Source organism: Streptomyces sp. NPDC000878, from assembly GCF_053599695.1.
In genome coordinates this window covers 1-57,671 of the sequence record NZ_JBSFMT010000012.1, presented here as the reverse complement: position 1 = coordinate 57,671, position 57,671 = coordinate 1, and the positions used below count along the sequence as shown (strand labels likewise).

The 57,671-nt window shown below is 70.6% G+C and carries 39 protein-coding genes and 5 pseudogenes (1 of these 44 running past the window's edge); 25 read left to right on the top strand and 19 right to left on the bottom strand.

Going from position 1 to position 57,671, the window contains the following annotated elements:
- Positions 1–216 carry the start of a peptide ABC transporter substrate-binding protein gene (locus ACWDR4_RS13700; protein WP_450407891.1) on the bottom strand. It extends 1,584 nt beyond the left edge of the window, so 216 of the gene's 1,800 nt are visible here — the first part of the coding sequence; the start codon lies at positions 214–216; the stop codon falls past the left edge of the window.
- A gap of 212 nt (positions 217–428) precedes the next feature.
- On the opposite strand from ACWDR4_RS13700, the gene ACWDR4_RS13695 reads away from it, so the two are divergent.
- From ACWDR4_RS13695 to ACWDR4_RS13685, 3 genes are all read left to right on the top strand, one after another.
- Positions 429–1,634, top strand: coding sequence for an ROK family protein (locus ACWDR4_RS13695; RefSeq protein ID WP_450407888.1), 1,206 nt, complete (start codon positions 429–431; stop codon positions 1,632–1,634).
- A gap of 31 nt (positions 1,635–1,665) precedes the next feature.
- Positions 1,666–3,189 carry a M81 family metallopeptidase gene (locus tag ACWDR4_RS13690; protein ID WP_450407886.1) on the top strand — a complete coding sequence of 508 codons (1,524 nt, stop codon included), beginning with the start codon at positions 1,666–1,668 and terminating at the stop codon, positions 3,187–3,189.
- Positions 3,190–3,269: 80 nt separating this feature from the next.
- Positions 3,270–3,476 (top strand): hypothetical protein, encoded by a 207-nt coding sequence (locus tag ACWDR4_RS13685; RefSeq protein WP_450407883.1) that lies wholly within the window; start codon positions 3,270–3,272, stop codon positions 3,474–3,476.
- Positions 3,477–3,572: 96 nt separating this feature from the next.
- Here ACWDR4_RS13685 and ACWDR4_RS13680 read toward each other — a convergent pair whose 3' ends face one another.
- The 6 genes from ACWDR4_RS13680 to ACWDR4_RS13655 form a co-directional block, all read right to left on the bottom strand.
- Entirely contained in the window at positions 3,573–5,489 is a 1,917-nt protein-coding gene (locus tag ACWDR4_RS13680; protein WP_450407881.1) for a DUF2264 domain-containing protein, read from the bottom strand.
- Positions 5,486–6,517, bottom strand: coding sequence for a hydroxyacid dehydrogenase (locus ACWDR4_RS13675; RefSeq protein WP_450407878.1), 1,032 nt, complete (start codon positions 6,515–6,517; stop codon positions 5,486–5,488). Before ACWDR4_RS13675 ends, ACWDR4_RS13680 begins: the two co-directional genes overlap by 4 nt.
- A gap of 109 nt (positions 6,518–6,626) precedes the next feature.
- Positions 6,627–7,490, bottom strand: a complete 864-nt coding sequence (locus ACWDR4_RS13670) for a carbohydrate ABC transporter permease (protein WP_450407876.1) — start codon at positions 7,488–7,490, stop codon at positions 6,627–6,629.
- On the bottom strand, positions 7,487–8,476 hold the full coding sequence (locus tag ACWDR4_RS13665; protein WP_450407874.1) for a carbohydrate ABC transporter permease: 990 nt from the start codon (positions 8,474–8,476) through the stop codon (positions 7,487–7,489). Before ACWDR4_RS13665 ends, ACWDR4_RS13670 begins: the two co-directional genes overlap by 4 nt.
- 104 nt (positions 8,477–8,580) lie before the next feature.
- Positions 8,581–9,930: an ABC transporter substrate-binding protein gene (locus ACWDR4_RS13660; protein WP_450407871.1), complete on the bottom strand. Its 1,350-nt coding sequence runs from the start codon at positions 9,928–9,930 to the stop codon at positions 8,581–8,583.
- A 102-nt stretch (positions 9,931–10,032) separates the two neighbouring features.
- Positions 10,033–11,133, bottom strand: coding sequence for a substrate-binding domain-containing protein (locus ACWDR4_RS13655; protein WP_450407868.1), 1,101 nt, complete (start codon positions 11,131–11,133; stop codon positions 10,033–10,035).
- 233 nt (positions 11,134–11,366) lie between these two features.
- Between ACWDR4_RS13655 and ACWDR4_RS13650 the strand changes: the two genes are divergently transcribed.
- From ACWDR4_RS13650 to ACWDR4_RS13640, 3 genes are read left to right on the top strand one after another with little or no spacing between them, the layout of a single operon-like run.
- Positions 11,367–12,251, top strand: a complete 885-nt coding sequence (locus ACWDR4_RS13650) for an MHYT domain-containing protein (protein ID WP_450407866.1) — start codon at positions 11,367–11,369, stop codon at positions 12,249–12,251.
- A gap of 20 nt (positions 12,252–12,271) precedes the next feature.
- A complete protein-coding gene (locus tag ACWDR4_RS13645; protein WP_450407863.1) occupies positions 12,272–13,828 on the top strand; it encodes a metallophosphoesterase family protein in 1,557 nt (518 codons plus the stop codon).
- Positions 13,829–13,858: 30 nt separating this feature from the next.
- Entirely contained in the window at positions 13,859–14,899 is a 1,041-nt protein-coding gene (locus tag ACWDR4_RS13640; RefSeq protein ID WP_450407860.1) for an LLM class flavin-dependent oxidoreductase, read from the top strand.
- A 231-nt stretch (positions 14,900–15,130) separates the two neighbouring features.
- Here ACWDR4_RS13640 and ACWDR4_RS13635 read toward each other — a convergent pair.
- Together ACWDR4_RS13635 and ACWDR4_RS13630 are read right to left on the bottom strand one after the other, a co-directional pair.
- Positions 15,131–15,790: pseudogene (locus ACWDR4_RS13635) on the bottom strand (response regulator).
- Positions 15,791–15,792: 2 nt separating this feature from the next.
- Positions 15,793–16,484 (bottom strand): annotated as a pseudogene (locus ACWDR4_RS13630) (sensor histidine kinase).
- A 276-nt stretch (positions 16,485–16,760) separates the two neighbouring features.
- Here ACWDR4_RS13630 and ACWDR4_RS13625 point away from each other — a divergent pair.
- The 4 genes and pseudogenes from ACWDR4_RS13625 to ACWDR4_RS13610 all read left to right on the top strand — a co-directional run bounded on the left by ACWDR4_RS13625 (position 16,761) and on the right by ACWDR4_RS13610 (position 19,115).
- On the top strand, positions 16,761–17,867 hold the full coding sequence (locus tag ACWDR4_RS13625) for a cation:proton antiporter (protein WP_450407859.1): 1,107 nt from the start codon (positions 16,761–16,763) through the stop codon (positions 17,865–17,867).
- A 520-nt stretch (positions 17,868–18,387) separates the two neighbouring features.
- Positions 18,388–18,504, top strand: a pseudogene (locus tag ACWDR4_RS13620) (CBS domain-containing protein); the annotation flags it as partial.
- A gap of 230 nt (positions 18,505–18,734) precedes the next feature.
- The gene (locus ACWDR4_RS13615) at positions 18,735–18,821 is read left to right on the top strand and encodes a CBS domain-containing protein (RefSeq protein ID WP_450408171.1); all 87 of its coding nucleotides are present in this window, start codon (positions 18,735–18,737) and stop codon (positions 18,819–18,821) included.
- A 36-nt stretch (positions 18,822–18,857) separates the two neighbouring features.
- On the top strand, positions 18,858–19,115 hold the full coding sequence (locus ACWDR4_RS13610; protein WP_450407856.1) for a BON domain-containing protein: 258 nt from the start codon (positions 18,858–18,860) through the stop codon (positions 19,113–19,115).
- A gap of 99 nt (positions 19,116–19,214) precedes the next feature.
- Here ACWDR4_RS13610 and ACWDR4_RS13605 read toward each other — a convergent pair whose 3' ends face one another.
- Positions 19,215–19,586, bottom strand: a complete 372-nt coding sequence (locus tag ACWDR4_RS13605) for an ArsR/SmtB family transcription factor (RefSeq protein WP_450407854.1) — start codon at positions 19,584–19,586, stop codon at positions 19,215–19,217.
- 197 nt (positions 19,587–19,783) lie between these two features.
- A complete protein-coding gene (locus ACWDR4_RS13600) occupies positions 19,784–20,158 on the bottom strand; it encodes a hypothetical protein (protein ID WP_450407852.1) in 375 nt (124 codons plus the stop codon).
- Positions 20,159–20,673: 515 nt separating this feature from the next.
- Between ACWDR4_RS13600 and ACWDR4_RS13595 the strand changes: the two are divergent.
- Positions 20,674–20,963 (top strand): annotated as a pseudogene (locus tag ACWDR4_RS13595) (transcriptional regulator).
- 514 nt (positions 20,964–21,477) lie between these two features.
- Here the strand turns inward: ACWDR4_RS13595 and ACWDR4_RS13590 are convergent.
- The 5 genes from ACWDR4_RS13590 to ACWDR4_RS13570 all read right to left on the bottom strand — a co-directional run bounded on the left by ACWDR4_RS13590 (position 21,478) and on the right by ACWDR4_RS13570 (position 25,163).
- Complete coding sequence (locus tag ACWDR4_RS13590; protein ID WP_450407849.1) at positions 21,478–21,828, bottom strand: ArsR/SmtB family transcription factor; 351 nt, start codon at positions 21,826–21,828, stop codon at positions 21,478–21,480.
- A 443-nt stretch (positions 21,829–22,271) separates the two neighbouring features.
- Entirely contained in the window at positions 22,272–22,697 is a 426-nt protein-coding gene (locus tag ACWDR4_RS13585; RefSeq protein ID WP_450407847.1) for an ATP-binding protein, read from the bottom strand.
- On the bottom strand, positions 22,697–23,104 hold the full coding sequence (locus ACWDR4_RS13580; RefSeq protein ID WP_450407846.1) for a pyridoxamine 5'-phosphate oxidase family protein: 408 nt from the start codon (positions 23,102–23,104) through the stop codon (positions 22,697–22,699). Before ACWDR4_RS13580 ends, ACWDR4_RS13585 begins: the two co-directional genes overlap by 1 nt.
- Complete coding sequence (locus ACWDR4_RS13575; protein ID WP_450408169.1) at positions 23,101–24,801, bottom strand: SulP family inorganic anion transporter; 1,701 nt, start codon at positions 24,799–24,801, stop codon at positions 23,101–23,103. Before ACWDR4_RS13575 ends, ACWDR4_RS13580 begins: the two co-directional genes overlap by 4 nt.
- Before the next feature lie 20 nt (positions 24,802–24,821).
- A complete protein-coding gene (locus tag ACWDR4_RS13570) occupies positions 24,822–25,163 on the bottom strand; it encodes an ArsR/SmtB family transcription factor (RefSeq protein WP_450407843.1) in 342 nt (113 codons plus the stop codon).
- A 250-nt stretch (positions 25,164–25,413) separates the two neighbouring features.
- Here ACWDR4_RS13570 and ACWDR4_RS13565 point away from each other — a divergent pair.
- Positions 25,414–25,548 (top strand): annotated as a pseudogene (locus tag ACWDR4_RS13565) (IS481 family transposase); the annotation flags it as partial.
- Positions 25,549–25,665: 117 nt separating this feature from the next.
- Entirely contained in the window at positions 25,666–27,615 is a 1,950-nt protein-coding gene (locus ACWDR4_RS13560) for a potassium channel family protein (RefSeq protein WP_450407841.1), read from the top strand.
- 562 nt (positions 27,616–28,177) lie between these two features.
- On the opposite strand, the gene ACWDR4_RS13555 is transcribed toward ACWDR4_RS13560, so the two are convergent.
- Complete coding sequence (locus ACWDR4_RS13555; protein ID WP_450407839.1) at positions 28,178–29,179, bottom strand: TauD/TfdA dioxygenase family protein; 1,002 nt, start codon at positions 29,177–29,179, stop codon at positions 28,178–28,180.
- A 286-nt stretch (positions 29,180–29,465) separates the two neighbouring features.
- Positions 29,466–30,254 (bottom strand): IclR family transcriptional regulator, encoded by a 789-nt coding sequence (locus tag ACWDR4_RS13550; RefSeq protein ID WP_450407836.1) that lies wholly within the window; start codon positions 30,252–30,254, stop codon positions 29,466–29,468.
- A 212-nt stretch (positions 30,255–30,466) separates the two neighbouring features.
- On the opposite strand from ACWDR4_RS13550, the gene ACWDR4_RS13545 reads away from it, so the two are divergent.
- From ACWDR4_RS13545 to ACWDR4_RS13500, 10 genes are all read left to right on the top strand, one after another.
- Positions 30,467–31,291 carry an AraC family transcriptional regulator gene (locus tag ACWDR4_RS13545; protein ID WP_450407835.1) on the top strand — a complete coding sequence of 275 codons (825 nt, stop codon included), beginning with the start codon at positions 30,467–30,469 and terminating at the stop codon, positions 31,289–31,291.
- 346 nt (positions 31,292–31,637) lie between these two features.
- Positions 31,638–31,904, top strand: coding sequence for an acyl carrier protein (locus ACWDR4_RS13540; protein ID WP_105968940.1), 267 nt, complete (start codon positions 31,638–31,640; stop codon positions 31,902–31,904).
- On the top strand, positions 31,888–32,769 hold the full coding sequence (locus tag ACWDR4_RS13535) for a thioesterase domain-containing protein (protein ID WP_450407831.1): 882 nt from the start codon (positions 31,888–31,890) through the stop codon (positions 32,767–32,769). Before ACWDR4_RS13540 ends, ACWDR4_RS13535 begins: the two co-directional genes overlap by 17 nt.
- Positions 32,770–32,936: 167 nt before the next feature.
- Complete coding sequence (locus ACWDR4_RS13530; RefSeq protein WP_450407829.1) at positions 32,937–39,812, top strand: SDR family NAD(P)-dependent oxidoreductase; 6,876 nt, start codon at positions 32,937–32,939, stop codon at positions 39,810–39,812.
- Positions 39,813–39,897: 85 nt separating this feature from the next.
- Positions 39,898–47,649, top strand: coding sequence for a beta-ketoacyl synthase N-terminal-like domain-containing protein (locus ACWDR4_RS13525; protein WP_450407827.1), 7,752 nt, complete (start codon positions 39,898–39,900; stop codon positions 47,647–47,649).
- Between the two features lie 26 nt (positions 47,650–47,675).
- Positions 47,676–49,292, top strand: coding sequence for a PfaD family polyunsaturated fatty acid/polyketide biosynthesis protein (locus ACWDR4_RS13520; protein WP_450407824.1), 1,617 nt, complete (start codon positions 47,676–47,678; stop codon positions 49,290–49,292).
- Complete coding sequence (locus tag ACWDR4_RS13515) at positions 49,289–51,022, top strand: acyl-CoA dehydrogenase family protein (RefSeq protein WP_450407822.1); 1,734 nt, start codon at positions 49,289–49,291, stop codon at positions 51,020–51,022. Before ACWDR4_RS13520 ends, ACWDR4_RS13515 begins: the two co-directional genes overlap by 4 nt.
- A gap of 16 nt (positions 51,023–51,038) precedes the next feature.
- Entirely contained in the window at positions 51,039–52,829 is a 1,791-nt protein-coding gene (locus ACWDR4_RS13510) for an acyl-CoA dehydrogenase family protein (RefSeq protein WP_450407819.1), read from the top strand.
- 12 nt (positions 52,830–52,841) lie between these two features.
- Entirely contained in the window at positions 52,842–53,552 is a 711-nt protein-coding gene (locus tag ACWDR4_RS13505) for a 4'-phosphopantetheinyl transferase family protein (protein ID WP_450407816.1), read from the top strand.
- A gap of 43 nt (positions 53,553–53,595) precedes the next feature.
- The gene (locus ACWDR4_RS13500) at positions 53,596–54,882 is read left to right on the top strand and encodes an NAD(P)/FAD-dependent oxidoreductase (protein WP_450407814.1); all 1,287 of its coding nucleotides are present in this window, start codon (positions 53,596–53,598) and stop codon (positions 54,880–54,882) included.
- A gap of 9 nt (positions 54,883–54,891) precedes the next feature.
- Here the strand turns inward: ACWDR4_RS13500 and ACWDR4_RS13495 are convergent, their stop codons facing one another.
- Positions 54,892–55,521, bottom strand: a complete 630-nt coding sequence (locus tag ACWDR4_RS13495; RefSeq protein WP_450407811.1) for a MerR family transcriptional regulator — start codon at positions 55,519–55,521, stop codon at positions 54,892–54,894.
- 109 nt (positions 55,522–55,630) lie between these two features.
- Here ACWDR4_RS13495 and ACWDR4_RS13490 point away from each other — a divergent pair, with 109 nt between their 5' ends.
- Both ACWDR4_RS13490 and ACWDR4_RS13485 read left to right on the top strand, forming a co-directional pair.
- Positions 55,631–56,053 (top strand): DUF3291 domain-containing protein, encoded by a 423-nt coding sequence (locus ACWDR4_RS13490; RefSeq protein WP_450407808.1) that lies wholly within the window; start codon positions 55,631–55,633, stop codon positions 56,051–56,053.
- A gap of 83 nt (positions 56,054–56,136) precedes the next feature.
- A complete protein-coding gene (locus ACWDR4_RS13485) occupies positions 56,137–57,615 on the top strand; it encodes an MFS transporter (RefSeq protein ID WP_450407805.1) in 1,479 nt (492 codons plus the stop codon).
- The last annotated feature ends 56 nt before the right edge of the window (positions 57,616–57,671 follow it).

The following is a 57,671-nucleotide window of genomic DNA, read 5'->3' as shown; positions in this document are numbered from 1 at the left end:
CAGGCTGGCCGCGATGGAGTTGTTGTTGGTGTTGAGGTGGGCGGCCGTGCCGATCGGGAGGATCCAGTTCGGGGTGAAGTTCGCGGGCAGGGCGTAGTTGATGGAGTCCTTCGACGCGGACGACGTGTCACTCGTGCCGGAACAGCCTGCGAGCAGCAGCGCGCCCGCCGAGACGATGACACCGGCGACGAGCGCGATGCGAGCAGGGGACGACATGGTTCTCCTCGGATCACCGGAGATGCGATGTGTGATGGGCGATGGGCGATGGGCGACGTGCCATTGATGAGCCAGTCAACGACTCGCGGGTGCGAAGAAACAGACGCCCAGCTGTAAAAAGCCTGTTTCTGCTGTTCTGGAAAAAGCCGGAGGGGGCGATCACCGACGTACGCTCGTCACTCGAAGCCCCGTCGTCGGAAGTTACTTCGCCCATGACCGAAAAAAGTGTGCCGCACCGCAGGACCGCCTCCGGTGTCTCCTCGCTGGCCGAACGCGTGCTCGAACTGCTGTCCTCCGGACAGGCGACGACCAGGACCGAACTGGCCGATCTGCTCGGCGCCGCGCCCTCGACGATCTCGTTCACCGTCGGCCAGCTGGTGACCCACGGGCTGGTCGCGGAGCACGGCACGCGGTCCTCCACGGGCGGGCGGCCACGGAAGGTGCTGCGGCTCGGCGGCAGCGACGGGTTCGCGGTCGCGGCGGACCTGGGCAGCCGACATGCCCGGGTCGGGGTGGTGTTCCCCGGGGGCGGCCTCACCGATGTGTCGACGGTGCCGTTCGCCACCGCCGAGGGCCCGGAGGCGGCACTGCCCGGCCTCGCCGAGACCCTGGAGACGCTCGCCGCCCGGCACGGCCGGGAGCTGCTGCGGGGCGTCGGACTGTGTCTGCCGGGCCCGGTGGACGTCGAGTCTGGGGTCGTCACCCTCCCGGCCCGGATGCCCGGCTGGAACAGGTTCCCGGTGCGCGCCTGGCTGGAGGACCACTTCGGTGTCCCGGCGGCGATCGAGAACGACGCCAACTGCATGGCCGTCGGCGAACACAGCGTCCAGCCCGCCGAACGGCACCAGTCGATCATGGTGAAGATGGGCTCCGGCATCGGCACCGGTGTCATGGTCGACGGCCGGCTGTACCGGGGCGGCACCGGAGCGGCCGGCGAGATCACCCACGTCCGCGTCGAGAACGAGAACGGCACGCCCTGTTCGTGCGGCAACACCGGCTGTCTGGAGACGGTCGCGTCGGGTGCGGCGCTGGTGCGGATCCTGCGGGAGCGTGGCGCCCGGGTCGACTCCATCGAGGACGTGGTCAAGCTGGCCACGGACGCCGATCCGGAGGCGACCGGTGCGGTGCGCCGGGCGGGCCGCTATCTCGGCACGGTCCTGTCGGCGAACGTCAACTTCTTCAACCCCGACGCCGTGTATCTCGGGGGTCTGCTGTCGACGCTGGAGCCGTTCGTGGCAGCAGTGCGAAGTCAGCTGTACGAGGGCTGCCATCCCCTGGTGACCGAGCAGCTGGTGATCGAGCGGGCGAGTCTCGGCGCCGACGCCGGGCTGGTCGGCGCGGGCCAGTTCGCGCTGCAACGGGCGCTGGCGCGTGCCCTGGCGGCCCTGACCGGGCCCTCTCCTTCCCCGCACTCCTGAACCTCTGCACCCCTGAACTCTGCGAGGAGCCATGCCTCAGTCCCGTACCGCCATATCCCGTCCGGTGATCGCCGTCGCCGGGCTCGGTATCGAGTCGTCGACCTTCTCCCCCGCGCGCACCGAGGCGCCCGCCTTCCATCCGCAGCGCGGCGCGGACGTCCTCACGCGCTACCCGTTCCTGGCTCCCGGGAAGCCCTTGCGGGAGGCGGCCGAGTGGCGGGGCGCGCTGGTCGGCAAGGCGCTGCCCGGCGGAACGGTGACGGCCGCCGCGTTCGCACAGCTCTCCGACGAACTCATCGACCGCTTGCGGGAGTTGGGGCCCGTCGACGGCCTCTGGTATGACATCCACGGCGCGATGACGGTGGAGGGCGTGGATGATGCCGAGGCGGTCCTGCTGGCCCGTGTCCGGGAGGTCGTCGGCCCTGACGTGATCGTGTCGACGTCCATGGATCTGCACGGCAACGTCTCGCGCGAGCTGGCTCACCAGAGCGATCTGATCACCTGCTACCGGATGGCTCCGCACGAGGACCACATGGAGACGAAGGAGCGGGCGGTACGGAACCTGGTGGACGTTCTGGTCAGCGGTGCCCCTCGGCCGGTCAAGGCCTGGGTTCCGGTGCCGGTGCTACTGGCCGGTGAGCAGACCTCGACGCGTATCGAGCCCGCGAAGAGCGTGTACGCGGCCGTCGACGAGGTGGAGGCGGCCGACGGTGTGCTGGACGCCGCGATCTGGGTCGGGTACGCGTGGGCGGACGAGCCGCGCAACCGGGCCGCGGTCGTGGTCACCGGGTCCGACGAGGCCGCCGTCTCCGCCGGGGCCGAGCGGCTGGCGCGCGGTTTCTGGGAGGCGCGGAGCAGGTTCGCGTTCGTCGCGCCGACCGGGTCGCTGGACGCGTGTCTGGACGAGGCGCTCGCGTCGGACGCCCGGCCGTACTTCATCAGCGACACCGGCGACAACCCGACGGCGGGCGGGGCCGGTGACGTGACCTGGGGGCTGGGGCGTGTCCTGGACCGGCCCGAGTTCAAGGACCCGGACGGTCCGACCGTGATCTACGCCTCCGTGCCCGGGCCCGCCGCCGTCGAGGCAGCGGTGCAGGCGGGGGTCGGGGCGGTCGTCACGGTCACGGCCGGTGCGGAGGTGGACGACCGGCATGCCGGGCCGCTCACCATGACCGGGGTCGTGCACGCGGTGCGGCACGGGGACCGGGATGCCGGGACCGAGGTCGTGCTGCGGGTCGGCAGCGTGCGGGTGATCCTCACGCGGCTGCGCAAGCCGTACCACCATGAGCACGACTTCACCGACCTGGACCTCGATCCGCGCGGGGCCGATCTTGTCCTCGTCAAGATCGGCTATCTCGAACCTGAGCTGTTCGACATGGCTGTGGGGTGGAAGCTCGCGCTGACCCCCGGTGGTGTTGACCAGGACTTGGTGCGGCTGGGGCACCGGCGGATTCGGCGGCCCATGTTTCCGTTCGATCCGGAGATGGGGGAGCCGGATCTTGCGGCGAGGATCGTTCCACCGTCCAGCGAACCGCTGGACGGAGCGGACGAATAGGGGGCCTGTACCGGTGCGGGGTGCGCGCGGGGCGTGGGCTGTGCATGGTGGTAGGGAGTCCGGTCGAGCAAGGAGACGTCATGCCGATCAAGAGCTCTGATTCGCCCTCTCCGTCCGACGACGCCACGACTCCCGACGCGCTGCTGCACACAGGTTCCGAGCATGGGGCTTCCGCCGAGGATCTGGTGCTGGCCACGGGCCGCGACCTCAGTCCGCGCAGCCTTGCCTGGGCGGAGCGGAAGCTGGCGGAGGAGGGGGCTGTGGCGTTGGACAAGTTGCTGCCGTAGCGGTTCGTTGTTGGCTGCGGGTCGGTGGGGGCTGGTCGCGCAGTTCCCCGCGCCCCTATGGGGCGCGTTGTCGGAACCGCGCGAGTCCAGAGCCGCCTAGTTCTGCTGCACCAACACCGGGTCGAAGGTGATCTGGGTGCGGACGCCGTCCCCTGCCCAGGTCACCTTCACCGTCGTGTCTGTTACCTCGACTCCGGAGATCACCTGCTCGGGTACTAGGGGGTCCGGGTCGGCTGTCAGGGCTGCCAGGGCCACGTGCAGGGTGGTGCCGGATGCCTCGCCGGTCAGGCGGGGGACGACTGCCCAGCGGGTGTAGGCCGTGCCCTGGGGGGCGCGGGTCTCCTCCGTCTCCGGGTTCCAGCCGTGCAGGCCGTACAGCGAGGACGTCACTGTCTCCTCGGGGCCCGTTGCCCAGCCGGTGTGCATGACGCGTGCCCCAACAGACGCGCCGATCACTCGGTGAACGCGGAGTTCGTAGCGGCCTCGTACCACCGTGACGCTCTCCACCCGCAGGCCCGGCACCATCGGCGGGCCGGCGGTGAAGACTGGGCGGTGCCAGGACGCTGCCCAGCCCCAGTCGTCGCCGTGGCCCGCGCCCAGGGGGTGGATGCGGCGGCGGACGCTGCCCCGGCCGCCGATCTCCACGGAGAGGTGGTTGTCGGCGATGTTGGCGGGGGCCGTCGGGCCGGAGTGGGTCGAGTAGGCCTGGCGGCCGTAGTGCGGGTCGTCCTCGGCCGCCGTCTCGCCCTCGTGCGGGCGGACGTGGTCGCTGCCGTGGTTGTGGAGTCGTACGATCCCGTCCGCGCTCGTCGACTGCACCAGCAGGCCGGGGGCGGGCAGCGCCAGCACCCGGTCCCCTTCCTCCACCGGTGCCGGCTCCTCGCGGGCTGTCCAGAGTGGAGCATCGGCGGGGGCGAGCAGGGAGACGAAGGCCTTCGAGGCCCAGTACGGGGATGCCGGGCCCGAGTAGGTCTGCAAGGTGGCCTGGTGGGGGCCGTGCCAGCCCAGAGTCAGCAGGCCGTCCTCCGTCAGGGCGCCCCGGTCCAGGAAGTGGCGGAGGCTGCCGCTGATGATGCGGCGGCTGGTCCCGGGGGTCAGCGGGGTGTCGCCGGTGAGGGCGCCCAGGCCTACGGCCGCCGATGCGGCGAAGCGGTACGACAGGGAGCGGCCGAAGTGGATCGGGGCGCCGTCTCCGCCGAACATCAGCGCGAAGCCGTCCAGGTGTTCGCGCAGGCGGGGGCCGTAGAGGGACGACAGTTCACGATCGTCGCCCAGGTGGGCGTCCAGTACCGGGTACAGGTGCAGGGCCCAGCCGTTGTAGTGGTCGAAGGCCCGGCCGTCGCCGTCGGCGTACCAGCCGTCGCCCCGGTACCAGGTCTCCAGCAGTTCCCGGGCTCGCTCTCGGGCCCTCGTCGTTTCCGCGTCGCCGCGCCCGACCGACTCCAGGAATCCGGCGACCGTGTAGGGGAACAGGTACCAGTTGTTCGGGGCCGGCGTGTGCCGCAGCGAGCCGCGCAGCCACTCCTCCGCCCTGTCCTGTACGGCGGAGTCGAGCCGTTTCCACAGCCAGGGCGCCGTCAGTCGCAGGCCGAGGGCGACTGAGGCCGACTCGACCATCGGCTGGCCCTGGACGTCGTGGTCGAGGATGAGCGGCCAGGACTCGGTGTCCGCGCGGCCGGGGGTGCGGGTGCCCGCCTCGAGCCCCTGGGCGTACCGGTCGAGCCAGCCGTGCGGGTCGTCGCCGTCCGCGCCCGCGACACGGAAGGCGGCGGCGAGGAACGTGCGGGCGTAGCCTTCCAGCCCGTCGGAGCGCACACCCGAGCGTGACGGGACGCCGGGCAGGTCGAGCAGGGCACCGCCGGGGGTGCTCCAGCGCCAGGCGGCGGCCAGCAGTCCGTCGGCCACGGCCTCCCAGTGGGCCCGCGTGTAGCCGGTGTGCGGGCTCAACTCGCGGTCCTCGGGCGGGAGTTCGAAGGGGATGCCGCTGCTGCTGTTGCGGGTCGTGCTGCTCATGCGAGGAAGGCCAGCCTTTCGCGTCGTACGGGATGGCGGAATCCGGCGCCTGAGGCCCAGTGTTCCGTCTCGCCGACGGCGAGGTCGGCAAGGCGGCGCCACTCGTTGCCCTGGGAGCCGGCGAGGTGCGGGGTGAGGAGAGCGTCACGGCACGTCCACAACGGGTGCTCGGGCGGCAGGACTTCGGGGTCGGTGACGTCGAGCACGGCGCGGATGCGGCGCGCCCGGACGGCGTCGGTGAGGGCGTCCTGGTCGACGACGCCTCCCCGGGCGGTGTTGATGAACACGGCACCGGGGCGCATGGCGTCGAGCAGGGCGCGGCTCACCAGGCCCCGGGTGGCGGGCAGCAGTGGGGTGTGCAGGCTGACCGTGTCGGAGCGGGCGAACAGGGCATCCAACTCGACGCGCTCCACGCCGAGTTCGGCCGCATCGACGTCGGTCACGTAGGGGTCGTACAGGAGGATGTCGAAGTCGTGGGGGTGCAGGAGTTCGATGACCCGGCGACCGACCAGGGAGGCGGAGACGATGCCCACGGTCCGACGGTAGTTGCCGATCGTGCGGGAGGTGCGCAGCCAGTCGTCGCGGGTCCGGGTGGTGGCGTACGCGTGGGCCCGCTCCAGGACGTGTTTGCCGGTGAGCAGGATCATGGCGAGGGTGTACTCGGCGACCGGTAGCGCGTTCGCGGCTGCGGCCGACGACACCTCGATGCCGCGCTCCCAGCAGGCGTCAGTGACATGCGGGCGGACGCTGCCCGCCGTGTGCACGACCGCCCGCAGCCGGGGCGCCGCCGCGAGGGCGTCGGCGTCGAGTACGGGGCAGCCCCAGCCGGTGATCAGGAGGTCGACGTCGGCGAGGATCTCGCGGGCCCGCTCGGTGCCGAAGTCGTCCAGAACGGGCAGCGGAGCGAGGTCGCAGACGGCGGCGAGGGCGGTCAGCGAGGCGGGGTCGAGGACGGCGGCTGCGGCGTCCGGGGACATGGCGAGGGCCGCGCGGGGGCGGAAGCCGGGGCCCGGCGAGGACACGGTCATTCGGGGTCGGGACTCCTTGCTGGTCGGGAACTCCGGTGCGGCGACCGCTGCTTGACTACATGTCTGTTTGCCTACTTGTCGTCTGCTTGGCCATTTGTCGTCGGCTTGCCTACTTGACGGAACCCGCCGTCAGGCCGCTGCGCCAGAAGCGTTGCAGCAGGGCGAAGGCGAGGATGAGCGGGATGACGGCGAGCAGGGAGCCCATGATCACCACCGGGTAGTACTCGGGCGACACGGAGGCTGAGCTGTTCCACTGGTACAGGCCCAGGCTGACGGGATAGAGGTCCTGGTCGGAGAGCATCACCATGGGCAGGAAGAAGTTGTTCCAGATGGCGGTGAGCTGGAAGAGGAAGACCGTGACAAGGCCGGGGCCGAGCATCCGCAGCGCCACCCGTACGTAGGTGGTGAGTTCGCCCGCTCCGTCGACTCGGGCGGCCTCCAGGACCTCGTCGGGGACATAGCCCTGGCTGAAGATCCGGCCGAGGTAGACGCCGAACGGGTTGAACAGGACGGGGATGAACACGGCCCAGAAGGTGTTGACGAGGCCGGCCTCCGAGGCCATCAGGTACAGCGGCAGCGCGAGCACCGTCTGCGGCACCATGACGGCCGCCAGGACCAGGCCGAACAGCTTCTCCTTGTGCGGGAAGCTGAACTTGTCGAAGGCGTAGCCGCAGGCCACGCTCACCAGGGCACCGATTCCGGCGCCGAGGACGGCGTACAGCAGGCTGTTGCCGTACCAGCGGCTGTACAGGCCGTCGTCCATCGCGAACAGGTCGCGCAGGTTCTGTACGAAGGAGAAGTCTCCGAGCGACAGGAAGTTGCTGCTGAACAGCGCGTCCCGGTTCTTGCCTGCGGCGAGGACCAGCCACAGGACGGGCAGCAGGGTGTAGAGGACGGAGAGCGCGACGACCACGTTGACCGTGGCCCGGCCGAGCAGGCGTGGGCGCATGAGGGTGCTGTCGCCGGTGCTCATCGGGCCGTCTCCTCGGGGGTGTTGGCGCGGCTGGTCCAGCGGGTGACGCCGTAGGACAGGGCGATCGTGCAGACGAGCAGGACGACCGAGGCGGCTGCCGCCAGGCTGTAGTTGTTGCGGGTGAAGGCGGCGTCGTAGATGTACATGCTGGGCGAGAAGCGGGAGTTGATCATCGGCGAGGACTGGCTGAGCAGCATGGGTTCGGTGAAGAGCTGGAGCGCCCAGATGAGGGTGAAGATCGCGACCATCACGATGGAGGTACGGACGAGTGGGGTCTTCACCTGGAGTGCCGTGCGGACCGGCCCGGCGCCGTCGACCACCGACGCCTCGATGACCTCTCGGGGTACGGCCTGGAGGGCGGCGTAGAAGACGACCATGTTGTAGCCGAGGTTGCTCCACAGGGCGATGTTCACGATCGACGGGAGCACGGTGTGGATGCCGAGGAAGTCGATGGTGATGTCGGCCTTGGCGAACAGGTCGATGACCGGGCTGATGCCGGGTGTGTAGAGGTACAGCCAGATGAGGGCGGCGATGATGCCGGGCACGGCGTGCGGCAGGAACAGGGCGAGCTGGGCCCAGGCGCGCAGGCGTACGACGCCGGAGTCGAGGAGCAGGGCGAGGGCGAGCGCGCCGATCACCATCAGGGGGATGTAGATCAGGCAGTACAGGGCGACCGTGCCGAGCCCGGACAGGAACGTCGGGTCGGTGAGGACGGCGGCGTAGCTGCGCAGGCCGACGAAGATGGTGCGTTCGGGGCCGAAGCCGAGGCCGGGCTGGTCGTCGCTGAAGAAGCTCAGGTAGATCGCCGTGCCGACGGGGATCAGGAAGATCGTCACCAGGAGGGCGAAGAACGGGGCCATCAGGACGGCGCACGCGGCGAGTTGACGGCGGCGGGCCGCCTTGCGGGCACGGAGGGCCGAAGCCGGGGCGGCGGTGCGGGAGGCAGTGGCAGGCACGGTGTGCTGGGCCTGGGTGGTCGCGGTCATGGGGTGTCACCTGCCTTTCGGGCGGCTCGGATACCGTCGTGCGGGTGGCGGCTCTGGTGCTGTGCGGGGGCGGTCCGGCTCAAGTGCTGTGCGGGGGTCCGGGCTCATGTGCTGTGCTGCGTGGTCGACAGGCCGAGGGCCTTCAGGTCGGGCATCGTGCCGTCCTGGGCCGCCCGTACGGAGTCGATGAGGGAGCCCTGGCCGCCGCCGACGCGGGCGAAGTCGTCCTGCATCACGCGCTGGGTGGCGGTGAAACGGGGGCCCCAGACCCAGCCGTCGCGGATCTTGTGGGCCTCCTCCTCGAAGAGGGTGTAGATGTCCTGGCCGCCGTAGTAGGAGCGGTCGAACGCCTCGCGACCCACGGCCACCAACTCGGACGCGGCCGGGTACTGGCTGCTGGTGCCGCTGGAGAGGCGGGCGCGCAGCGCGTCGGGGTGGGAGACCTGCCAGGCGATGAACTCCAGGGCGGCTTCCGGGTGTTGGCTGTCCTTGGTGACCGCGAAGGTGGAGCCGCCGTGAGTGCCGACGGACGGGCGGCCGGTGTCCCACTGGGGCAGCGGGGCGATCCGCCACTGGCCGGCTTGTGCGGGCCTCGCCTTCATCTGGGCACCGGCGTCCCAGGCGCCCGTGAGCCGGGTCAGGACCAGGCCGTCGGCGATCTGGGCGTCGGACTGTCTGCTCTCGACGGCGTTCACGAAGACGAGGTCCTCGTCGATGAGGCGCTGCCAGTAGGCGGCGACGCGCCGGGTGGGGGCATCGGCGAGGGAGACGTTCCAGGCGCCGCCCGCGGTGTCGAACCACTGGGCGCCGGCCTGCCAGGCGTAGGCGGCGAACTGGGTGCCGCCGTCCGTGGGGAAGAGGACCAGCCGCCGGCCGGGCAGTTTGCGCCGGACGGCGCGGGCCAGTTCCTCGAACTCCGCCCAGGTGCCCGGCACTTCGAAGCCGTGTTCGGCGAACAGGTCGGCGCGGTAGTGCATCACCATCGGTTCGACGTCCAACGGGACGCTGAACACGCGCTGTTCGAAGGTGGTGAGGCCGAGGGCCTGGGGCAGCAGTTTGGCGCGCAGTTCGTCGCTGACCATGGGGGTGAGGTCGCGGGCCACGCCGTCGATGGCGAAGCCGGGTACCTGCGGGTATTCGATGGTGGCCACGTCGGGGGCGTTGCCCGCGCGGGCGGCGTTGCTGAGTTTGGCGTAGCCGCCCTGACCGCCGGACGGGACCTGCTGGTAGTCGACCTGGATGCTGTCGTGGGTGCTGTTGAAGGCGTCCACCACCTCCTGGCTGCCGCGCAACGCGGACCAGAAGGTGATGCGGGTGACTTTCCCGCCGCCGGCGCGCGAGGCGGAATCCGCTCCCCCGCTGCAGGCGCTCACGGCCCCTGCCAGGGGTAGTGCGGCCATCGCGGTGAGCACGGAACGACGGCTTCGTCGACGGGGATTCTGTCGACCAGGCATGGGTGCCTCCCGTCCTGTTCGATCGAGATACGGGAATCCTCATCGGCCCACCAGAAACGGTCAATAGAGCGATCAGAAGAAAATAAAGCGGTCAAACGATCGCTACACGCTGCGGGTCGACCCACGCACCTTCAGCTCCGGCAGCAACTCGATCCGCCGCGCCGGTCCCGCCACGCCCCCTCGCGGATCCCTCAGCCGGTGCAGGAGCAGTTCGGCGGCGGCCCGGCCGACCTCGCCCTTGGGCGGGGACACTGCGGTGAGGGGGGTGCTGCCGAGGGCGGCCACGACATCGTCGTACGCGACGACCGAGCAGTCCTCCGGCACCCGGACGCCGTGGACGGCCAGCTCCTGGACCAGCATCAGGGCGTCCACGTCGCCGTGCAGCACACAGGCCGTGGCGTCCAGTTCGCGCAGGACACCGGGCAGGTCGACGGCCGGACGGTCCGCGCCGGCCGTGCGGTCGGGGCCCGCGTCGGGGGAACTGAGGGTGAGGGTCCAGGCGTCGAGTTTCGGGTGGGCCCCGGCGATCTCGGTGAGGGCGGCGCGCAGGGCCCGTGCGGTGGGGCTGTCGTCGCGAGTGGCGAAGACGATCCTGCGGTGGCCGAGGGCGATCAGATGCTCCACGGCGAGATGGGCGCCGTACCAGTGGTCGGAGCAGACGGAGTCCAGGGCGTGCAGCGCGCTGCCGGGGCGGGGCCTGCGCTCCATCAGCACGGTCGGTACGCCCAGCCCGCACAGCCACTTCGCGTCGGCCTCCTCGTCGGCGAGGGTGCGCCAGCGCGGGGCGATCAGCACGCCCCGGGCGCCGTCCGCCAACGCCCGCTCCACCAGGGGCTGTTCGGCTCCGGCGACCTGCGGGGCGATGTGCAGGGCGATGCGTACGCCGGCCTCCTCCAGGACCGGGCGGGCGCCGTGCAGGGTCTCGTAGAGGTAGGAGTGGCGGGCGGGTACGACCAGGACGACGGTGTCGCCGTCCCCCGGCGCGGTGACGTGCTCGGGCGGGGCGTCCGGTACGGGGAGGGTGGAACGGGCGATGCCGTGGCCGCGCCGGAGCCTGCCCTCGCGGGCGAGTTCCTCCACGTCCCGGCGGACGGTGACCACCGAGACCTCCAGCTCGGCGGCGAGGTCGGTCACCCGGGCCGTACCGCGCGCCTGCACGGCGGCCAGGATCCGCTGCCGCCTCAGTTCGACCGGCTCGCGCATACCGTTCGCTCCATGTTCGTTTGAACGCTTTGTCGCGCAGCATAGCGATCGGAGGGCCAGACGGCGGCACCGCTAGCGGAATGAGGGGTTCCGACCGGGTCTCATCTTTTCCGCCCGACCCTGACCTTCGGTCAAACAAAATTCACCGGATACTCGCGGTAACTGCTTGCTTTACTCGCACTTGAAGCGAGAATTCCCCCCTCAACATGCTGCACCTCGGGGGGAATTGGCATATGCAAGGAACAATTGACGGATTCAGTTACGGGTTAGTCACCCCGGTGGCCGCCTTTGTCATGGCCTGTCTGGGGGCCGCCCTCGGCCTGCGCTGTGTGGTCAGATCACTCCTCAACCAGGCTTCGTGGAAACCGGGTTGGCTGGCGCTGGGGGCGGCGGCCATCGGGTGCGGAATCTGGACCATGCATTTCATCGCGATGATCGGGTTCCAGGTCGAGGAGACCGCGGTCCGGTACGACGTCGGGCTGACGGTCACCAGTCTCGCCGTGGCGATAGTCGTCGTCGGTATCGGTGTGTTCGTCGTCGGTTATCGCGGCGCCACGCCCGTGGCGCTCTCCGCCGCGGGCATCGTCACCGGTCTCGGCGTCGCCGCGATGCACTACCTCGGCATGGCGGCGCTCCACCTCAACGGCGAGATCCGCTACGCCGCGACGACCGTGGCTCTCTCCGTGGTGATCGCCGTCGTCGCCGCGACGGCCGCGCTGTGGGCGGCCGTCTCCATCCGGGGCTTTATCACCAGCCTCGGGGCGAGCCTGGTGATGGGTGTGGCCGTCAGCGGGATGCACTACACCGGCATGGCCGCCGTCAGTGTGCATCTGCACGACTCGGGCGGCACCACCTGGGCCGGTGACTCGCCGACCTCGCTGCTGCTGCCGATGCTGATCGGCCCGGCCATCTTCCTGCTGCTGGCCGCGGTCGTGGTGATGTTCGATCCGCTGCTGGTCCTGGGCGACGGCGAGTGGGGCGCCAAGGGTCCCCGGCAGCAGCCCGCGCGGGAGACCCGGCAGATCCCGAGGCAGCCGTCGGCCAGACAGAGTGCGGAGCAGCCGACCCCGAGCTGGCAGCGGACCCCGACCTCACCCCGGACGGATCTTCGACTGTAGGACATTGCTACGGTGCCCCGATGTTTGACTCTTCACGGGCTGACTCCGTACGGGCGCACTCGTCCCGCGACACTGCCGAGGGCGCCGGCTGGGGCGCCGAAGACCCGGGTGCCTACCGGGAGTTGATGCCGCATCGGGTCGAGAAGCTCTCGTGGATCAACCCCCGGACACTGTGGCCGGCCCGCAACGGCGTGCTGGCCTCCTGGTTCGGGGATCCGACGGGCCGCACCCGAAGCCGTTGGTCCGAGCAGCGGACGGCCGCGGGCGCGCCCGCCGACAAGGTCGTCCGGCGCAGCGAACCGGACCGCTTCTCCTTCATGGTGATCGGCGACACGGGCGAGGGCGACGCACCCCAATACGCCGTCGTACCGGGCTTTCTGAGGGTGGGTCAGGACACGGCGTTCACCGTGCTCGCCAGTGACGTGATCTACCCGGTCGGCGCGACCGACGACTACAACACCAAGTTCTTCCGCCCCTACCAGGACTACCCGGCGCCCATCTACGCGATACCGGGCAACCACGACTGGTACGAGGACCTGAACGGGTTCATGCGCGTCTTCTGCGACGCCCCGCCCCTCCCCGCGGACCCCGCACCCCGCCCGCTCACCCGGGCCTGGCTGCGCTCCCTCCTGTGGCACAGGCCGAGCGCCGTCGACGAGCAACGCCTCGCCGAGGCAAGCAAGTTGAGGTCGGCTCCCGCCCAACAGGCGGCTCAGCCCGGCCCGTACTGGGCGATCGACGCCGGACCCGTGCGGATCATAGGCATCGACACCGGTCTGCTGGGCACGCTCGACGCCGAACAGGGCCGCTGGCTGAGGGAGGTGTCCGCCGGGCCGGTCCCGAAGATCCTGATCACCGGGTCGCCCCTGTACGTGGACGGCGAGCACCACCCGTGCCCGATCGAGGGCGGCGGTACGGTCGACGATCTCGTGCGCGAGCCGGAGCGGAACTTCGTGGCCGCGATCGGCGGCGACATCCACAACTACCAGCGCTACCCGGTGAGTGCGCACGGCCGCACCGTCCAGTACGTGGTCTCGGGTGGCGGCGGCGCGTTCATGCACGCCACCCACACCATCAAGCGTGTCTCGGTCGCCGACGTCTCCGAGGACGACTTCCGCTGCTATCCGCTGCGCGGCGACTCGCTGGCCTTCTACAGCAGGGTCTACGGCCGGCGGCTGCACCTGCGGCGCTTCTTCACCCTCTCCGAGGCCGAGGCGACGGCCGTGATCGCCGAGCGCCTGGGCATCCGTCCGGCGCGCGCCTCGGGCGAGTCCGTGCGGCTGACCTGGCGTATCCGCCTGGTCGCCGGTCTGCTGGGCGCGGCCCGCCGTCCCGGCCGTACGCGGCGAGTCCGGCTCCCGGTCCGGAAGGCGTACACACAGCTCTTCTCGCCCGGATCGGCGACGTACAGCCCGCCGTTCTTCAAGAGCTTCCTGCGTCTCGACGTGTCCCCGGAGGCGGTGAGGCTGCGCTGCTTCTCCGCCACCGGCAAGCTCAGCCAGGAGCTGGATCCGCCGGTCGAGGACGAGGTGACCATCCCGCTGACCCGGCCGCCTGGCACAATCGACGGCGTGTGAACGTCCGTACGACGATCGTTGGAGGAGCTCGTGCCGTCCCCCTCACAGCCTCTGCGCAAACTGGGCTTTCTCACCATCGGGCTGTTCGACGGGGACGACCCGCGCGCGGGTCACGAGTCGACGCTGGAGATCATCGAGCTGGGTGAGCGGCTGGGCTTCGACAGCGCGTGGCTGCGTCACCGCCATCTCCAGTACGGGATCTCCTCCCCCGTGGCCGTCCTGGCGGCGGCGTCGCAGCGCACCAGCCGGATCGAGCTGGGCACCGCGGTCATCCCGCTGGGCTGGGAGAACCCGCTGCGCCTCGCGGAGGACCTGGCGACCGTCGACATCCTGTCCGGGGGCCGGCTCAACCCGGGGATGAGTGTGGGCCCGCCGATGCACTTCGACCAGGTCAAGGACGCCCTCTACCCCGACACGGCGGACGCCGAGGACTTCAGCTACGAGCGTGTCCAGCGGCTGCTGGACCTCGTACGCGGGAAGCCGGCCACCGACTTCAGCGGGGTCGAGGGGTTCGAGGTGTTCTCCGACCGGGTGCAGCCGCATTCCCCGGGGCTCGGGCGGCGGCTGTGGTACGGCGGCGGGAGTGCGCGGTCGGCGAAGTGGGCCGGTGAGCACGGGATGAACTTCCTGACCAGCAGCGTCGTGAAGGCCGAAGGGGGCGAGGGCGGCGAGGGGGCGGCGGACTTCGCCGAGATCCAGCTCGCGGGGATCCGGGCGTTCCGTGACAGTCATCCGGACGGTGAGCGGGCCCGGGTCTCCCAGGGGCTCGTCGTGATCCCCACCGACAGTGCCTCGCCCGCGCAGCGCGCGAAGTACGAGGAGTACGCGGCGAAGCGGCTGCCGCGGACCGCGACCCCGCAGGGCCCGGCGCGGCTGATGTTCGCGCCGGACCTCGTCGGCACGTCGGCCGAGATCGCCGAACGCCTGTACGCGCACGTCGCGTTCCAGGAGATCGACGAGGTGGCCTTCGCGCTGCCGTTCACCTTCGAGCACGAGGACTACGTCCAGATCCTCACGGACATCGCGACCCGGCTGGGCCCCGCACTGGGGTGGCAGCCGGCCGCCGGCTGACGTTCCTCGGGGGTGCCACGAGGCTCACCAACTTCTCGTAGTTCGACTCGACCACAGGTCAGGACCATGCTGTGGGCTCGTTGGTCAGCTCCGGCAGCCGTCGCTCACCTCGCCCAGCGGGAAGCGGATTTCCTCGTCGCTGGTCGATACGCATGGGGAGCCGGCCAGGGCTGGAGACGTCCGGATCGTGCCTGGATGTGGACCAGCGGGGGATGGAGCACAGGCCCGGGGCTATGGTTCGATCAGCCCGGCGCGGATGGCGTAGCGGGTGAGTTCGAGCCGCTCCTTCAGGCCGAGTTTCTGCAGCAGGTTGGCGCGGTGGCGCTCGACGGTCTTGACACTGATGAACAGCAGGTCGGCGATCTCCTTGGATGTGTGGCCCTCGGCGACGAGTTTGAGGATTTCCTCCTCGCGGTCGGTGATGGCTCTGGCGGGCAGGCTGTCGCCTTCCCGGGCGCGTTCCAGGTAGTTCCGGATGAGGGTGCTGATCGCCCCGGGGTAGAGGAAGGGTTCGTCGCGCATGGCGGCGCTGCAGGCTTCGACGAGGTCGCGGTCGGCAACGGATTTGAGTACGTAGCCCGCGGCACCGGCCTTGAGGGCTTCGAAGAGGTACTGCTCGTTGTCGTACATGGTCAGGACGAGGATGCGCAGGTCCGGTCACAGACGGGAGAGCTCGCGCGCTGCCTGCAGGCCGGTCGGACGGGGCATGGCGATGTCGAGGATGGCCAGGTCGGGCTGTTCGGCGCGGGCCTTGTCGACGGCTTCGGCGCCGTCGCTGGCTTCGGCGACGACGGTCAGATCAGGTTCGTTGTCGAGGATGAACCGGACTCCGCGGCGGACCAGGGCGTGGTCGTCGGCGAGGAGGATACGGATCTTCGGCGACTCGGACATGATCAGATGCTCCCGTTCGGGGTGGGCACGACGAGGCGTACGTCGGTACCGCCCTCGGGGCTGGGACCGACGGTGAGTTCGGCGCCGATGAGCAGAGCCCGTTCGCGCATACCGAGGATGCCGGCGCCCTCGGCGGCTTGCCGGAGGCCCAGGCCGTCGTCACGGACGCGGAGTTCCACGCCGGTGCGGCTGCGGCGCAAGGTGAGTCGGACGTGTGTGGCGTGGGCGTGGCGGACGGTGTTGGTGAGGCTCTCCTGGGCGACGCGGTAGAGGACCAGTTCGGCTTCGTCCCCCAGAGCGGGCAAGGGCGTCTCCAGTTACCGCCGGGCGGTGAGGCCGCTGTGGGTGGGGATTTCGTTGGTGAGGGACGTGAGTGCGCATACCAGACCGAGTTCCTCCAGTACGCCGGGGTCTTGGTGAGTTCGGCGATCTCGCCGTGTCCGGTGACGGTCGTGCGGCTGCCGGGCTTGAGGAGGTCAGCGATGACCATGGCCCGGTTCAGGCGGGCCAGCGGTGCGAGCCCGATCCGTAGCAGGACGGCATTGGCAATCAGCATCACCACCAGCCCGGCCATCAGGACCAGCGCCTCACCGAACAGCACCGGGGTGGAGACGGTGACAGGCCCCAGGAGCAGCAGGACGGCGACGACAAGCACCACCGCGTTGAGCAGGAGGATCCGCCAGTACAACGACATGATCGTGTGCTCTCTTCCCGGTGATGCTCACCTCCGCGGTCCCTGCCGTCACTGACTGGCCCCATTCAGGGCCCTGGCCTACGGCGGGGCCCACTGCCCCGCCCCACCCTGACCGCTGCCGGCACGCCGTGTCCATCCGTGCTGACCCCCAAATCGTCGGCCTGTTCACAGCTGGCAACATGAGCCCCCGCCGCAGCGGACCACCGGATCGATTCGGCTGCGCGCCGCACCACCATCACGACGAACAGGGAGGGAGGGGCTGTGCCTGCTCCGCGGATGAGCACCACGCCCTTGCCGGGTATCGGTGTCCAGTACGACCTCACCACGCGGGAGCGCCGCCAGCTGTCGGTGATCGCGCATCGGGACGGGACCCGGACAGTGAACGTCTACCGGGCCGACGACCCGGACGCGTGCGCGCAGTCGCTGCGCCTGACCGAGCCGGAGACGGCGTCGTTGATCGACGCGCTGGCACCCTCCCACCACAGCCCGAACCTGCTGTCCACCACAGACCTCGGGCTGGTGGCCGAGCGGATCGAGCTGTCGTCGACCTCGTACTGGAACGGGCGGTCCTCGGCGACACCCGGATGCGGACCGATACCGGCGCCTCGATCGTCGCGGTACTGCGCCGCGCGCAGGCGATCCCCTCGCCGACGCCGGACTTCCGGCTGGCCGGCGGGCAGCCTCACCCTGGCCATCGCCCTCGGCGCCACCGGACTGGTCCTGGTGGTCGCGGTGCGCTACGAGCGGCTCATCTCCCGTTTCGTCTCCAGCGACGACCCCGAGAAGCTGCTCCTGGTCGTGCTGGGTCTGACCCTGCTGGTCGCCGGTGTCGCACAGCAGTTGCAGGTCTCCGCAGCGGTGGGGGCGTTCCTGGTCGGCATCGCGCTGTCCGGCGAGGTCGCCGAGGGCGCGCACGGCCTGCTCTCCCCGCTGCGTGACCTGTTCGCCGCCGTGTTCTTCGTCTTCTTCGGTCTGCACACCGACCCTGCCAGCATCCCGCCCGTCCTCCTGCCAGCCCTCGCGCTGGCCGTCGTCACCGCCGGCACGAAGATCGCCACCGGCTACTGGGCTGCCAAACGCGCCGGGGTGGGTACCAAGGGCCGTTGGCGCGCAGGCGGAACCCTGGTCGCCCGCGGTGAGTTCTCCATCGTCATCGCCGGACTCGCCGTCACCGCCGGCATCGAACCCTCGCTCGGCCCGCTGGCCACCGCGTACGTGCTCATCCTCGTGGTTCTCGGACCGCTCACCGCCCGCTACACCGAGCCGGCCGCCGCCTGGATCACCCGGCACCGTACCCCGCCCGGGCCACGCCCGGCGGCGGTGTCCTCCGTGGAAGGGGCCACGGAGACAGTCCAGGGCCAGGGCACTGCCGGACCCGTATGAGCGAGGACAGGTGGGCGGCGATCACGGGTCAGGACACTGTGCTGCTGCTCGCCGCCTTCGCCGTACATCTGGGCGGCGCCGTCGGGTGAGCCTGGCGTATCTGGCGTTCCGGACCGGTCCTTCGGCGCCGGTGAAGGACCGATCAGCCGGGAGGCGATCAGATGTTGGGCGGGTCGTCGATCAAAGTGACGGCGCATCACGATGGTGACGGGGGCGATGAGCAGGACCATGGTGAGGCCGTGATGGATCGGTGGAGATCCGGTCGCCGGATACGGGTGTCACCACGGATGGACGCCTCCTCTCTGCGGCGCCACGCTGTGGCGGGGCCGTGAGTTCGGCGGCACCAGAAGCGTTGGACCGCACGCGCCCTGGGACGCCGGCGTGCTCAGTCGACAGTTCGACGGCCCATGCCTGAACCATCTGGATGGACCGCCGTTGCGACTGGGTTCTGCCTCTCGATGTGCCGTCAGGGGCCGGCTGACAGTCCGACATCCCCGTCCTCACCAAAGAGGGGAAGGACATGAAACGCAGCAATGTCGGGGCAGTGATGACAAGCAACGTCGTCAAGGCCGGTTGCGACACTTCCTTCAAAGAGGTCGCCCGCCCCCTCAACCAGCACGGCGTCAGTGGCCTTCCTGTCGTCGACGTCAACGAGAGAGTCATCGGTGTGGTCTCCGAGACGGACCTTCTGGCCCGTCAGGTCGAGGCCGACGACCCCTCTGGTCCTCCGCGTCGCTTTCACTGGCCTCGGATCAGCTCCGCTTCGCGGCAACGTAGGACCAAGGGCCATGCTCGTACCGCAGAGCAGTTGATGTCCCGTCCTGTCGTCACGGTGAATGCCGATGTCGATGTTGCCGAGGCCGCACTATGGCCAGGCACCGCATCGAACGCCTGCCGGTGGTGGATGAAGAGCAACATCTCGTGGGCATGGTGACCCGCCGCGACCTTCTGTAAATCTTCCTGCGGACGGACGCCGACATACGCTGTGATGTGATCGACGAGGTCGTTGCCGGTACCCTGTCCTTGCCTCCGCAAGCCGTCGACATCACCGTGCGGGAAGGCGTAGTGACGCTGTCCGGGCAGCTCGAGCACCGCACTGAAATCGAGATCGCCGTGCGCCTGACCCGCCAGATCGACGACGTGGTTGCCGTCGCCGACCAACTCACCTTCCGTCTCGACGACGCACATCTGCGGCTCACCGAACGCGCCACGCACGGGGTGGCGGACGACTGGCTCCGCAAGCTCTAGGCCTGGCATTTCTGGCAGTTCCCAGGGTTCGCGGAGGTCTTGTACAGGGGGTTGGGCAACGAACTCGTTCCCGCCAGTCGAAGGACCCGCACCAAGGAGTCAGGGGCGTCGGTCGGCTCCGCTCGGGGTGAGGGCCGGCTGGGGGTCCGCCTGCTGGAGTTCGGCGAGCAACTCGCTCTGGCCGGAGATCAGTTCGGTCAGGATCCTACGGGCCGAGCGCAGGAGTTCGGCCACATCGCCGCCGGCCAGGGCGTAGCTGACGGTAGATCCCTCCCGGATGGACACCACGATCCCCGAGCGGCGCAGTACGGCCAGTTGCTGGGAGAGATTGGACGGTTCGATCTCGATCTCGTTCAGCAGCTCGCGTACGGGGACGGGGCCGTTCTGCAGCAGTTCCAGGACCCGGATGCGTACCGGATGTCCGAGCATCCGGAAGAACTCGGCCTTGGCCTGGTAAAGGGGGACCTGCATGGTAAATCGCGCTCCCTGCCGCATTCGACGGGCTGCATCCGGGGGCGGTGGCCCTGTACGTGCCACCGCAGGCGGTCTGGCGGACCAATTTTGGTGCATCCGGCCCCGCACGCCCATGGGATTGATCTGATCCGGATATGCCCAGTTGAAGAAATCTTCAACTCATGAGCGTGCGAGGTTGCGGAGCACTCGGCTTTCTACACGTCCAGTTGGCCCTCGACGCTCTTGAGCTGGTGGCGGGCCATCGCGAGGTTCGACTTCCCCCTGTCGAGCACGAGGTAGAGGAACAAGCCGTTGCCGCCACGGCCCTTGATCGGCCTCAGGACGTGGTACTGGCTGCCGAGCGTGATCAGGATGTCCTCGATCTCGCCCTTGAGCCCGAGGTGTTCCATGGTGCGGGTCTTGGCGCGGATCACGTCCGTGTTGCCCGCCGCCGCGACCGTCAGGTCGAGGTCCTTGCCGCCTCCCAGAGTGCCCAGTGCCATACCGCTGGTGTAGTCGACCAGGGCGGTTCCCAACGAGCCCTCGATCGACGTCATGATCTCTTTGAGGCAGATCTCCACATTGCTCATCCCTGGCATCTCCTCCTTGTCACTGCGAGGCTCGGGCGTCGCCCTCCTCACCGATGCCCCCGGACCTTACGTAGCGCCTGCCGCCGACAGCCCTGTTGTTTCTGTACTGGCCGAAGGGGCCACAGAAAAGTCGGATGATGAGATATCCGCGACCGCTCATGCTCGGCCAATGACCATCGCTACCGCAGAGGCCGAGGCAGACGGCGTGGCCCGTGATGGCTCCTGCGAAGGACCGGTCGATACTGCTGGCGTACGCCCACCGCCGCGAGGCGCCGGTCCAAGTGCTGGGGCAGACCGCTGCGGGGCGCAGCGCCATCTGTATGCCCCCTGCCGTCTCGGTGGACGGCGTCGGCCTGAAGTGCGCCGTCCCATCTGCACGCACAGGATCCCGACGTGGCGGCCGAGGACGTGTACGCCGTAGCGGTGGCGCAGGACGAGCTGGACGACATGATGCGGCTGGCCCACTGGCACGGGCTGGACGCCGAGGCGGCGAGAGCGGACGAGGAATGAGCAGGATGCCGGTACCACCGTACGAGGCGAAGGCAGAGTTCTTCCGGATACTCGGCCGGTGCACGACCTGCCGGCCGCGATCGAGGGCGAGCCGTCGAACCTGTCGCAGCAGCCGGCGGTGCTGCGCCGCTCCGGGATCGTCACTGCGACCCGGACCGGCTCCACGGTGGTGTACGAACTGGCCGGCGGGGACGTGGCCGAACTGCTGGCCGCAGCGCGCCGGATCCTTTCCGTGCCGGCGGCGGGCCGTCAGAAGCTGCTGAAGGAGCTGCGCGCCGGGGAACCGACACGGTGAGGGGCGGGCACTCGTTCCGGCCCTGACACAGAGGCAGTCGGCCCGCGGCGGCGATGCAGCATGTGCCGTCGCCGGTGCGGCGACACATCGTCTCGGTGCCGCTCGGGCCGGAGGCGATGGTACGGGCCCGTGAGGCGGTGGCCGGACCCTGTGCCGAGGTCGGCGGGGCTCCGGGTTTCCGCGTTTGCCGACGCGGGTGCTGCTGGTGACCAGCGAGCTGGTCGTGAACGTGCTACTGCACGCGCCACGGTCCTTGTCTCGACTGTGAACCGCCATCCACCATGACGGCAAGGTGGTCCTAAGTAACCGGTGGGCAGGGCTGCCGAGTCACCGACGGGCAGTCGGGGACCGCCAGATCCACCGGTACGACGTCTGCGTGCCGGGGTGAGACCACCACCGGGCGCCCGTACCGTTCGGCGTCACATACCGGGTCGTGAGCCGCCGCGATCTCGCAGCCGTCGCACCACAGAGCGTTGCCAGCTCCCGGGAGGCGGCCTCCGATTGAGGGCCGTCGTTACGACGGTGGTTTTGCCTGCGTCTGGGCGGCCTGCAGATCGGCGAGGAGTTCGGCCTGCCCGGCGAGTACGCCGGACAGGATGGTGCGGGCCACCCGGAGCAGCTCGGCGATGTGCGGACTGGTCAGCGAGTAGTACACGGTGGAGCCCTCCTTGCGGGTCACCACCAGATTCGCCCGTCGCAGCACCGCGAGCTGCTGCGACAGGTGGGCCGGCTCGATGCCCACCTCGGGCAGCATCTCCGCCACCGCGTGCTCACGCTCGCTCAGCAGCTCCAGGACCCGGATGCGTGCCGGGTGACCGATCGTCTTGAAGAACTCGGCCTTCAGTTGGTACAGCGGGGCAGTCATCGTGCCGTCCCCTCTCCGGCGGAGCAGTGCGGCCGTACCGGCCGGTCCTCGGCGCATCGCATCAGCCCTCCCCCATCCTTCGGGCGGGGGGACCCCCATCTCACTTCGCTCGTCACACACACGCGGCCCATCCTCGCCTGCGGCAGCGGCCACACCGAATCCACACACATGAACGCCAGAGGCTCGTCTCGGCCGATGGCCTTCACTCGAAGACTCATACGTTACTGCTCCCTTGTCCGAGTCGATCAAGCCTGGCGAGGGGCGGGTGCCGCGTCCCACGACCCGGCCGACGGCGCCCTCGAAGCAGCGGAAGGCGTTCGGGCCCAGGTGACCGGAGACGGGCGGGATGCCGAGGTCCTGTCCTGCTCGACGGTGTAGTCCCATTAGATGGTCATTGTCGTCAACTTCCTTGCATGGGCTGCCCGTTCGGTTTCCTGCTCGGATCAGAGGGGCAGGGTGATCCAGATGCTCTTGCCCTTGCCGTCCGCGTCCCCGCGTACGACGGCCGTACCGCCCAGGCCGAGGGTGAGTTCCATGACCGTCGCCAGTCCTCCGCTCCCGGTGTCGGTTGCCGCCCCGTACAGCTGAGGCTGGTGGGGATGGCGGTCGTGGACGGCGAAGGCCAGGCAGTCCACGCCGGCCGCGTAGATGACGGTCATCTGTGGGGAGAGCGTGGCGGCGTGCCGGACGGTGTTGGTGACCAGCTCGCCGAGGATGAGAAGGGCGGGGCCGATGGCGGAATGGCGCAGGTCTATCCCCCACTCGGCAAGAGCGCGCTCGGCGGTCTCCCGGGAGAGCCTGACGGCGGACGGCAGCGTGGGAAGGGTGAGCACATGACGGTGGGGCAGGGCTTCGAGCCGGGTACTCATCACGCCTCCGCGCGGGCCAGGCGGAATCCGCTCACCGTCTGCGGCTTGATACGCAACAGGGTGTCGTGGGGGCCGTGACTCCAGCCGGTGAGGGTGCGCCGGTAGTGGCCCGCCTCGTGGGGATCGCTGATCGCCTCGATCGGTCCGGCGACGGTGACGGTCCAGCCGGTGCCGGTCTGGGCGCGGATCTCCTCCACGTGGTACGTCGCTGTCCGCGGGACCACGGCCGCCTGCACCGGGGTGCGCACAACGAGGCGTCCGAACTCCCACACATGCCGGGCCGGGCGCACGAGCGCCGTCTCCCGCTGGACGTACACCAGCCGACCCAGCGCGCCGCTTTCCAGCAGCCACAGGGCCTCGGCACCCGAGACTTCGACCATGCGCAGGTCTGAGGGGGGAGCGCTCATCGGAGGGTTTCCTCACTGGAGGTCCTGGGCTTGTGGGCCGGAACGGAAGGCATGACTCCGGCGGACTCCAGGTAGGTGCGGGCGCCCCGGATGGCCTCGGGCGTGGTGGCGTACTCACGGCCTTCGCTGCGGAGCAGGTCCAGGGCCCCGACCGAGTCCAGAGCCTGGCGCTGGCCCGGGCGTATACCGGAGGTCATGACGACGATGCCGCGCCGGTTGAGCTTTTGCACCGCGTCCTTGAGGACCAGGGCGCCGGTGGCGTCCAGGGTCGTCACGCGGGACATGCGCAGGATGACCACGCGGACATCGGCCACCTCGGACAGTTCGAGGAGGAAGCGGTGGGCGGCGGCGAAGAACAGCGGGCCGTCGATGCGGTAGGCGACGATGTGCTCCGCGAGCAGCGCGTGCTCCTCCACACTGTGGTCGCCCCGGTCGAGGGGGACCTGTTCCAGGCGGGCCTGCTCGGCCACCGCGCGCAACGCCAGGGCACCCGCGACCACCAGGCCGATGATCACGGCGTAGACGAGGTCGAGCGCAAGCGTCGCGGCGGCCGTCAGTACGAGGATCAGCCCGTCGGAGCGGGTGGCCCGGGCCATCGCCTTGAGCGAGCCGACCTCGACCATGCGGATCGCGGTGGCCAGCAGCACGCCCGCGAGCGCGGCGAGCGGGATCTTCGACACGAGGGGCGCGGCCGCGAAGACGATCACCGCGAGGACCACGGCGTGGGTGAGCGCCGCGAGCCGGGAGCCCGCTCCCGTACGCACGTTCACCGCGGTCCGCGCGATCGCGCCGGTCGCAGGCACGCCGCCGAGCAGCGGCGCCGCGATATTGGCCAGGCCCTGCCCGAACAACTCCCGGTCCGGGTCGTGCTTCTGACCCACGGTCATCCCGTCGGCCACCGAGGCGGACAGCAACGACTCCAGGGCGGCCAGTGCCGCGACCGCCACGGCCGGGGCGAGCAGCGAGCCGAGCGCGCCCGGATCGAGGAAGGCGAGGGACGGCACGGGCAGGCCGGACGGCAGGTCACCGATCGGGGAGGCCGCGTCCAGCCCGGCCAACTGCGCGACAACGGTGGCCGCGATGACCGCGAGGATGGAGAAGGGGATCGTTGGCCGCCAGCGGGCTCCGATCAGCATGACGGCGGCAACCGCGGCGGCGAAGGCCACGGCGGTCCAGTTCGGGGACTTCGCGAACTCCTCCACGGCGTGCCAGGTCACCACCAGCACCCGGTCGCCCTCGGGCTTGGCCACGCCCAGCGCGTTCGGGATCTGTTGCAGCCCGATCACACAGGCGATGCCGAGCGTGAAGCCCTCCACGACGGGCGCGGGCACGTACTGCATGTACTTCCCGGCCCTGAGCAGGGCGAGCGCGACGAGCATCAGGCCCGCCATCAGCCCGACGGTCAGCACTCCGGACGGCCCGTGCTGGGCGACGATCGGCACGAGCACCACGGTCATCGCGCCCGTCGGCCCGGACACCTGAAGATTCGAACCGCCGAACACCGCGGCCAGAGCGCCGGCGACGACCGCAGTCGCCAGCCCCGCCTCGGCACCGAGGCCGGAGGAAACGCCGAAGCCGAGCGCGAGCGGCAGCGCGACGACCGCCACCGTGAGGCCGGCCAGCAGGTCCCGGCGCGGGTCACGGCGCATCTCCGCCAGATCGCTACGGCCGGGTAGCAGCACGGTGAGGCGGGCCATCGCCTGGCCGAACGAGATGCTCACTGCGCGGCGACTTCGGCTTCGCGCAGCTCGGCCAGCAGCTCGCCCTGCCCGGCCAGCATCTCGGTCAGGATCCGGCGCGCGGCACGCATCAGGTCGGCGACGTCCCCGCTGGCGAGCGCGTACACCACCGTCGAGCCCTCGCGCCTGGAACTGACGATGCCCGAGCGGCGCAACACCGCCAGCTGCTGCGACAGGCCAGAGGGCTCCACCTCGATCGCGGCCAGCAGCTCCCGCACCGGCAGCGGACCCTCCTGCAGCAGCTCCAGCACCCGTATCCGTACGGGATGCCCCAGCATCCGGAAGAACTCGGCCTTGGCCTGATACAGCGGAACGGACACGATCCCTCGGCTTCCCCGGCAGCGCCCCACCCGGGGCAAGCGAATGCTGCACCCGCGGCTACGTGCATACATAGTCAACACAGCATCTAACCAATTGCAAAATTTCGCAATTCAGCATCCTGCTTCTGCCGGTCGGCCTCCCGCTGCCCGCCGGATGTTGCGCACCTTGGTGCCCGCCCTGATCCCCGAGGAGCTTGACCTTGAGCACCTTGACGACGACCACGGTGTCGCCGTCCTGGAGCACAGTGCCGACGGGCGGGAGTGCAAGATGGTCACCGGCATCGACGACCACTGCCGGCTCGTCGTGATCGCCTCCGTGATGGCGATGCCCAGCACCCGCGCGGTGCGCTCGGCCTGCACCGCCGCCATGCGCCGTTACGGGGTGACCCCCAGCCGGTGGAGGTGGTGTTCCAGCACATTTGGGCGGTCTGTCGTCGCGCCGTGCCGCCCTCCGTGCAGAAGGCATGGAAACAGCTGCCCGGCTGCGGCAAAGTGATCTTCCATGTCGTCTCTCCCGCGCCAGATACGCCCCCGCACCGGGCACATGATCGTCTGCGGTGATGACGGGCTCGCCCACCGGCTGTCCGACGAACTGCGCGAGGTCTACCGCGAGCACGTCACGCTCGTGACCCCCGCCGGAAGCGGCGTCGCGGCAAGTACGCCGTCGCCCGGTCGGGCCCGGGCGACGGCGCTCTTCGGCCGGGTGTCCTCGGCGATGACCAGGGTCGCGGGCACCACGCAGGCTGCCGCCGATGACGGACACGTGCTGGAGGCGTCGGAGGTCACCGATGACGTACTGGCAGCAGCTGGGGTGGCACGGGCCGCCGCGCTCGCGCTGGTGTACGAGGACGATGAGGTGAACATCCGCACGTCGCTGATCGCCCGGCGTCTCAACCCCCAGGTGCGGCTGGTGATCCGGCTGTACAACCGCAAGCTCGGCCAGCAGTTGGAGGAGCTGCTGGACCAGGCCGTCGCCGTCGCCGCCCCGGGACTGGACCCGGTGGCTCTGGACGCGTCCACCACAGTGCTGTCCGACGCGGACACCGCTGCCCCGGCGCTGGCTGCCACTGCCGTCGCGGATACCAGCAAGGTGGTTCAGGCGGACGGACTGCTGCTGCGGGCGGTGGAGCGTACTCCGCCACGCCGTGGTGAGGTTGTCGACCCGGGCCTGTGCACCCTGGCTCTGCTGTCGGCGACGGCCAACGACCCTGCGGGGGCGGAGGGTTCGGACCGCAGCGGTACGGAGGCGCCCCAACTCCTCCCGGACGAGAACGCGGTGACCGCGGCGACCGGACGTGGCACGGTGGTACTGGAAGCGGTCTCGTACAGCGGGCCGGTACTGCCCACCGGTCGGCTGGCCGGCCGGGGAGCTCCACTTGGACAGTTGTTCTCGCGTCGGCTGCGCTGGTCGTTCGTTGGCCTGATCGCCTGCGTGCTCGCCCTCGCCCTCGCCTCCTGGCTGACCACCGGCGATGACCTGGTGCACGCCACCTACCTCACCCTGCTCGACCTGTTCGCCATCGACGACCCCGCGATAGGTGAGCCGCTGAGCCGTCAGATCATCCAACTCCTGTCCGGGCTGGCCGGGTTGTTGCTGCTGCCGGTGATGACCGCTGCCGTGCTGGAGGGCCTGGGCACCTTCCGCAGCGCCTCCGCTCTGCGGCGCCCGCCGCGTGGCCTGTCCGGACATGTCGTTCTGCTCGGGCTGGGCAAGATCGGTACCCGTGTGCTGGCCCGGCTGAAGGAGCTCGACATCCCCGTCGTCTGCGTGGAGTCGGACCCCGAGGCGCGCGGCATCCCGCTGGCCCGCCGCCACCACATCCCCACCGTGATCGGGGACGTCACCGAAGAGGGCGTCCTGGAGTCCGCCAAGATCCACCGCGCGCACGCCCTGCTCGCCCTGACCAGCTCCGACACCACCAACCTCGAAGCCATCCTGTACGCCCGCTCCGTCAAGCCCGACCTGCGTGTCGCGCTGCGGCTGTACGACGACGACTTCGCCACGGCCGTCTATCGCACCCTGCGCGCCGCCCACCCGCACGCCCTGACCCGCAGCCGCAGCGTCTCCAGCCTCGCGGCCCCCGCCTTCGCCGGGGCCATGATGGGCCGCCACATCCTGGGCGCCATCCCGGTCGAACGCCGCGTCCTGCTCTTCGCCGCCCTCGTCGTCGCAGGGAACCCACAGCTGGAGGGCCGCACAGTCGCCGAAGTCTTCCGCCCCGGGGCCTGGCGCGTCCTGGCCCTAGACGCCTCCGCCCCCGCCGACCGCCGCCCCGACCTCGCTGCGGCCCATCCGGCCGACGGCAACGACCGGCCTTCCGGGCTGGTCTGGGAACTGCACCCCGGATACGTCCTTCGACCCGAGGACCGGGTCGTGCTGGCCGCCACCCGCCAGGGCCTCGCCGAACTCCTCGGCCGACACCCACGATTGACCAACCCCGCCATGCCGTAGTCCTGTTTCCGTGTGCGCAGCCCGACGCGGACGGCCTGGTTTCTGGGTCTCGGCATCGCGGGAGTCGCACTCCTCGCCCTGTCCGAGAGCTCAAATGCAGGTCGGCGACGGATGGCGGTGAAGCGTCTGTCGTTGACCGCAGCGGTCCACAGACCGCGGCCGAACCACTTCGTGATGTCCGGCTGCCTCCCGGCGATGGGTACGCATCCGGGCTCCTCCCCGTCGTACCCCGCAGGCCCGCGGCTCCGTGGCATCCGGCACGGCCAGGTCCTCGCCGTGGGTATGGCCGGAACACGGTGAGCATCAATCGCGGTGGTGCCACCGTCTTCGCCTTTGCCGGCCCGCGTGTTCGCCCTGCTCGGCCAGCGCCACTCGCCCCTGCTGCCCTATGTGCCGCCCCAGCTGTACTACGGCATCGACCGGGCGGCGGGGCGCCTCCGGAGCCCGCTTCCGACCGCCCCGCACCGCCAGGATCGACAACTGAACAGTCCTGGTCCGACCTGCGAAGACACCGGCCAGAAGCTCATCTGTCAATCTCCCCAGGAGGTACCCACGAAGATGCTCACCAGCGCCCGGGTTCGGTGCCGGTGACCGGCTCCGACGGCCTGCCGTCCACGCCTGCCGGGATGTCGCCGGTCAGCATCACGCGGTGCATGACCCGGGGGTGGCCGAGGTGGGCGTTGTCGCCGGGGGCGAGGTGGATGGTGGCCCGGTTGTCCCAGAAGGCGACGCTGCCGGGCTCCCAGCGGAAACGGACCGTGTACTCGGGCCTGGTCGCCTGTTCGAGGAGCATCTCCAGGAGCAGGCGGCTCTCCGCGCGGGAGACGTCCACGATCTGCTCCAGGTAGTAGCCGTTGACGAACAGCACCCGCTCCCCCGTCTCCGGGTGGACCCGGACCAGCGGGTGCACCGAGGCGACCTGGTGGTCCAGCAGATGCCGGAGGTAGGCGTCGTCTCCGGGGCGTGACTGGTAGCCGACGCCGAGCCGGTGCTCGGCTCGCAGTCCGTCCACGAACTCCCGTACGGGCGCGGAGAGTCCGGCGTACGCGGCGGCCAGGTTGGACCAGGTGGTGTCGCCGCCGTACGGCGGTACGGTCTCGGCGCGCAGGACGGTCGCGGCGGGCGGGTCGATACGGGCGCCGTGGTCGCAGTGCCAGCCGCGCAGCAGGGAGTGGCGGCGGCGCTCCAGCCATTCGGCGTGCTCCATGCCGTAGCGTCCGCCCAGTTCCAGGCGGTCGGCGGTCGTCTCGATCTCGGGGAAGCCGGGCGGAGAGGCGCTGCCGCGGCGGCCCAGGACGACCGGCTCGCCGAAGCGGCGCGCGAACGCGATGTGTGCGGCGTGGTCCAGTCGCTGGTCGCGGAAGAAGACCACCTTCCAGCGCAGGACGGCCGCCCTGATCTCGGCGACGACGGTGTCGTCGAGGGGCTCGGTCAGGTCTACGCCCGAGATCTCGGCGCCGATGTGTCCGGCGACGGGCCTCACCTCCACGTCGGAGGTGGGTGCCGAGCCGAACTCCTGGGCAGGCGGCTGCACTTGGCCGTTCGTGGCGCGGTCCGTCGTCATGCACGCTCCGATCGTGGGTGCTGGGTCGTGTGTCGGCCTCGCTGATCAGCGTGCCAGCGTATGCGCCCCGCTGGTAACCCCGGTATCCCGTCTGCGGGTCCGTCGTGGCTGGTCGCGCAGTTCCCCGCGCCCCTCAAGGGGCGCCCCGGCCGGGCGGGGTTCACAGGCACCGGTCGTACGACTGCCCTGTTGCGGCGGGCCGAGCGGGCCGTCCTCGGCGTGGACGGCGTCGCACGGGTGCACGTCAATCGGTGGGGAGACGGCGTACCTGGGACGGTAGGGAGGGTTACGCGCCCGCCCCCGCCATCCGCCACCCTTCCGTGCGGTCGTGCTGGGAGACCGCCTCGGCCGTCGCCAGGACCAGCGGGGTCAGCCGGGACGGCTGGAGCATGCTCAGCGGGGCCACGATGCCGACCGCCGCCACCACCGTGCCGCGTGCGTTGCGCACCGGTGCGGCGATCGCTCCACGGCCCTCGCGCAGGGTGCCGCAGACCACGGCGTACCCCTCGCGTCGGGTCTTGTCGAGGCAGTTGCGCAGGGTGGTGCCGTCGGTGATCGTGGCGGCGGTGTACGCGCGCAGCGGGCCGGCGCAGATCTCGTCCTGCAGAGCGATGCCGGCGTTCGCCAGCAGGACCAGGCCCGCCGCGGTGACGTGCAGCGGGAGCCGGCGGCCGGGGTCGCCCCAATGTGCCGTGAGGCCGGGGTCGTTGGAGAGGAAGGTCAGGCAGACGGTCTCCGTTCCGTCGCGCAGGGCGAGGACCGCCGCGCCGCCGCACTGCGTGTGGAGGTCCACGAGGTGGGGCTGCGCGGTCTCGGCCAGACCCGAGTAGCGGGGGGCCAGCGTCGCCGTCTCCCACAGTCTCAGGCCGATGCTGTATCCGCCTTCCTCTCTGCGTTCGAGTGCGCCCCAGCCGTGGAGCTTGTTCACGATGCGATGGACCGTGGCGACCGGAAGACCGGAGCGCCTGCTGATGTCGCTCAGCGTCAGGATGCGGTTGTCACGGTCGAAGACGCCGAGGATGCTGAGCGTCCGGTCGACAACCGAGCGCTCGGGGGCGCCGGGGTGGGTGGTCATCCCGTCTACTTCCCTTCACCTGCACATCATGTGGGGACTGTTGCGTGTGCATGCGCCGGACGTGATCCGGCAACGGGCGGCCACGCCTATCATTGATAGTTAAATGAGCCTGAAGAAAGGTCGATTCCGGAACGCTCATGGTCGATTTCGCTACGTTACCGATCCCGGTAGTCCCCTACACCCCCGTCTGCCGACCCGGGGTCGGCATGGCCATGACCACGCTCAGCGAGGTGCGCAAGAAGGTCCGCGCGGAGCTCACCACCGCGCCCCACCGGCTCGCCTTCCACCAGATCATGCTGGTCGAGGAGGGCAGCGGAGTCTTCACGATCGACTCCACGCCCTACGAGTCCCGGGCGGGCTCCCTGCTGTGGATCCGGCCGAACCAGGTGATCCAGTTCGCGGTGCCGTCGGGCATGGAAGCCCGTCTCGTCATGTTCACCGAGACGTTCCCGTTACGTCTGCGAGCGCACATGGGAATGCTCGACGACGTCCTGCGCCCCTCCCACTGGCAGCTCGCCGACGACGAGCTGGACACGTTCCGACGGGTCCTGGCCCTGCTGCGGGAGGAGTTCGAGCGGCCCGACGAAGGCATGGGCGAGGACCTCCTCAAGCATCTGCTGGCGGTCGCCCTGCTCTACGTCGACCAGATGTGCCGCAGCCACCGCGAGGACCCGGTGCGCGGCGACGGCCCCTCAGGCGAGAACGGCGAACTCTTCCTGCGTTTCCGGCGTGAGCTGGAGGACTCCTACCGCAGGACCCGGCTGGTCGAGGACTACGCCGCCGCGCTCAACTGCACGCCCCGCACCCTGTCCCGGGCCTGCCGCAGCGTCGCCGGCACCACCACCAAGGACCTGATCGACGCCCGCGTCGCCCTGGAGGCGAAGCGCCTGCTGGTCCACACGGACCTGTCCGTCGGCAGCATCGCCCGTCAGCTCGGGTTCACCGAAGTCACGAACTTCGGCAAGTTCTTCATACGACGCGTGAATATGACACCCGGCGCCTTCCGGCGCGGTGCCGAACCGCAGAATGAGGGCTGACACCTAAGTCACCGGCCAGGACTTCACCCGCCGGTAACTGATTCCGCCGCGCGTTCTACGCCCGTAAACCACAATTTCTTTCCACTCTCCGGAAGAGCGGTTGTCCGGGATTCGACAAGCTGGCAAGACTGTGGCCTGCATGCTTCGGGCGGCCACTCCCGAACGCTGCTCCTTTCATGTGGAAGCACAAGTCTGGACCAGACAGACCGGATTCCTCCTACACCTGTCTACTGACGGGTTGTCCTCTGCCGTACTCCGCGTGAAGTCACGCGTGAAGTCAGTCACAAAACGCTGCCGTCCATATCGACCATTTCCGAGAACGCGCCCGACGGAAGGACGACACACCATGGCCGTAGTGACCGCTCGTGAGGCCCAGGACTGGCTGATCGAGAAGATCGCCCACCGGATGGGCGTGGCGACGGGCGAGGTCTCGCCCGAGGTGTACTTCGACGAACTCGATCTCGACTCGACCGAGGCGCTCATCCTCGCCGGCGAGATGGAGAACTGGCTCGGCTTCGAGCTGAGCACGACGACCCTCTGGTACCACCCGACCGTGAAGGACCTGGCGGCCTACATAGCCGAGGAGTGCGGCCGTCGTGCGGCCACCGCGTAAGGGTCCACCGCCGGTCGCCCGCACCTTCCGGGCCGCCGTGTCCGGCGGGCCCACGGTGTACGTCGTCCATCCGGGCGCCCTCGCCGTCGAGGTGTACGAGGGGCTCGCGGGCGCGCTCCCGGACGGCACCGGACTCACCGTGCTCGACCTGGGCGCGGTCCCCGAGTACGCGGACGCGGCGCTCACCGGAGGCCGGGCCGCGACGACCGTGGAGGACCTGGCGGCTCTGCTGCTGACCGCGCTGGAGCGGTCCCGGCAGGAGAACGGCGGTACCGCGGAGGGGAGTTGGAGTCTGGCGGGCTGGTCCTTCGGCGGGGTGCTCGCCCTGGCGATGACCCGGCTGATGACCGCCGCACGCCTGCCCGGACGGCTGGTGCTGCTGGACAGCATCGCCCCGGTCGAGGAGTACAAGCAGCCCGACGACGCGTTGCGGCCGGATCTGCTGCTCAGCTGGTTCGCGATGTATCTGGGCGCCAAGCGGGGCAGGCCGGTTTCGCTCGACCTGGACCGGCTGGCCGGGTGCGGTACGGACGACGGGCTGACCGCCGTCCTCGACGCCGCGACCGCCTCCGGGGCGCTGCTGCCCGACACCCCGCTGCCGGGTCTGCGCAAGCTCTACGACACGTACGTCGACGGCCTGCTGCGCAACAACCGGCTGACGGCGCCGCACGCCCCCGGATCCGCCCCGCTGCCCCTGACGCTGGTGCAGGCCGAGCGCAGCCTGGTCCCGGCCGACCCGACACTCGGCTGGCGCCCGCTCGCCCCGCAGGGCCTCACCACGTACCGCTGTCCCGGCGACCACTACACGATGCTCGCCCGCACGGACTCCCTCGGCGTGATCGCACCTCTGCTCCGGACGTCCTGACCAGCGCCGTCTCGCCTACTTCCCACTCTTCCAGCGCCGTCTCTCCTTCCTCCCGCTCCACCAGCGCCGTCTCTCCTTCCTCCCCCTCTTCTCTCGTGCGTCATGCGCCGTTCCTCCGAACCGCTGCGGGGCGAACCTCCCCCGCCGTCCGACCAAGAGAGCCTCCCGTGAACGCTTCGCATCCTTCCGAACTCGACCGCCGGCTGGCCCGGGACCCCATCGCGATCGTCGGGCTGTCCGCCCTGTACCCCAAGTCGCGTGATCTGCGCGCCTTCTGGGACAACGTGGTCTCCGCCGCCGACTGCATCGAGGACGTGCCCGAGACCCACTGGAGTGTGGCCGAGCACTACGACTCCGACCCGTCCGCGCCCGACAGGACGTACTCGAAGCGGGGCGGCTTCATTCCGGCCGTCCCGTTCAACCCGCTGGAGTTCGGGCTGCCGCCCAACACCCTCGAAGTCACCGACGTACTCCAGCTGTTGAGTCTGGTCGTGGCCCGTGATCTGCTCCAGGATGCGGGCTTCGACCAGCAGTGGTACGACGCCTCGCGGACCGGGGTGGTGCTCGGGGTGACCGGCGCCAACCAGCTCACCCAGCCGCTGTCGGCCCGGCTCCAGACGCCCGTCCTCAAGGAGGTCGTGCGCAGTTGCGGGCTCTCGGACCGGGACGCCGACGAGATCGCGGAGAAGTTCAAGCTGGCGTTCGCCCCCTGGGAGGAGAACTCCTTCCCCGGCATGCTGGGCAACGTCGTGGCCGGACGGATCGCCAACCGCCTGGACCTGGGCGGTTCCAACATGACGATCGACGCGGCCTGCGCCAGTTCGCTGGGCGCGGTGAAGGCCGCGGTCAGTGAACTGCTGGAACGGCGCTCGGACATGATGCTGGTGGGCGGCTGCGACGCCGAGAACACCATCTTCATGTACCTGTGCTTCAGCAAGACGCCCGCGTTCTCCAAGGCCGGCCGGATCCGCCCGTTCGACGAGAACGCGGACGGCACCCTCATCGGTGAGGGCATCGGCATGCTGGCGCTGCGCCGCCTCTCGGACGCCGAGCGGGACGGCAACCGGATCTACGCGGTGATCCGGGGCATCGGTTCGTCGAGCGACGGCCGGTTCAAGTCCATCTACGCCCCGCGCAAGGAGGGCCAGATGGCCGCCCTGCGCCGCGCGTACGAGGACGCGGACTGCTCCCCGGCCTCGGTCGAGCTGTTCGAGGCGCACGGCACGGGTACGGCGGTCGGCGAGGCGACCGAGCTGTCGGCGCTGTCGGCGGTGGTGTCGGAGCACACCGAAGAGCGGCAGTTCGCGGCGGTCGGCAGTGTGAAGTCGCAGATCGGCCACACCAAGGCGGCGGCCGGCGCGGCCGGCATGATCAAGCTGGCGCTGGCCCTGCACCACAAGCTGCTGCCGCCCACGATCAACGTGGACACCCCGAACCCGGCGCTCGACTGGCCCGAGAGCCCCTTCTACGTCGGCACCCAGACCCGCCCGTGGATCCGTGACCCGCGCAGGTCGCAACGCCGGGCGGGGGTCTCCTCGTTCGGGTTCGGCGGCACCAACTTCCATCTGGTGCTGGAGGAGCACGGTGACGGGGACGACCTGCGGGTGATGTTCCCTGTGAGCCAGGTATATGTATGGCATGAACCTGACATGAACGGTCTGGTGCGGGCACTGGAAGGAGGCGTGGAGTCACGACCGGACCCGGCCCCGGCGAACCATCCACGGCTGACCCTGGTGGCCCGCAGCGACGACGAACTCGCCGAGCTGCGCGCCCTCGCCGTGGCCGAACTCCACGCCAGGGGCGAGGCCGACTCCTGGACGCACCCCAGGGGCATCTACTTCCGCCGGTCCGCCGCCCCCACCGGGAAGGTGGCCGCGCTGTTCGCGGGGCAGGGCAGCCAGTACGTCGCCCCCGGCCGGACCGCGGTCCTGGCGCTGCCCCCGCTGCGGGCGGCCTTCGACCGGGCCAACGCGGCCTTCGGGGACCACGAACTCCCCTTGTCCCGGGTCGCGTTCCCGCCGCCCGCCTTCGACGAGGTGACGCGTGCGGCCCAGGAGAGCGCGCTGCGCCGTACGGAGTACGCCCAGCCCGCCATCGGTGCGCTGGCCGCCGGTCACTTCCGGTATCTGGCCGAACTGGGCTTCGACGCCGACGGGTTCCTCGGCCACAGTTTCGGTGAACTTGCGGCGCTGTGGGCGGCCGGCGCACTCGACGACGACACGTACTTCGCGCTGGCCCGGGCACGGGGCGCCGCGATGGCACCGCCCGTCGAGCCCGGCTTCGACCCCGGGGCGATGGCCGCGGTGACCGCCTCCGCCGGACAGATGGAGCAACTCCTCGCCGCACACCCCGGGTTGACGGTCTGCAACCGCAACGCGCCGGACCAGGTGGTGGTCGGCGGTGCGACCGACGCCGTGGAGCGGCTGGTGGAGGTGGCGGGCGCGGCCGGCGTACGGGCGGCTCGGCTGCCGGTGTCGGCGGCCTTCCACACGCCGTTCGTCGCCCACGCCGTGGACGCCTTCGGCCGCCATGTCGCCGACGCGCGCATCCTGGAACCGCGCCGCCCGGTCTTCGCCAACTCCCCGGGCGCCGCCTACGGCCCGGACCTCGACGCCAACCGACGCACGCTGGTGGACCAGTTGGTCAAGCCGGTGCAGTTCGCCGACCGGGTCGAGGAAATGTACGCGGCGGGCTTCCGTACGTTCGTCGAGTTCGGCCCCAAGGGCGTGCTGACCCAGCTGGTCCACCGTATCCTCGGCGACCGCGAGCACTTCGCGGTCCAGCTCGACCCGGGCAGCGGCGGTGACGCCGACACGGCGTTGAAGCGGGCCGTCGCCCAACTCGCCGTACTCGGGCTGCCGTTGACCACGGCCGACCGCTATGTGTCCGAGCCGGAGGCCGTCGAGCCGGTGAAGGGCATGACGGTACCGCTCAACGGCATCAACCATGTGCCGCAGGCCCGCAAGGACGCGTACCGGGAGGCGCTGGAGAACGGCTACCGGGTGGCGGGCGTGGACCGGGCCGTGGGAGCTGTGTCCGCGCGGGCCGGCCAGGAAGCCGTGCCCGTACCGAGAGCCGAAGTGGCGCGCGTTCCCGGGACACCGCCGCTCACCGCGACCGCACCCGTGGCCACCTCGACCGTGGTAGCCGTACGGCCCGCCACCCAACCGTCGGCGCCCGTCGCGCCGCCCGTTCCCGCCGCCCACTTCCTGGAGAGCGAGCCCGTGGAAGCACACGACCGAACACCCGCTCCGGGCGCCGACCGGCTCTCCGGACTGATCGCCGACCATCTGGCCCTGCACGACGACTATCTCCAGGGCCAGTTGAACAGCGCCCAGCGCCTGATGGGCATCCTTGAGCGGGCCGACGAGCAGGGCAGGGTCGATGCGGTGATCCCCGGGGTGGCCACCGTGAAGGAACACGGGCTGGCGATCGGGCGGACGCATCTGCGGGCCAACGAGATCCTGCGGGACCTGGCGTCGATGGAGATCGGCACCCTCACACCGACTGCTCCGGCGGCGCCGACTGCCCCCGTGGCTCCGACTGCGGTCGCGGTACCGGTCGCTCCGCCTGCGGCTCCTGTCGCAGCGGCCGTCGAAGCCCCGGTCGCCCCTGCCTCGGTCTCCCTCCCCGCGCCTGGTCCTGTGCCTACCGCGGCCCCTGAGGCTTCCGAGCCTCCATCGACCGACGTCACTGCGGACGACGTACAGGCGGCGCTTCTCGACGTGGTGTCGCAGAAGACCGGCTACCCGGCCGAGATGCTCGACCTCGGCATGGACGTGGAGGCTGACTTGGGCATCGACTCCATCAAGCGCGTCGAAATCATGGGCGTCCTCCAGGAACGCTTCCCGAGTCCCACCCCCGTCGGGCCCGAACAGCTCGCGGAACTCCGCACGTTGAACGAAATCGTGGGCTTCGTGCTCAGTCTCGGCGGTACGAGCGGCCCCGCTCCTCAGGCCCAGGTTCAGGACCAGGTCCAGGTCGCCGCGGCGATCGGCGCGCAGGACGTCGCGGACGTACTGCTCGGGGTCGTGTCGGACAGGACGGGTTACCCGGCGGAGACGCTGGACCTGGACATGGACGTCGAAGCCGACCTCGGCATCGACTCCATCAAGCGCGTCGAAATCATGGGCGTCCTCCAAGAGCGCTTCCCGAGCCCGACCCCCGTCGGGCCCGAACAGCTCGCGGAACTCCGCACGTTGAACGAGATCGTCGGCTTCATGCTCAGACTCAACGGGGGTTCGAGCGCCTCAGCCTCAACTCCCGCTGCATCCGAGGCCCCTCCCGTCGACGGTGACGCCGTACGCGGTGCCCTTCTCGACGTCGTGGCTGCCAAGACCGGCTACCCGGCCGAGATGCTGGACCTCGGTATGGACGTCGAAGCCGACCTCGGCATCGACTCCATCAAACGCGTCGAGATCATGGGCGTTCTTCAGGAGCAGTTCCCGAGTCCGACCCCCGTGGGGCCCGAACAGCTCGCGGAACTACGGACGTTGGGCGACATCGTGGGCTTCGTCGCCGGGCTGTCCGGGGCACCGGCCGGTACGGTCGCTCCCCCGCCCCCACCCCCGGTCGCCGAGGAGGCGCCCGTCACCGCTCCGGCCGCGCTGGGCCGTGGGCAGGCGTCTCTCGTCGAGCTGCCGACGCCGGACCGGCTCGTCGACGCCTATCCGCTGGGCGCAGCAGCCGTGGTCGTCGACGACGGCAGTGCGGTCGCCGAGTCCTCCGCCGCGCGGCTCGTCTCGACCGGCTGGCGGGTGCGCGTCCTGCGGCTGCCCGGTGTCGCCCAGCGGGTCACGGGAGCGACGGACCTGCCCCTCACCGCCTGGGGCGCGAATGAACTCGCCGCCCGACTCGAGGAGTTGGGCGACGAGCGGGTGCATCTCGTGCTCGGGTTCGCGGCGGCCGACGAGCTGCCCTGGGCCGAGGGCGTACGCAGACTGGCACACTCCCTCCTCCTCGCCAAGCATGCGGTGGGCCCGCTCACCAAGGCCGCCGCGACCGGTCACCGGGCCGCGTTCGTCACTGTCACCCGGCTCGACGGAACCTTCGGGCTGGGCGGGGTGAGCGAGGACGCGGTGCCTGCCGGCGGTGTCGGCGGGCTGGTCAAGACGCTGGCTGTGGAGGCGCCCGAGCTGTTCTGCCGGGCCGTCGATCTCGCCCCCGCCCTGACCCCGGCGCAGGCGGCCGAACTGGTCCTGGAGGAGGTGTACGACGCTGCCGCCGGCCCGGTCCAGACGGGCCGCGACGGGCCGCGCCGGGTCGCCCTCACCCTCGACCTCGACCCCGGTCCGGGGGTACGCCCGACCGGGTCGGCCCCCGCCCTCGGCTCCGACGACCTGCTCGTCGTGACCGGCGGCGGGCGTGGCATCACCGCCCGCTGCACGGTGGCCCTGGCCGCCACGCACCGTCCCGGTCTGCTCCTGCTCGGCCGTACGGCGCTCGGTGAGGAACCCGAGTGGGCGCGTGGGCTGGCTGATGCCGCCGCGCTGAAGGCAGCAGCCGTGGACCAGTTGAAGCGAGCGGGCGAGAAGCCGACGCCGAAGCGGGTCGAGCAGCTGTACCAGGCCGTGGTCGGTGAGCGCGAGGTCCGTTCTACGCTCGCGGAGATCCGGGCGGCGGGCAGCGAGGTCGAGTACGTGGCCGTGGACATCGGCGACGCCGCCGCGACCGCCGCTGCGCTGGCCCCGTACAAGGAACGCATCACGGGCCTCGTGCACGGGGCGGGGGTGCTCGCGGACCAGCTGATCTCCGCCAAGAAGGCCGCCGAGATCGACCGGGTCTTCTCGGTCAAGCTGGGCGGGCTGCGCTCGGTGGTGGCCGCACTGCCCGCCGAGCGGCTTCGGCACGTGGTGCTGTTCTCCTCGGTCGCCGGGTTCTTCGGCAACCGGGGGCAGTCGGACTACGCGATGGCCAACGAGGTGCTCAACACCTGGGCCGCCGCCTTCCGGCGCAGCCACCCGGGGGCCCATGTGACCGCCCTCAACTGGGGTGCCTGGGACAGCGGCATGGTGTCGCCGCAGATCAAGGCGGTGTTCAAGGAGCGGGGCATCGCGCTGATCCCGGTGGGGACCGGGACGCGGATGTTCACCGAGCAGTTCGCCCCGGAGCGGGCAGGTGACGTGGTCACGGTTCTCGGGCCGACCACGCCCCTGTCGGCGCGTGAGCACATCGCGCCCACGTCGACGGCCGTACTGGAACGGGATCTCGCAGGTCTGGTCGGCGATCCGCTCGTCGCGGACCATGTGATCGGTGACGTGCCGGTGCTGCCGGCCGCCGCTGCCCTCGGCTGGGCCGCGGGTGCGGTGGAGCGGCTGACCGGCGGTACGGTCGCGCGGGTCCGGGACTTCGCGGTTCACAAGGGCGTGGTCTTCGACGACACCGGTTCCGGCGGCATCAGCGGGCCCTTCCAGTTGTCCGTCGATCCGACGCCCGACGGCGCCGAGGCCGACGTGGCGATCCGTTCGACCAACGCCGACGGCACCGTACGGCCGCACTACGCGGCCCGGGTGATCCTGGGCGACGCCGGTGCCGGGGTTCCGGGGCGAGTGGCCGGGCTGCCCGCACTGGGCGGTGGCAGTGACGCGCAGGTGTTCTACGCCGACGGCACGCTCTTCCACGGGGTGTCGCTGCGCGGGCTGCGGCGGGTGCTGGCGTCGGGCGAGGAGCGGTTGGTCCTGGAGTGCGCGTTGGCCGAACACCGGCCGGCGGGCGGTGCGTTCGGGACGGGCCGGTACGCACCCGGCACCGCCGATCTGCTGCTCCAGGCCGCGCTGGTGTGGATGCGGCTGCACCGGGACACGGCGAGTCTGCCGATGGGGGTGGCGGGCGTCGATCTGTACGAGGCGCTGCCGGACGGCGAGCCGTTCGTCGTGGTGGTGGAGCCGGAGCCGGCTTCTCTGAACGGCAACGGGAGTGCGAACCGTACGTCCGCTGCGCTCACAGTGACGGCGTGTGCTCCCGACGGCCGGGTGTTGACTCGGTTCACAGGAGTTTCCCTTGTGTCCACCCCGCAGCTGGCCGCCAAGTTCGCGAGCCGCTGAGCCGAAGACCGGACCGGTGGTCACCCCGGCGGAGAGCCTCCGCGGCCCCCGCCGGGCCCCCGGCACCCTGGAGGGAACAGCCTCAATGAGCAGCAAGTTCGCAATCGTCGGGATCTCCTGTCTCTTCCCCGGGGCGGACACTCCCGGCGCGTTCTGGGACAACCTCCGCGCCGGCGTCGACAGCCGCGCGGAGGGCGGCCCAGAGGTCTTCGGCACCGCCGGTCCCGGGCCGGCCGACGGCATGAAGCAGGCCCCGGACCCGGATCACGCCATCACCTGTGTCCGGGGCGGCTTCGTGACCGGCTTCGACTTCGACCCCACCGGTTTCCACCTCCGCCCCGAGGATCTCGCCGGTCTCGACCGGGTCTTCCACTGGTCGTTGCACGTGGCCCGCGAGGCGCTGCGGGACAGCGGTCACGACGACCGCCCGGAGCTGCTGACCCGCACCGGTCTGGTGGTCGGCGACTACTCCTTCCCCACCCCGGCCTCGGCCCGCATCAGCCTGCCCCTCGTCCACGAAGCCGTCCTGGAGGGCCTCCGCCGGTCCGGCATCCCCGCGCCCGCTCCGGGTCCGCTGCTCGACCCGGCCGCCGTGTCCCCGGCCGACGCCCGGGTGAGCGGCGCCCCGGCACGGCTCGCGGCGACCGCCCTGGGCCTCGGCGGCCCCCGCTACGCCCTGGACGCCGCCTGCTCCTCGGCCCTGTACGCGCTGAAGCTGGCCTGCGACCATCTCGCCGCCGGACAGGCGGACTTGGTCCTCGCGGGCGGAGTCTGCGCACCCGACCCCACCCTCATCCACCTCTCCTTCTCCGACCTGCACGCCTACCCCCAGAACGGCGTCAGCCAGCCCTTCGACGCCCGCTCCACCGGCATCCTCACCGGCCAGGGCGCCGGCATGGTCGCCGTACGCCGCCTCGCGGACGCCATCGCGGACGGCGACCGGATCTACGCCGTGATCGACGGCATCGGCCTGTCGAACGACGGCGCCGGCCGCCACCTCCTCGTACCCAACCCGGCGGGACAACTCAGCTCGTACGAACTCGCCTACGCCCAGGCCGGTTTCGGGCCCGAACTGGTGGACTACCTGGAGTGCCACGCCACCGGGACGCCCGTCGGGGACGGCACGGAGGCGGAATCGGTCGCCGCCTGGTTCGGAACCCGAGGCACAATCCCACCGCTGGGCTCGGTGAAGGGCAACCTCGGTCATCTGCTGACGGTGGCGGGGCTGAGCAGTCTGCTCAAGGTGATCCTGTCTATGGCGCACGGGCATCTCCCGCCGACCATCGGCATCGACGAGCCGCTCAGCACCCCGGGCGCTGGCGAGGTGCCCGTCGTACGCGCGGGCCGCGACTGGCCCGACCGAGGGGCAGCGCCGCGCCGGGCGGCGGTCTCCGCGTTCGGGTTCGGCGGTACGAACGCCCATGTCGTCCTCTCCCAGCGGCCGGACGCCGAGGAGGCCGGGGTCGCGGAGCCCGTCGCACCCCCGGCCCTCGAAGTCATCGGTCTCGGCGCGCACTTCGGCACCCTCGCGGACGTGACCGCCTTCGAACGCGCCCTGCACGACGGCACCGACGCCTTCCGTCCGCTGCCCACACACCGCTGGCGCGGCCTGGAGGACACGGCCGACGGCACCCTGGAGCGGGCGGGGCTGCACCGGGCGGGACTGCCCGAGGGCGGCTTCGTGGACCGGATCGACATCGACCCGGCCGACCATCGCATCCCCCCTGCCGACCTGCGCAACTACAACCTCCAGCACGCCCTGATGTCGAAGGTCGCCGACGAGGCGCTGCGCGACGCGGGCTACGACCGGACGGTACCGGCGGGCCGCAGGGCTCCCGAGCCGCGCCGGATCGCGGTGGTCGTGGCCATGGAGATGGAGCCAAGTGCCCATCTGCACCTGGCCCGTTACGGACTCGGCGACTTCCTCCGCGACGCCTACGCCGACGCCGGCCTGGAGTTGACGGAGGATCAGCTCACCGCGCTCGCCGCAGTGGCCCGGGAGAGCGTCCACGAGCCGATCGTCGCCAACGAGGTGCTGAGCTACATCGGCAACATCATGGCCAGCCGGATCTCCTCCCTGTGGAACCTCACCGGGCCGTCCTTCACCGTCTCGTCGGACGGCGCGGGCACCGCCGAGGCACTCCAGATCGCCCAACTCCTGCTGCTGGACGAGAGCGTTGAGGCCGTGCTCGTCGGCGCGGTGGATCTCGCGGGCTCCCCGGAGAACCTGCTGCTGCGCGGCGAAAAGCCGGTGTCCGGGGCCGGGTTGAGCTTCGGGGACGGGCAGCACGGGCGGCGGATCGGCGAGGGCGCGGGGGCGGTCGTCCTCAGGCGCCCTGATGCGGGTGTGGGTACGGGTCCCTGTGCGGATGCGGATGCCGACCCGGGTATAGGTCCGGGGCCAGCTCTGGGTCCGGGTCCGGGCCCAGGCCCGGATGCGGGCCCAGGCCCGGATGCGGGGCCGGATACGGATGCGGGGCCGAGTTCGCATCCAGCTCCGGGTGCGGGTCCTGGCCTAGGTGCGGGCCCGGGGCCGGGTGCGGGTCCGGGGCCGGGTGCGGGTCCGGGGCCGGGTGCGGGTCCGGGTGCAGGTGCGGGGCCGGGGCCGAGTGCGGGGCCGGGTGCAGGTCCAGGCCCGAGTGCGGGTCGCGGTGCGGGTCGGGATGCGGACGCGAGTGCGGATCGGGGGCCGGGGCCGGGTGCGGCTGCGGCTGCGGCTGCGGCTGCGGCTGCGGCTGCGGCTGCGGCTGCGGCTGCGGCTGCGGCTGCGGCTGCGGCTGCGGGCCGGGGTCCCGGTCCAGGTGCGCGGCGCGCGTACGCGCGGATCGAGTCCGTGGCCGTACGGCATGCGGCGCCCGTCGGCGGTGTCTTGCCGGAGGCCGACGCGGGCGCGCTCGCCGAGGCCGCCGGCCAGGCGCTGGCTGCCGCCGGGATCGGCCCGGCCGACGTCGGCTATGTCGAGGCCCATGCGGGCGGCACGGCCGGCCAGGACTCCGCCGAGCTGGCGGCGCTGGCCCAGGTGTACCCGGCGGGCTCCGGCACGGTCGCTCTGGGCAGCGCCAAGGCTCAGCTCGGCGACACACAGACCGCCTCCGCGATGGCGGGCCTGCTACGAGCCGTGCTCTGCCTGCACCACGCCTACGTCCCCGGCGCGCCCGGCTGGCGCAGTCCCGCGCCGGACCTGGCCGACGACTTCGCCGCCTCGGCGTTCCATGTGCCGGACGCCTCCCGGCCCTGGCTGCGCACCGCGCAGGGGGTACGTCGGTACGCGGCCGTCAGTGCCATCGGCTCGGACGGCGCCCACGCCCATGTCGTGCTGTCCGCCGACCGTACCCGGGGCGAGGTGGCCCGCAGCGACTGGCGCAACGCCGGCGGCCCGGTGCTGCTGCCGCTCGGCGCTCCGGACCTCGCCGGGCTGCTCGCCGAGGTGGACCGGCATCTGGGGCTGCTGGCCGAGGGCGCCGATCCGTACCGACTGGGCCGGGCCGCCGCCGAACGGCTGCCGGGCAGCGCGCTGCGTGTCGTCCTGGTCGGCCGGGACGCCGAACAGCTGTGCGCCCAGCTGGAGTTGGCGGCGCGTGACCTGCCGGGCGCGGCTGCGAAGGGCGAGGAGTGGACGACCCCGGCGGGGAGTTGCTTCGCGCCACGGCCGATCGGTCCGGAGGGGAAGGTGGCCCTGGTCTATCCGGGCGCGTTCAACTCGTACCCGGGTCTGGGCCAGGACTTCTTCCGCGCCTTCCCGTCCCTGCTCGACGCCTTCGAGGCGGAGGCGGCCGACCCGGACCGGCTCTTCCGGGCGGCCCAGCTCTACCCACGCACCCAAGTCACCCCTGATCGCCGGGACTTGATTGCGCTGGAGGGCAGGCTGGGCGAGGACATCCCGTTCATGCTCGCCACCGGCACCACCTTCGCGATCCTCTACACGGATCTGGTGCGCGAGGTGCTCGGCGTGCGGGCGCACGGTGCGTTCGGGTACAGCCTGGGCGAGAGCAGCATGCTGTTCGCCACCGGCGGCTGGCGGCGCTCGGCGCGCCGGGACGACCGGATCAGCGCCACGCCCCTGTTCCGCGACCGGCTGTCCGGGCCCCGCCGTACCGTGCGCGAGCTGTGGCGGCTGCCGGAGGACACACCCGACGAGGCCGTGTGGGGCAGCTTCGTGCTGCTGGAGTCGGCGGACCGGATCACGGCCGCGCTGTCCCGCCCCGACACGCCCTACGACAAGGTGTTCCTGACCCACGTGAACACCCCGCGCGAGGCCGTGATCGCGGGCGAACCCGCTCAATGCCGGGCGCTGGTGGAGGAGTTGGGCTGCCCGTCGGCACGGTCCCCGGTCGGCTCGGTGATGCACTGCCCGGTCGTGGACGGGGAGTTGGCCGGCCTCGCCGAACTCAACGACCATCCGACGGGCTCGCCGGACGGCCTCGATCTGCTGAGCGCGTACGACTACGGCTCGGTGAGCGTGGCCGAGCTGGAGCGGTCGGAGGTGGCGCGGCGGATCGCGCAGACCCTGCGCGGCACGATCGACTTCCCGCGTCTGGTGCGGACGGCTTACGACCGGGGTTTCCGGTACTTCGTCGAGGTCGGTCCGGGCGCCACCTGCACCCGGTGGGTGCACGACACCCTCGGGGACGCCGCGCATGTGGCGATGCCGGTGGACCGGCGCGGTGTCCCCGCCGCCCGTTCCGTGGCCCAGCTGGCGGCCCGTCTGGCCGCGCACGGTCTGCCGGTCGACCTGGCCGCACTGCTCGGCCCGGACCCGACGCCGACCGTCCGGCCGGCCCGACTGAGGGTGCCGGTCGGTGGCGGCGCGCCCATCCCGGCGGGCGTCGCAGCACGGGCGGCGGCGGCCTCGCCGGTCGTCACCCCCGCTGTCCGGCCCGAGCCCGCACACGCCGGCGCGGTGTCCGTGCGCGGCTCAACGGAGCCTGCCGCCCCGCCAGTTGACGTCATGGACGCCCAACCCGCCCGTACGGCGGCCGTCTCGCTGGAGGTACCCGCCCCGATGCCCGCCGACCCGAGCCTCGACGACATCGAGGTCATCACCTTCGACGGCGAACCGATCGCCTTCCTGCCCTGGACGGAACCGGCCCCACCCGCGCCCCTTCCGGCGCCGGTGCACCCGTCCGCCGTACCCGAGCGACCGACACCGGCCCCTGCCCCGTCCGCCGAGTGGTCGTCGGGAAACCCCGCCGCCGATCTCGTGCGGGAGATACGGCAGCAGATGGTGGCCACGCACTCGGTGGTGATGGAGACACAGCGCGTCCTCCAGGAGAACACCCTGGCCCGTACGGAGGCCCTGCTCGAAGGCGTCTTCGCACCCGCGCCCGCTACAGCACCCACCACTCCTCCGCCGGCGCCCGCGCTGCCCAGCGGCCCGCCCCCGCCCGCCGCCATCGAGGCCGCGCCCCGACCCACCGATCCCCCCAAAGCCCCCGGTGTCATCTGGGACGAGAAGCAGCTCCTTGCCTTCGCCACCGGCCGGATCACGGACGTGTTCGGCCCCGAGTTCGCGGACGTCGACGGCTACGCGAAACGCGTACGGCTGCCCGCGCCCCCGTACCACTTCGTCACCCGGGTCACCGGTCTCCGGGCCGAGACGGGCGTCTACGAACCGTCCTTCATCCGCACCGAGTACGACGTGCCGGAGGACGCCTGGTACGCGGTGGACGGTGGGGTACCGCCGGCCGTGGCCATCGAGGCGGGCCAGTGCGATCTGCTGCTCATCAGCTATCTCGGCATCGACTTCCGCAACAAGGGCGAGCGGGTCTACCGGCTCCTCGACAGCACCCTCGTCTTCCACGGCGACCTGCCGCGAACCGGCCAGACCCTGCGCTACGACATCTCGATCAACCGTTTCGTACGGCAGGGCGACACGACCCTCTTCTTCTTCAGCTACCTCTGCTACGCCGACGGGGAGCTGATCCTCGAACTCAAGGACGCCAGCGCCGGGTTCTTCACCCAGGCCGAACTCGACACGCCGTTGGGTGTCGTCGTGACCGAGCGGGACAGGAAGCGGCGCGCCGCACTGACCAGGGCTTCCTTCAAGCCGCTGGCCGACACGGACAAGAACCGACTCACCGCCGCCGACCTGGAGTTGCTGGCCGCCGGGAAGCCCGGTGAGGTGTTCGGGCCGCACCACGCCCAGGACGCCGGCCTCAATCCGGCACTGCGGCTGCCCGACGCCCGGTTGCGCATGGTCGACGAGATCCTGATCGACCGTACGGGCGGGCCGCGCGGCCTCGGTGCGATCACCGCGCACAAGCAACTGGAGCCGGACGCCTGGTACTTCGAGTGCCACTTCCCCGACGATCCGGTGCTGGCCGGGTCGATGGTGGCGGAGGGTGCCGTCCAGACGCTCCAGGCGTATCTCCTGCGCCAGGGCATGCATCTGGTGCTGCCCGACGCCCGCTTCCAGACGATCGTCGGCCTGGAGACAGAGGTGCAGGTCCGCGGCCAGATCACACCCGCGCACCGGGAGATCCGGTACGAGATCGAGGTCATGGAGCTGACCCTGCTCCCGCGTCCGTCCGTGGTCGCCGACGTCCTCGTGTATCTGGGAGACAAGGCGGTGATCCGGATGCGCAACTTCGGCATCCAGATCCGGGAGAAGGACGGTACGCCGTACCGGGCCGGCCCCGGCGGCATCCCGAAGTTCCTCGGCCGCCGCAACCGCGCCGGTGAGCCCGCGCTGATCAACGAACTCCACCTCGCGCACGCCGCGAAGGGCGACCTCGGTACGGCGATGGGCCCCGAGTTCGACGTGTACAAGGACAGCCGAGCCCCGTACATCCCCAACGGGGACTTCCAGTTCGTCGACCGCATCATGCAACTCACCGGCACACGCGGCGAGTTGAAGCCGGGCGCGGAGATGGTGACGGAGTACGACTCCCCGGCGGACGCCTGGTACTACCGCGAGAACGCACACCCCCACCTCCCCAACTGTGTGCTGATGGAGACCTCGCTCCAGGCGGCCATCCTCAACGGCTACTACCTGGGCGCCACCCTCAAGCAGCCGGAGACCGAGTACTCGATCCGCAACCTCGACGGCAGGGCGACCTACGTCAAGGACATCGACCTGCGTGGGAAGACGATCCGCCACCACTCCACACTCCTGATGACAAGTGCCGTGTCCGGAGCCGTACTTCAGAACTTCAAGTACGAACTCTCCGCCGACGGCGAGGTCTTCTACACCGGTGAGTCGCTGTTCGGCTACTTCAGCGAGGCCGCCCTCTCCAACCAGGTCGGCCTGGACAACGGCACGTATGTCGCCTCCTGGATCGAGCAGGAGAAGCCGGACGTCTCCCGCGTCCGCCGTATCGAACTCCCCGACGACGCGCCCGCGTTCACCGACCCGACGGGCGGGCGGCTGCATCTGTCCGGGGGCCACTACCACCTCGTCGACCACGTGGACCTGGTCACGGACGGCGGCAGGCACGGCGCCGGATACCTCCACGGATACCGCCAAGTCCGGCCCGACGAATGGTACTTCGACTGCCATTTCCACCGCGACCCGGTCATGCCCGGCTCGCTCGGTGTGGAGGCGATCCTCCAGGGCCTGCGCCTGTTCGTGCTGGAACAGGGTCTCGCCGAGGGGATCGAGAACCCCAGGTTCGGCCTGGCCGTCGATGTACCCACCAGCTGGAAGTACCGGGGCCAGATCCTGCGCCACGACGGGGAGTTGAGGTTCGACGTGCACGTCAAGGAGGTCCGCCGGGACGGTGAGCGGCTCGTGGTGATCGCGGACGCCGACCTGTGGAAGCCGGGGCTGCGCATCTACGAACTCACCGACGTGGCCATCGAGGTCAGCCCCGACACCATCCGCGACCAGGCCGTCTGACCGACTCAGAGGAGAAGACCCCGACCATGCACACCCAGACCACTCCTCTGCGGTGGTACGGAGACAGCAGCCCCGGCACCGACCCGGCCGGCATCTACCAGTCCCTCGCCGACCTCGACCGGCCCGCCTTCGTCGTCCGCACCCCGACCGGCATCGGCGCCGTCTCCGGCGGCCGGGCGACGCCGGGAGACGGCTTTCCTCTCCTGGCCGCCACCGGCCCCCTGCCCCCGCGCGCCCTCGGCTCCCCCGCCTTCCTGGCCGCGCACGGCGTCCGGTACGCCTACATGGCGGGCGCGATGGCGGGCGGCATCGCCTCCGCCGATCTGGTGATCGCCCTGGCCAGAGAGGGTTTCCTCGCCTCGTACGGGGCGGCCGGACTGCTGCCCGAGACCATCGAGAAGGCGCTCACCCGGTTCGCCACCGAGATCCCGGGACTGCCGTACGCCGTCAATCTGATCCACAGCCCGAGCGAGGAGCGCCTGGAGCGGGAGGCGGTGGAGCTGTTCCTGCGGTACGGGGTGCGGTGCGTGGAGGCGTCGGCCTTCATGAGCCTCAGCCCGCACGTGGTGCGTTACCGCCTGGCGGGCCTGCGCCGCGGCCCGTCCGGGGAGGTCGTCGCCGCACACCGCGTCATCGCGAAGATCTCCCGCCCGGAGACGGCGGAGCGCTTCATGCGCCCCGCGCCGGCAGCGGTGGTGAGTGCCCTCCACGCCCAGGGCCTGATCACCGCCGAGCAGGCGGACCTGGCCAAGTACATCCCGATGGCCGACGACATCACGGTCGAGGGCGACTCGGGCGGCCACACCGACCGCCGCCCGCTCACCGCGCTCCTCCCGACGATCCTCCGCCTGCGTGACACGGTCCAGCACGACCACCGCTACCCCACCCCGATCCGGGTGGGCGCGGCGGGCGGCCTCGGTTGTCCCTCCTCGGTGGCTGCCGCGTTCACCATGGGCGCCGCCTATGTCGTCACCGGCTCGGTCAACCAGTCGTGCGTGGAGTCGGGCGCGTCGAAGCCGACGAAGGCTCTGCTGGCGGACGCGGGCATCGCGGACTGCGAGATGGCACCGGCCGCCGACATGTTCGAAATGGGCGTCGAACTCCAGGTGTTGAAGAAGGGCACCCTGTTCCCGATGCGCGCCAAGCGCCTGTACGAGCTGTACCAGACGTACGACGGCCTGGAGGCGCTGCCCGACAGCGAGCGCACCCGGCTGGAGACCCAGATCATCCGCCGCCCGCTGGACGACGTCTGGCAGGAGTGCGTCGGCTACTTCGGCCGCCGCGACCCCGAACAGCTGGCCCGCGCCGCCGAGAACCCGAAGCGACGGATGGCGCTGGTGTTCCGCTGGTACCTCGGCATGGCGTCGCGCTGGTCGACGGTCGGCGATCCGGACCGCGTCCTCGACTACCAGGTGTGGTGCGGCCCGGCGATGGGCGCGTTCAACGACTGGGTCACCGCCAGCTATCTCAAGGCCCCGGGCAACCGCCGGGTAGCCGACGTGGCCCACCACCTCATGCGCGGCGCCGCCTTCCACACCCGCCTGGCCCACCTCCGCGTCTCCGGCGTACGCATCCCCGCGTCGGCCGCCGACTACCGCCCCGTACCCCTGGAACCGCAGGCGGCACCGGCGGGTTCCCGATGAGCGCGCCGACCCCTGAGGAGATCGAGCGCCTGCTGGGCGATCCGTACGACGCGGACAACCCGTACGGCTTCGCGGCGGCCGTCCGCCGGGACGAACAGGACGCGTTCCCCGAGGAGTTGAGCGGCGCGCTGCGCGAGGCCGGCTTCCACCTCAACTACCTGCCGAAGGAATGGGGCGGCCGGTTCGAGTCCTTCGAGCACAGCATGGTCCTGGTCCGCACCGCCGCCCGCCGGGACCTCAACATCATGCCGGCCACCATGTTCGGCATCACCGCGGCGACCTGCCTGGCGCTGCACGGCTCGCCTGAACAGCAGAAGCACGCGTCGCAGATCCTCGCCAGGGGCGGCGCGGTGGGCTTCGCCCTGTCGGAGGCCGACCACGGAAGCGACCTGCTGGCCAACACCGTCCGCCTCGAACCAGCAACAGACGGTTGGGAGTTGACGGGCGAGAAGTGGATGGTGGGCCTCGGCCGACGCTGCGAGGCGCTGTACCTCGTGGCACGGACGGGCGGGCGGGGGCCAGGGGCATTCTCGGCAGTGCTGCTGGACATGTCCGAAGACGTAAAGCGCAGCCCGGCCGTTCCGGCCTCCGGAATGCGGGGCATCGACTTCGCCCACCTCCGCTTCGACCGATTCCCGGTCCCCGCCGAGGCGTTGGTGGGCCACGAGGGCCAGGCGCTGGAGTCGGTCATGAAGGCCCAGCAGGTGGTCCGGGTGATGAGCATGGCCGGCAGTCTCGGCTGCGCCGACACAGCCCTGCGCCTGACCCTGGACTTCGCGACTGCCCGCCAGGTCGGCCGTACGACGGTACGCGAATCGCCGTATCCCCGGCGGGAGTTGGCGATCGCATCGGCGGCTCTCCTCGCAGCGGACGTCACGGCGCTGACCGCAGCCCGGGGCATCCACGTGTTCCCGGAGGTGTTCAGCGTCTGGGGCTGCGCCGCCAAGCACGCGGTCGCGGAGCACACCGAGGACCTGATCCGCCGCTGCGCCACAGTCCTGGCAACCCGCGCGGTACTCCGCACAGAGGGCCCGGGCAACGGCCTCTTCCAGAAACTCCAACGAGACGCGGCCATGGTGAGAGTCGTGGACACAAGCACCCTGGCAAACCTCCGCGGATACGCGGCCCAACTTCCAACGCTCGTCCAGGAGATCGACCTCAGGGGCGCGGGGAACTGCGCGAGAAGCCACAACGCCGCAGCACCCAACCACGAAGAGCACCACCCCATACGCAGGCTCTTCGACCTGACAGAACCCCTCCCCCCATACACCCCCGCCCACCTGGACCTAACGGCCAGAGGCAACTCCCCCATAACCACAGCTCTGTTCGACATCGCACCCCAACTCACCACCCAGACCGACCAAACAACCGCAACCCTCATAACCCGCCTCACCACCACCCTCACCCAACTGACCGAAGACATAGCCACAACCGACCGAGACACCGGCCTCGTAGACGCAGCCGACCGCTTCGCCTACCTCCACGCCGCCGCCTGCGCCCTCCTCCTCTGGTGGGCCAACCCCACTTACCCCCTCTTCGGCACACCCCCAGGCGACACCCGCTGGCTCACAGCCTCCCTCGCCTACCTCCTCGCGAAAGCGGACGGCACCGACCCCCGCCGAGAGGCCCCCGCCCTACTCCCCGCCCTGGACATCACCACGCAACTCCACACCCGCAACCAACTCTTCTGCGCGCACCCGAAACAACTGACACCAGCCACCGCCCACTGACCGTTGGAGACACCCCGTGCCGAAATCGGACCTCACGGAGCTGGCCGGACGGCTGGAACGCCACCTGGGCGATCCGCACGACCCCACCAGCCGTATGCCGTACACCCGCGTCCTCGAATACGACGAACGCGAGGACTATCCCTACGAGTTCGTGAACCTCCTCCAGCGGTGGGGCGCGCTGGACCACTCGCTCCCCCGCGCCCAGGGCGGGCAGGCGGGCGACGTGGAGATCGGCTTCAACCTGATGCGGCTGATCGCCCGCCGGGACCCGACCACCGCGACCGCGTTCATCATCACCAGCCTCAGTTTCATGCCGGCCTGGGTGGCGGGCACCGACGCCCAGAAGCGGGCGATGGTGGACGCCATCCAGCGCGGCAACCGCTACGCCTGGGGCCTGTCCGAGCGCCGGCACGGCAGTGATCTGCTCGCCAACGAGATGACCGCCGAGAAGACGGACGGCGGCTATCTCCTCACCGGGGAGAAGTGGCTGATCGGCAACGGCCGAGTCGCCGACGGGCTCAGCGTCCACGCCCGTACCGACCCTCGGGGCGGCCCCGGCGGCTACTCCGTCTTCGTCCTCGACAAACGGCAGGCCCCCGCCGGGACCGTGGACGAGCTGCCGCGCGAGCGCATGCACGGCCTGCGCGGGCTGGACATGAGCGGCTTCCGCCTCGACCGGGTCTTCGTGCCGGACTCCGCGCTGATCGGCCGTGTGGGACAGGGCCTGGAGATCGCCCTCAAGACCTCCCAGACGGCCCGTGCCCTCATCAGCGGTATCGCTCTCTCCGCCGTGGACACGGGGCTGCGCGTCACGCTCGACTTCACCGAGCAGCGCACGGTCTTCGGCCGTACGGTCACCGATGTCCCGTACTCCCGCCGCCAGTTGGTGGAGTGCTTCGCGGATCTGATGGTCGCCGACGCGGTCAGCCTGGGCGCGGTACGGGCCCTCCAGGTCGTGCCGGAGCAGACCAGCGTGTGGTCGTCCGTCGTCAAGTACTTCGTGCCGACGCTCCTGGAGCGCACGTTCGCCCAGCTCAATGTCGTCCTCGGCGCGCGCTTCTACCTCCGCGACCATCCGCACTACGCGATCCACCAGAAGATGCTGCGTGATCTGCCGGTCGCCAACTTCGCCGACGGCAACACCGTCGTGAACCTCAAGAACATCGCGCTCCAGCTCGACGGCCTCCTCACCACGGCCACGACAGCCGACCGGACTCTGCGCGACGAGGCCCACGAACGCGCGGCCGTGCTCTTCGGCATCGACCGCGAACTGCCGCTGTACCGGCCCTGGGACCAGGAGTTGTACAGCCGGGGCCGGGACGACGCCCTCCTCGCCGGGCCCGCCGCACTCGTACGGCTGCGCCGGCTGGCCGGGGAAGCCAAGCCCGACGAACGCGACTGGCTGACCCGGGCGGCGGACACGGCGGAGCAACTCCTCGCCGGGGCCGCCTCGTTGAGGGAACGGGTCACGTCGCTCAAGGCGTCGCTTGGCCGCGAGTACGGCCAGTCCGCCGAACTCTTCGACCTGGCCAAGGAGTACTGCCTCCTGCACGCTGCCGCCGCCTGCGTGCACACCCACGTCCACTCCGCCGCCGCGCTCGACGCCCCGCTGCCCAGCGGCGCACTGCTCCTCCTCCAACTGGAGCGCGTACGACGGCACTTGCGCCCGCACGAGGCCGTGACCGACGCCGCCGTGGTCGACGACGTGATGCGGGTGCTGCGGCAACTGCACCGGGGGAACCGGCTGTTCTCGTACTGGCAGTTCCCACTCGCCGAGCGCGGCGACCTGCCCGCCGCCGGACTCTGACCGGCCGGCCCGATGCCGAACCCCGACCGCCATCTGTGGCTGCTGCCGGACTCGGCCGCCGAGTCGTTCATCGCGCGCACCGGCGGTCCGGCCCTGCTCGACCCGGCCGAGCGCGAGCGATGCGAACGCGTCCTCGCACCGTGGGAGCGGCAGCGCCGGCTGGCCGCCCGGCTGCTGGCGCGGCACGCGCTCAGTGCCCGCTCGGGACGACCGCTCAACTCCTGGCGCTTCCACACCACTTCGGACGGCAGACCGGAACCCGAACCGTCCACGGACCACCGGCTGCGCTTCAACGTCTCCCACACGGACGGTCTGACCGCCTGCGTGGTCACCGACGCCGGCCGGGCCTGCGGGGTGGACGCCGAACGCTCCCCGGCACGCGCCGACGCGGTCGCGCACCTGCCCCGCTTCTTCGCCGACCGGGAACGCACCGAACTCACCACCGTCCCGGACACCGAACGCCCCGGCCACATCGCCGCCTACTGGGTGCTCAAGGAGTCGTACCTCAAAGCGCTCGGCACCGGTCTGCGCCGGGACCTGTCCACGATCGCCTTCACCGGCCTGACCGGCGGACGCATCCGCCTCTACGACACCGGTGAACCCCAATCGGCGTGCGAGCACTGGCAGTTCGACCTGATCCACCCGAACCCCGGCCATGTGGTGGCCGTGGCCGCCGAGGACGGCGCCCCGGGCGGACTGATCACCACCACCCTCACCGACTGACCGACTGACCGACTGGCCGACCGCCCGACCCCAAGGAGCCCCGATGTCCGCCAAGCCCAACATCGCCGTCATCGGCGGTGGCGTCGCCGGCCTCTCCGCCGCCTACGCCCTGCGCGAGCACGCCGAGATCACCCTGTTCGAACGCGAGGACCACTACGGCGGCCACGCCAACACCGTCGAGGTGGAGGACGCGGGCCGGGTCCTGGGCATCGACACCGCGTTCGTCGTCTTCAACCGCCCCGCCTACCCCAACCTCAGCGGCTTCTTCGACGAACTCGGCGTGGAATCAAAGCAGTTGCTGAGCGGTTTCAATTTCTTCGACCTGACCGAGGGCACGCAGTACGGCAGCGAGGAGATGGACCTGCCGGAGGAGGAGGTGCGCGCCCGCTATCCCGAGGCGTTCCACACCATCTGGCGCGAGGCCCGCCGCTTCCACGAGGAGGGGCGCCGGGACTTCTTCCGCAAGCGCACCGACATGCCGATGGGCGAGTACCTCGACCGGGGCGGCTACAGCCAGGAGTTCCGGTACGGCTACTTCATCCTGCTGTGCAGCGCGGTGTGGTCGGTGCCCGCCGAACTGGTCTGGGAGATGCCGGCCACGACCGTGATCGCGTTCTTCATGGCCCACGACGAGAGCGGCCTCGGCGGCCGTCGCGTGGACTGGCGGACCGTGGGCGGCGGTTCGATCTCCTACGTCCGCAAGGCACTTGCCGCGATCGACCCGAAGGTCCGGCTGTCCGAGCCGGTGACCGGCGTCCACCAGGACGAGGACGGAGTCACCGTCCGTACCGCCACCGGCTCCGAGCGCTTCGAGCACGTCGTCCTCGCCACGCACGCCGATGTGACCCGCGCCCTGCTGGAGAACCCCACCGACCGCCAGCGCGAACTCCTGGCGCCGCTGCGCTACAACGCCTCCACGGTGGTCCTGCACACCGATCCGTCCGTGATGCCGGCCGACCGGTCCCGGTGGGAGGCGTGGAACTACGGAAAGGTCACGCTGGACGGGCAGCCGCGCACGTACGTGGCCTACTACATGAACAAGCTGCACGGCTTCGAGTCGGACACGGACTACTTCGTCACCCTCGACTACCCGCTGCCGGTCGCCGAGGACACGGTCATCCGCACCTTCGCCTACGAGCACCCGGTCCTCGACATGGCGATGCGCCGCGCCCAGCAGACCATCTACGAGGTCAACGATGGCCCCCGGGTCAAACTGTGCGGCTCGTACTTCCACTCCAAGCAGCAGTACCACGACCAGATCGGCTCGCACGAGGCCGCGTTCTCGGCAGGCAAGGAGGCGGCGGCCCAGTTGCTGCGCGAACTGGGCTGACACAGCAGGTCAGTTGTCGGTCGCGTCCGCGTGCCGCCGGGCCGACTCGTTCTCCTGGGCCATGCGCCGCAGCGCCATGAGCGCGGGTTCCAGGAGGACGGTGAGCAGGAGGGCGCGCTCGGCGACCTCCAACGGGTCCTCGATCCCGGCCAGTTGGTCGAGGTCGAGGACCGCGGTCTCCTCGGCCAGCCGGGCGTACGGCAGGAGCACCCGCCAGTCCAGCGGCGAGCCGAGGGTGCGCAGCGAGGCGAGGGTCTCGGCCAGGGTGGCGCGGGCGGGTGCGGACCCGCGCACGTTCCAGCCCAACTTCTCGATCAGCGCGTCGACTTCGGCCGGTTCCGGGGAGTCCGGCTCCGTCTCGTCGGCCAGCTGGATCGCCCCGAGGGTGAGTCCCAGGAGGCGATGGGTATCGGCGGTGTCCTCGGCGAGCGCGCCCAGCACCTCCCGAGTGGTGCTGACCGACAGGCCTCGTACACCGATCAGCGCGCGGATCAGCCGGAGTCTGCGCAGGTGGTTCTCGTCGTACTCGGCCTGCGTCGCCGACAGCTGGCGGCCGACCGGGAGGAGACCTTCGCGGAGGTAGTACTTGATCGTCGTGACAGAGACACCACTGCGGCGGCTCAGCTCGGACATGCGCATCGGTCGGGCTCCGCTCTGGTCATTGGATACCTCTACTGTCTAACATGGATAGTGGAGGTATCCAAGAATGCCTCTGCTTCATCCTGCCTCTCAGAAGAAGGCCGCAGCCATGCCCACCCTGCCCTGGACCAAGGTCAACAAGCCCGCTCCGGACGCGACGGCGTACGTCATGGCGTCCCGCTTCGAGGTCCGCTCCCTACGGGACGTGCCCCGCTTCTTCCTGCGGTCCCTCGCCGCGTGGAAGCAGGTGAAGAGCGCGCCCGGCGCGTACGGCGCCTCACTGATCGCCGAGCCGCTCAAGCGCACGTTCTGGACGCTGTCGGCCTGGGAGGACAAGCAGGCCCTCTACACGTACGCACGGACCGAGCCCCACAAGTCGATCATGGGCGGTCTGCGCTCCACGATGGACCGCTCGGTCTTCACCTTCTGGGAGACACCGTCGGCGGGCCTGCCCATCGACTGGTCGGACGCGCGCGACCGGCTGGCCGCCCAGGAGCGCGCGGACGCCGACGGCAGCCCGCCGACTGCCTGACCCCGCCTGCCCTGCCTGTCTCGTCTGTCCCACCGCCGGATCACTGGATCAGCCACTCCCCTCCCCTAGGAGACTCCCCCGCCATGACCCTGTCCGAAGAGAACCCGGCCCTGGAGGACGCGGCCGGCGCGCCGCCGGCCGAGGGCCGGCGTGTGCCGCTGTGGCTCGCGATCGTCGCGTGCAGCGTGCCCATGTTCATGGTCGCGCTCGACAACCTGGTCGTCTCGACCGCCCTGCACACCCTGGCCGTCGACCTGAAGGCGGACACCCAACAGCTCCAGTGGTTCGTCAACGCCTACGTCCTCAGTTTCGCCTGTCTGCTGATGACGGGGGCCGCGCTCGGTGACCGCTTCGGCCGCCGCGCGGTCTTCGTGGCCGGCATCGTCGTCTTCACGCTGGCCTCGATCGGCTGCGGCCTCGCCGACACCAGCGCGCAGCTGATCACGTTCCGTACCGTGCAGGGTTTCGGCGCCGCGGCCGTGATGCCCCTGTCGCTGACCCTGCTCTCGCAGGCCGTCCCGGACCGGCTGCGCGGGCTGGCGCTCGGTCTGTGGTCTGGGGTCAGCGGCCTCGCCGTCGCGATGGGCCCGGTGGTGGGCGGCGCGGTGGTCGACGGGCTCGACTGGCGGTGGATCTTCTGGATCAACGTGCCGGTGGGCGTCGTAGCCGTGCCGCTGATCCTGCTGACGCTCCGCGAAAGCTCGCTGCCGGGGGTCCGTCTCGACCTGGTCGGTATGGTGCTGGCCGCCGTCGGCCTGTTCGCGCTGGTGTGGGGCATCGTGAACGGCGAGACGGACGGCTGGACCTCGGCCGAGGTGCTCGGCGCGTTCGCCGCGGGTGCGGTGCTGCTCGCGGTGTTCGTCGCCTGGGAGGCGCGGGTCGCACAGCCGATGCTGCCGCTGTCCTTCTACAAGGTGCGGGCGTTCACCCTCACCAACATCGTCTCGGCGACCATGTACTTCGGTGTCTTCGGGTCCCTCTTCCTGCTCGCCCAGTACCTCCAGATCGTGCCGCCGCGCACCCCGTTCGAGGCCGGGGTCCGCACCCTGGCCTGGACGCTGATGCCGATGTTCGTCGCGCCCGTCGCGGGCCTCCTCACCGACAAGGTGGGCGGCGGCCGGCTGATGGCGCTGGGCCTCTTCCTCCAGGGGGTCGGGCTCGGCTGGATCAACCTGGTCGCGGACACCGACACCGCGTATCCCTCCCTCGTCGGGCCGATGGTCGTGGCTGGAATCGGCATGGGCTTCGTGTTCGCGCCGACGGCGGCCGTCGTGCTGGGCTCGGTCAGCCGCGAGCACGCGGGCAAGGCGTCCGGCGCCAACACCACCGTCCGGGAGATCGGCGGGGCCCTCGGTATCGCCGTACTGAGCACGGTGTTCGTGGCGCACGGCAGCACGGGTTCGCCGCAGCAGTTCGTGGACGGGCTGCACCCGGCGGTGTGGGTCGGCGTCGTCGTGGTCTTCGCGGGCGCGGTGTGCGCGCTGGGGATTCCGCGCCGGCCCCGCCCGGAAGCGGAGGAGGAGGTCCAGGTTCCGGCCGGGGCAGTGGCCGAGCGGGCCTGAACACCCCGGCCCCTCCCCTGCGCCGGTGGCTGCCCGTACGTGACGGACGGGCAGCC

Coding starts and splice junctions, on each gene's coding strand:
- ACWDR4_RS13685 (WP_450407883.1), top strand. CDS start 3,270: ATGCCGATCAAGAGCTCTGATTCGCCCTCTCCGTCCGACGACGCCACG.
- ACWDR4_RS13585 (WP_450407847.1), bottom strand. CDS start 22,697: ATGAGTACCCGGCTCGAAGCCCTGCCCCACCGTCATGTGCTCACCCTT.
- ACWDR4_RS13505 (WP_450407816.1), top strand. CDS start 52,842: ATGCCGAACCCCGACCGCCATCTGTGGCTGCTGCCGGACTCGGCCGCC.
- ACWDR4_RS13650 (WP_450407866.1), top strand. CDS start 11,367: ATGCAAGGAACAATTGACGGATTCAGTTACGGGTTAGTCACCCCGGTG.
- ACWDR4_RS13680 (WP_450407881.1), bottom strand. CDS start 5,489: ATGAGCAGCACGACCCGCAACAGCAGCAGCGGCATCCCCTTCGAACTC.
- ACWDR4_RS13490 (WP_450407808.1), top strand. CDS start 55,631: ATGCCCACCCTGCCCTGGACCAAGGTCAACAAGCCCGCTCCGGACGCG.
- ACWDR4_RS13520 (WP_450407824.1), top strand. CDS start 47,676: ATGCACACCCAGACCACTCCTCTGCGGTGGTACGGAGACAGCAGCCCC.
- ACWDR4_RS13545 (WP_450407835.1), top strand. CDS start 30,467: ATGACCACGCTCAGCGAGGTGCGCAAGAAGGTCCGCGCGGAGCTCACC.
- ACWDR4_RS13625 (WP_450407859.1), top strand. CDS start 16,761: ATGAGCACCACGCCCTTGCCGGGTATCGGTGTCCAGTACGACCTCACC.
- ACWDR4_RS13615 (WP_450408171.1), top strand. CDS start 18,735: ATGGCCAGGCACCGCATCGAACGCCTGCCGGTGGTGGATGAAGAGCAA.
- ACWDR4_RS13550 (WP_450407836.1), bottom strand. CDS start 30,254: ATGACCACCCACCCCGGCGCCCCCGAGCGCTCGGTTGTCGACCGGACG.
- ACWDR4_RS13560 (WP_450407841.1), top strand. CDS start 25,666: ATGTCGTCTCTCCCGCGCCAGATACGCCCCCGCACCGGGCACATGATC.
- ACWDR4_RS13525 (WP_450407827.1), top strand. CDS start 39,898: ATGAGCAGCAAGTTCGCAATCGTCGGGATCTCCTGTCTCTTCCCCGGG.
- ACWDR4_RS13655 (WP_450407868.1), bottom strand. CDS start 11,133: ATGCGCGAGCCGGTCGAACTGAGGCGGCAGCGGATCCTGGCCGCCGTG.
- ACWDR4_RS13660 (WP_450407871.1), bottom strand. CDS start 9,930: ATGCCTGGTCGACAGAATCCCCGTCGACGAAGCCGTCGTTCCGTGCTC.
- ACWDR4_RS13665 (WP_450407874.1), bottom strand. CDS start 8,476: ATGACCGCGACCACCCAGGCCCAGCACACCGTGCCTGCCACTGCCTCC.
- ACWDR4_RS13690 (WP_450407886.1), top strand. CDS start 1,666: ATGCCTCAGTCCCGTACCGCCATATCCCGTCCGGTGATCGCCGTCGCC.
- ACWDR4_RS13695 (WP_450407888.1), top strand. CDS start 429: ATGACCGAAAAAAGTGTGCCGCACCGCAGGACCGCCTCCGGTGTCTCC.
- ACWDR4_RS13670 (WP_450407876.1), bottom strand. CDS start 7,490: ATGAGCACCGGCGACAGCACCCTCATGCGCCCACGCCTGCTCGGCCGG.
- ACWDR4_RS13600 (WP_450407852.1), bottom strand. CDS start 20,158: ATGAGCAATGTGGAGATCTGCCTCAAAGAGATCATGACGTCGATCGAG.
- ACWDR4_RS13575 (WP_450408169.1), bottom strand. CDS start 24,801: ATGGCCCGCCTCACCGTGCTGCTACCCGGCCGTAGCGATCTGGCGGAG.
- ACWDR4_RS13515 (WP_450407822.1), top strand. CDS start 49,289: ATGAGCGCGCCGACCCCTGAGGAGATCGAGCGCCTGCTGGGCGATCCG.
- ACWDR4_RS13580 (WP_450407846.1), bottom strand. CDS start 23,104: ATGAGCGCTCCCCCCTCAGACCTGCGCATGGTCGAAGTCTCGGGTGCC.
- ACWDR4_RS13555 (WP_450407839.1), bottom strand. CDS start 29,179: ATGACGACGGACCGCGCCACGAACGGCCAAGTGCAGCCGCCTGCCCAG.
- ACWDR4_RS13500 (WP_450407814.1), top strand. CDS start 53,596: ATGTCCGCCAAGCCCAACATCGCCGTCATCGGCGGTGGCGTCGCCGGC.
- ACWDR4_RS13485 (WP_450407805.1), top strand. CDS start 56,137: ATGACCCTGTCCGAAGAGAACCCGGCCCTGGAGGACGCGGCCGGCGCG.
- ACWDR4_RS13645 (WP_450407863.1), top strand. CDS start 12,272: ATGTTTGACTCTTCACGGGCTGACTCCGTACGGGCGCACTCGTCCCGC.
- ACWDR4_RS13675 (WP_450407878.1), bottom strand. CDS start 6,517: ATGACCGTGTCCTCGCCGGGCCCCGGCTTCCGCCCCCGCGCGGCCCTC.
- ACWDR4_RS13605 (WP_450407854.1), bottom strand. CDS start 19,586: ATGCAGGTCCCCCTTTACCAGGCCAAGGCCGAGTTCTTCCGGATGCTC.
- ACWDR4_RS13540 (WP_105968940.1), top strand. CDS start 31,638: ATGGCCGTAGTGACCGCTCGTGAGGCCCAGGACTGGCTGATCGAGAAG.
- ACWDR4_RS13495 (WP_450407811.1), bottom strand. CDS start 55,521: ATGCGCATGTCCGAGCTGAGCCGCCGCAGTGGTGTCTCTGTCACGACG.
- ACWDR4_RS13590 (WP_450407849.1), bottom strand. CDS start 21,828: ATGACTGCCCCGCTGTACCAACTGAAGGCCGAGTTCTTCAAGACGATC.